Here is a 57,671-nt window from a genome sequence, read left to right as displayed (position 1 = left end):
TCTAAGGTCGCGCTAAAATCCTTTAAATTTTCGCCCATCACTTGCGTGTCAAAAAGATTCGTCCTGCACCCAAAAGTTTTAAAATAGACTTTTTTCATTTTTGTTCCCTTTTATTCCCAAAACCATCGCCTAGAGCATCAGCATCCACTTTAAGCAGCTTGCTGGTCGTATAAGCGATATGGATATTTTCTTCTTTCAAAAAAGCTTCAACAATTTCAGCCACAATCTTGCTCCTTAAAGACATGGTCGCATACGAATTGGTTTGATACCACACCGAGATTTTTATCCCGTTACTTTCAGGCATCAAAAAGCATCGAGGCTTCACACTCAAACTCCTTAAAGAATACCGGTCGCGCATTTTATTGAGCTGTTTATAGGTAATATCCGTGTATTCTTTAGACAATTCTGTAGCGATGTTGAGTGCAATTTTAGAAGCTTTTTTAAAATCAGAATCAAATGTAACGCAAAAATCCACGCCATCCCAAACCGTTTTCATCCCAAAATGGCTGTAATTAGCAAACATGGTGGTGAAAATATAATTATTAGGCACAAAAATAATCCGGCCCGCTCTCCTGTTGTTCGTATAAGTGGTAAAGGTTACGTCTTCTAAAATCGTAATGTGCAACATAGAAATATCCAACACATCGCCAATAAAAATATCCGTCCCCTTAGCGATACGCACCCTATCGCCCACATGCACGCTCCCCCCAATCAAAATAATAAACCACCCAAGCAAGCTCATGAACAAATCTTTCATCGCAATCGCTAGGCCCGCGCTCGCAAAGCCTAAAACCGTGACCAAGTAAGTAACGTTTTCTAAATAAGAAAAAAGAAAGATTAAAACGATCACGCTCACATTCACGAAGTTAATGGCTTTATTCACGGTATAGACGCGCTCATTATTTTCAATGTATTTACTGGAAATGATTTTTAAAATCCAAGCAAACACCACGCTCAAAAGGGCCGCTAAACACACATAAACCAATTTAAAAAGCTGGTTTTTAACTTGAGATTTAACGATGCTTATAGCCTCATCGCTGTCTTTTTGGAAAATCCCAATCGTGGTTTTTAAAATGTTTTGAGCCCCTTGCAATTCCAAGCGTTTGGCTTGAGTTTGATAAATTTCATCGCTTAATTTCGCGCTTTTATCCAAAGCGTGCCACTGATTTAAAAGCTGGTGTTTTTGATCTAAAAGCCTTAAAACTTCTTCTAAAGAAGTCTGGTTGTTTTTAAGACTTTCATGCTTTAAACGCATGCTTTTAATGAAAGAAATGCCATCAATGATCGCAATAGGGTTAGCGATATTAGGGATATTGGGGATATTAGGACGCTCTATCAAATCCTTAAAAGGATTGACCCCATAGCTTTCAAACATTTTTTGCTGGGATTCTAAAGCCTTTAAGGTGTGCTCTAAGGTGCTAATCTTTAATAAATCCTTACTTTTTTTATTTTTTAAACGCCTTAATTCCTGCCTCACGCTCTCTTTTTCGGTATAAATTTGATTGTAGATCTTATAGTTTTCAAATTTTTTCAACCACACATTATCGTCTTTGGCGAGTTTTTTATCCACTAAAGCCATTTGTTTTTGTATGGACAATAGATCTTGGCTTTTATCTTCTGCTTGTAAAAACAAAAAACAAAAGAATAATAATACCCTTAATGCCATTTTTCTAACACCTTTATGATCGTTTCTTTGGGGATATGAGAGGCAATTTCAAACGCTCCAACGCCTTTAGGCAGAATGAATTTGATTGCCTTATTCTCGCTTTTTTTGTCTAAAAACAAGCGTTCGTAAAATTTTTGAATATCTGTGATTTGGTAATTAAATATCAAATCAAATTTTTTCAATAAATCTTCTATGCGTTCGTATTCTTTTAGAGTGAGCATGCCTAAAGAAAGGGCTAAATCATTAGCCATGCGCATGCCAATAGCGATCGCTTCGCCATGCAAAAATCGCTCATAATCAGTCTCTTTTTCTATCGCATGCCCAAAGGTATGCCCGTAATTGAGCCCAGCCCTGATATTTTGCTCTTTTTCATCTTGCATAACGACTTGAGCTTTGATATAAACGCTTTGAAAGATTACTTCTTCTAAACAATCTTTTAAATCCTTTGTTTCCAATCTTTCTACCAAGTTTTTATCAAAACACACCGCCATTTTAATGATTTCAGCAACCCCTGCTTGAAATTCCCTTTTTTCAAGGGTTTTTAAAAAAGACAAATCAATATAAACCGCTTTAGGCTGGTGGAACGATCCGATTAAATTCTTGCCATAAGGCGTATTGATCCCTGTTTTCCCCCCCACGCTCGCATCCACTTGAGCGAGCAAAGTCGTAGGGATATTAATAAAATCAATCCCCCTAAAATAAATACTGCTAGCAAACCCCACCATATCGCTTATCACTCCCCCACCAAGGGCTATCATTAAAGAATGGCGGTTTAATTGCATTTCAAAGGCGTTGTTTAAAATGCGCTCTAGTGAATGAAAATTCTTGTATTTTTCTCCGGACTCTATCACGCACACTCTGACTTCTAAGGCTTTCAAGTGCTTTAATAAATACGATAAATGCAACCCGGCCACGATGCTATCGCTAATAATGAGGGCTTTTTGTTTCAATTTAATTTCAGGCAGTTCCCCCAAAAACACTTTATAGCTTTTTTCTCTTAAAGGGATTAAAATTTCTTGCATTCTTTCACTCCGCTACAGGGATAAAAATTTGAGGGTTATCATCGTTTAAAAACGCTAATTTTTCCACTTTAGTGGATAAAAACCACCAAAAGCGCGTGTGCGTGATGCACTCTTCAAAAGGCATGAAATGCAAAATGGGATTTCTTAAAGAATTGAGATACATGATAGGATTTCTAATATCGGTTTGGAAAATCTCAATCTTGCGGTTGAGCGTGTTGGCTAAATTTTCATAATGATTGACAATCTCGTTTTTATAGCGCTTGTTAGGGTCAAAATCATAGAGCAACAAGCCCAAATCCATTTGCATAGACACATCAAAAATCACTGAAGACATGTCCTCATTAATATCCAAGCTTTCATTCAAAACCACCACGCTTTGAGAGGTTTTAGACAAGCCGGAAGTGTTGGTTTTATAAACTGGGGTAGCTGTTTTATACAAGGCCTTTCGGTGTTTTTTAGATAAAAAAAGCTCTCTGCCTACCACGATTAGGCCCATTTTTTTCTGGTGGTCTTCATGGAGTTTTTGGATAAAACTTTTCCTGTAAAAATCAAAATTCACTTCAATGCTTTCGGTTTCTAGCGCTAAAAATTTATGGTAAAACTTAGGGCTAGTGGGGTGTAAAACCTGGATATAGAGCTTGTAGCTCTTTAAATGTTTGTGCAAAAACAAGGCTTGATACACATCGCGCATCATCGCTTTTCTGTTCTGCAAACGCATATCAATGTATAAATAAATGCTCTTACCAAAGGGGGCTGGGAACTGCCCCACATTGCTTTTGACTTGAAGATACACCGCGTTTAAAATTTCCGGATTACCCGCCACTAAGAGAATGTCTCGCGGCTGGATAACCAAAGATTTAGTGGAAAGCAACAAAACATCGTTGCGATAAAGCCCCACAATCCTGTATTCTTTTTGCCTGATAGAGCCAATGTGTCTGTAAGCAAAAACACTCCCAAAAGGCACATCAATCTCCATGATCTCGCCCTTGCCTAACCCAAACTCTCTAGGGGTGCTAGGGATATTGGGCAAACGAGAAATGAATTTATTGGCTAAAACTTCAAATTCATCAATCAAAATAAGCTTTTCATCTTTATTTTCTTCATTGTTTTCTAAAGTTTTTTCACCATCTCTTTTCACGCTCAAAACCACGCGCATGCGTTTGAAATGGGTTTGAATGATTTTATGAATGATGCGCTGTTCTTTAAAATCTTGTATGATTAAAAACGCATCGCTCACCTCATCGTTTAACACTTGCAAAAGCCTGAAACTAGAAGTCGCATCAAAACAATAAAAAGCGAAAGTGCTTGGGTAGTTTTTAGGGATAAGGCTCTCATTTTTGACAACCACTATATAAAAATTATGATTAGAATAATGCCTTAGCACCAAGTCTAAAAAATTTTTTGCTACAATGCCATCTAAGATAAGGGCGATTTTTTTCAATTCCAAGCTTCCTAAAAAATGATTACGCCATTATATCCAAGATTAAGGCTTAAACGATGGATTTTCAACTCCAAGCGACGGACAATAACGCGCGAGCTGGTCTTTTAAATTTAGCCCATTCTCAAGTAACAACGCCTGTTTTTATGCCAGTAGGCACGCAAGGCTGTATCAAATCTTTAGACGCTATGGATGCACAAGAAATTTTAGGCGCTAAACTCATTCTAGCCAACACCTATCACATGTATTTAAGGCCGGGCGAGAAAGTGGTTGAACAATTAGGGGGCTTGCATCGTTTCGCTCAATTTCATGGGAGTTTTTTAACCGATAGCGGAGGGTTTCAAGCCTTTAGCTTGAGCGATAATGTCAAATTGCAAGAAGATGGGATCGTTTTTAAATCCCATATTGATGGGAGCAAGCATCTATTCACGCCCGCTAAAGTTTTGGACATCCAATATTCTTTGAATAGCGATATTATGATGGTTTTAGACGATTTAGTGGGCTTGCCCGCTCCCTTAAAACGCCTTGAAGAATCCATTAAAAGAAGCGCTAAATGGGCGAATCTTAGCCTAGAATACCACAAACAAAAAAACCGCCCCAACAACAACCTTTTTGCCATTATCCAGGGTGGGACGCATTTGAAAATGCGCAGCCTTAGCGTGGGATTAACGCATGAGGGTTTTGATGGCTACGCTATAGGCGGGTTAGCGGTGGGGGAAAGCGCTGATGAAATGCTAGAAACCATCGCACACACCGCCCCCTTGCTCCCCAAAGACAAGCCTCGCTACTTAATGGGCGTAGGCACGCCTGAAAACATTTTAGACGCTATCAGTTTGGGGGTGGATATGTTTGATTGCGTGATGCCCACCAGAAACGCCAGAAACGCCACCCTTTTCACGCATTCTGGCAAAATTTCTATCAAAAACGCGCCCTATAAATGGGATAATACGCCTATTGAAGAAAATTGCACCTGTTATGCTTGCAAACGCTATTCTAAAGCCTATTTGCACCATTTGTTTAGGGCTAAAGAAATCACTTACGCTCGTTTGGCTAGCTTGCACAATTTGCATTTTTATTTAGAGCTAGTGAAGAACGCCAGAAACGCTATTTTAGAAAAGCGGTTTTTGAGTTTTAAAAAAGAATTTTTAGAAAAATACCACTCTTGTTCGCATTGAGTGGTAAAATGTAAAAAATACTAAAAAGCATTTTTTACAATCAATGACAAAGAGCTTGCGTGAGTAAGCGATAACTTTTTAAAAAAAGCGGTCTTCTTGAGTTAGGGGGTTATTTAAGGGGGGTTGTAGGGGGAATTATTTCAAAATACCCCCTATCCCCTTAAGGAAGTGAGTTTTTACTATAAAAATTAAATTTAAAAACCCTATTTTTTGAAAAAATGTAAGGTTTTGAGTATCCATTCAAGGATAACAAAACCCTATCTTTGATAGATCTCAGGGTGGGTGCTTTTAAAACGCCTGTGGAACCAAAAATAACTTTCTGGGTGGTTTCTGATCACTTCTTCGCACAAACTCGCTTGGGCTTGCGTGCATTCTAAAATATCATTTTCAGCGTTATCAGTGATTTTAGAGCGGATACTTTCATAATAGGTCGCTGTGTAATGCGAATAATCGTCATTAAAATCAATGAATACCGGCTGGATGTCTATATTGTAGCGGCGCGATAAAATAGAAGCGATCGTGGTGTGCGTAGCGTCTTTATTAAAGAATTTCACCACCACCCCATCTTTAGGCACGACATTTTGATCCACTAAGATCCCCACAAGGCCGTTGCCTTGATTATACATTTTAATGAGTTCTTTCATCGCTCCCACTTTATTGACAAAACGCACCCCAAACGCTTCTCGCCTGCTCATAATCATGTGATTGATGGGAGCGAATTTAGTCAAACGCCCCAAACACCCCCTACCATAATTTTCATAATATTGCGCTAAAGTCGTGCCTACCGCTTCCCAATAGCCAAAATGCATGCATAAAGTGATCGCTTGGCCTTCCTTATTTAAAGACTTCCACACATTTTCTTCATTGATGAGCGTGAAACGAGCGTCGTATTCAGCCTTAGGGATAAAGATCACTCTAATGGTTTCTAAAATGATGAAAGCAAAATTTTCATACCCCTTTTTAATGATCCTTTTTTTCTCTTCTTCGCTTTTAGAATCTCCAAACACAAAATCCAAATTGGCTTTAGCGTCAAAATAACGGCGCCTATCAAAGGTTCTCATCAGCCACGCTAAAGCTTTAATGCACCTTAAAAACCAAAAATGGGGCATTTTAGCCAAAATAAACCCCAAAATATTCACTAAAGATTCCACGATAAAAATACTCAAAATACGCAGTTCTGTTTTAAAACCCTTATCGTCTTGTTTTGATATTTTTTCGTGTATGAGTCGTTCTTTGTAAGTCATTCTTTTTCCTTTAAAATGCTTAAAACGCATTCTTTAATCTTTTTAGGCTCTATGTTTTGGATAGAAAAATCCTTTTTATGGTAGTTGGCGTTTGAATTGCTGGTGAGCGAAACATTGATCGGGCTTTCTAATTTAAAACGCTCCATGGGCGTGTTGCCATAAAGGGTGATGCTAGGTTTTTGCAACGCCCATGCTAAATGCGTAATGCCCGTATCGCCCCCAATAATCAAATCCATTTTAAAGAGCAACGCCTTAACCTCGTTTAAAGTGAGTTTAGGGAGCAATAACACATCGCGCTGGTCTTTTAAAGCACCATAAAGCGTGGCGGCTTTCTTTTCATCAGCATGCCATAACAAGCAAATTTGAAAATTTTCTAACGCTAACGCCAGCTCTTTAAAGCACTCTGTGGGGTAAGTTTTATTGATTTTAGAGGTTTCTAAAACAAAAAGGATTTTTGGCTTATTTTGATTCAAATTTAACGCACCAATTTTTGGAGAATCTTGATAAGAAAACACTTTAGCCCTAGAATTTAAGCCCTCTGAAATTTCTTTTTTAGGCAAGTTTAGGGCATGGAATAGGAGCGTGAAATTGCGCTTTAAAACAGGCTCACTATAAGCGATAGAAACTTTTTGCGAATAAAAAAACGCGCTCAAACCCTCTCTAGCCGAAGCGTAATCAAAGCCGACTTTTTTAGGGGCTTTTAACATTTGAGTGATGAGAGCGGATTTGACTAGGCCTTGCATGTCAATGACTATATCGTATTCATAAGCCCTTAAAGATTTAAAAAGCTTGAAAATCTTCAAAGGGTTAAAGGTTGTAAGCGCGCTTTTTAAAGCGATGGGGTGTAATTTATCAATATAAGGGGAATGCTCTAAAATCGCGCTGAATCTTTCATCCACGAACCATTCTATTTGAGCATTAGGCAGACACTCTTTGATCACCGCCAAAAACACCGCGCCAACGATAATATCCCCAAGCGCTGAAAGCCTGACAATCGCTATTTTCAAGCAAACTCTATCGTCAAAGGAATGGGCTTAACGAGTTTAGGGAGCATCTCTTTAGCCAAGTAAAGCGTATCGTTAGAATGGATCACAAGCTTGTTTTTTTCTAGCGTGTATTTTAGATGATGGCTGTCTGTCAGGCACAAATTTTCAGCTAAAGAAAGGATAAAACTCAGCCATTGTAAGGTTAAAAGGCTTGGCATCATCGTGCTCATGTGGGCGATAGCGTTGTCTTTAGGGATTTTTTTATGGCTGAATTGCGCCAATAAGCAAATGATCGCTCTATCCTGGTGGCTAAAGCCATAACTCAAAGCGTTCAAAATAAAATACGCGCTGTGCTTGTGGGCTAAATAGACGCTTAAAATCTTACCCATGCTCGCTAATTCCCCCGCAATCTTTAAGTGGAAAAGGTATTTTTCATCTATTTTATGCAAAGGCGATAGGGCTTCAAACAATTTTACGCATTCTTTTTTGACCTTTTGGCTGTGCTTTTCATGGGGCAAAAAGCGATCCTTTAAAGAGATGAGAGAGGGGTTGATATTGGGGGGGAATTTATGGTAATGGTGGCGCAACAAATCGCTTAAAAACACGCCTTCTCTCACCCCTACGCCACTGGTGATCATCAAAGAAGTTTTTAAATGCTCCAAAACGACTAACAAAATCAACGCCCCACCCCTGATGCTATCCAAACGCTCTTCATTCACCCCCAAAAGCCGTAATTGATCTTCTTTGAGCACAACAATCTTTTCAATGAACGCTAAATTTTTATGCGCATCTATTTCATAACCATGCAAAGAATCAATAGGGTAATCAAAGCGTTTCATCAATACCTTACTCAACGCCCTGATCGTCCCCCCCACCCCAAAGGCGTTTTTATGCTTAAAGGGCAGTTTGGAGATCTCTTTTTGGATAAAGGCTTTAGCCAATTTGACATCTAAGTCTTTGTCTAAAAACATTTCTTTAATGCGAATCGTCCCAACATCAAGCGAGATGAGATCCTTAATCTTGCCCTTTTCAATCAACGCGCACTCCGTGCTACCCCCTCCAATATCTATCGTGATCCCTGAATTTTTATGCAACAAATTCGCGCACGCAATCCCGCCATAGAGTGCTTCTTTTTGCCCATCAATGATTTTGATTTGCAAACCGCAAGCCTTTTTCACCCTCGCTACAAACTCCAACCGATTAGGGGCATCGCGCACCGCTGAAGTCGCTACGCACAGGATTTTTTTGCTTTTGTATTTAAGAGCGATTTCTTTAAATTCGCTCAAGGCTTTAATGGCTCTTTGCATGGGGATTTCTTGTAAAACCCCATTAAACGCATAACAACCCTCTGAAATCCTAACCCTAGATTTGGTTTCAAAAAGCAAGTAAAACCCAAACTGACTCGTCTTTTTAAAGATAGCCAAACGCACTGAATTAGAGCCTATATCAATCACGGTTGTGATTTTAGCCATTGCTAGCCTTTAATCTTGCTCTTTCAAGCTTTCGTATTTGTATTTCAATTCCTCTTTGCTCTCTGCATTGTTAGGATCCGGTAAAATCGCATCTACAGGGCATACACTCACGCAACGAGGCTCATCATCATCATACCCGTAACACTCTGTGCATCTGTCTGGATCAATATTATAAATGGGATCGCCCTCTTCAATCGCCTCACTAGGGCATTCTTCTCTGCAAGCATCGCACGCAATGCATTCATCATTCACCAATAATGACATGACTAACTCCTTTTAAAAAGTTTGAATACGATTTTTACTCTAAATTAGCTTAAAATTCAATCTAAAAAGACTATTTTTTTTTGATTTTGAGAATGGGGGACTTCTTCTAGCACGCCTAAAACCCCTAAATCTTTTAAATGGGTGTGGTCTGGCTTGCGGGTTTCTACAAACACGCTCAAGCCCAAACGCCAAGAAAATTCTACCATGCCCTTTAAATCTTCTTTCAAAAGCTCTTCATCTAAAATGACCCCATCAGAGCCTTGAACAAGCGATTCTAAAAGCTGGTAATGGCTGATGAAAAGATCCTGATGGACAATCAAAGAACTCGCATGGCGGCGCAATAACCCTAAAACTTCTAAATCAAACACGCTTGGCACGCCTATTTCGTATAATCCTTTGAAATTGACAATGACGCATTCTGTGCGGGTGTTTTCTTCCAAAAGCGTTTCTAAAACCTCATCAGGGGTTACAAAAACGCAATCTTTAGTTTGAGGAATGACTCTAGGCAAGTAAGGGTTATACGACAGGCTTTTACCTAACATTTCATAAGAAAGCATGCCCTCTTTTAAGGCTAAGCTTTTTTGTAAATTTTCTAAAATCCCTATTTCTTGCATTCTTGAATGATTTTATTGTGTTCTTTCAATTCGGGTTCGTTTTGGATAAGCTCTTTAGCGATGCTAGAAAAGATCTTTTTAGCTTCCAAGCAATTCCCCAATTTGTAATAACCCCATGCTAAAGAATCCAAATAAAGCACTGAGTTAGAATCTAACGCTAAGGCTTTCCTCACAAGATCCATGCCCCTTTTAACATCCATGTCATAATCTATTAAGGAATACCCTAAAAAATTATAAAAGAAAGCGTCTTGCGCGTCTTCTTTATCTTTGGTTTTAGCAAGCCAAGCTTGGCGCTCTTTGGTGGCTTGCTCTAATTTTTGAATGATGGGCAACATCTCTTCTTTGGTGAGCTTTTTCTTATTCGTGCTCAAGCTTTCATAATGATAAATCGCCTCTAATCCTAAGAATTTAGGGTCTTTTTTTTCTTGATAGATCAAAGAAGCCTGTTTGGAAGCTTGATCGAATTTTTTTTGTGCGGTGTATAAATCCAATAGCAAACGCCTGTCAAAGGGGAATAATTCTGCGATTTGCTGGGCCTTATCAAACTCTTTTAACAAGATTAATACCCCTATGTAAAATTGGGCGTTTTGAACAATAGGGTTTTTTTCATACAAACGAGCGAAAGTTGTTTTAGCCAAATCAAGCTCGTTAAATTGCGTGAAAGTGTTGAGCGCTTTTTGGCACAATTGCTCTGAGCAACCATACCTGTCTATATGAGATTGCAACAAATCCAAGCCCTCTTTTTTACGATTTTGCAAAAAATAGATCGTAATGAGTTTTTCTAGGCTGTCTTCATCATGCACTTGGTTATAAAACTTATTCAACAACGGGAAAGCCTTATCCAAACGCTTTTGAGTCAAATACAAAGTCCCTAACACATTGTCTGTGGCTATGGTCTTTTCTTCTTTACGGATTTTGTGCAGCAATTCAATCGCCTTATCAATCTGCCCCATTTGCGCATAGCCATCCACTAAAATCTTATTGATAGAAACATCGTTACGATTATTGGTGATTTTTTGATAGAGCATGGCTAAATGCATAGCGGTTTTAATATCCCCTAAGCTCGCCGCTGAAATGGCCGCTTCTTTAGCATACACCACCTTATTGGTTTGCTTGTAAAGATTCATATAGCCTTTTTGAGCGGCAGCAAAATCCCCTCTATGGAAAGCGTCTGAACTCAACAGGATTTGATGATCTTCTGAAAGGGTTTCAGCCTTAAGGCAAGAAAACAAGCTAAAAAGCAATATATTTGCTAAAAATCTTTTCTTTATTGGAATATCCATTATTTTATTTCCTTTTTGTGTCACTATAATGAATTTTAGCACACTTTAGTTTCTTTGGTTTTTTGTGTAATGCCCGGACAGCTTTGACAAAAAGCTTCCTTTTGCTCTTTAGAGAAAGTTTTCACGCTCTCCCAAAAAGGAAAAGTTTGGCATTGTTTAGGGCGCACGCTATAAATCTGGCATTTTTTCGTCTCCAAATCCAAAAACACGCACGCCAAACCCAACTCTTTAGCGTCTTTTTCTAATAAAGAAAACTTATACCCCACCTTTTTAACGTATTTTTGACTGAATTCTTCTAATTCTAATTTTAAAAAAGCACTAATTTGTTGCATTTCTTGGATATTCAAAAAAATATACCCGCTTTCCCCCACGCAACACTTTGCCCCACAACCCTCGCATGCCTTAGGATTAAAACTGAAATCAAAATCTTGCATCAAACTACCCCTATCCTATTGGAGATCAATACTCACGCTAAATTGCACCAACAGCCCTTCATCATCTTTAGAAATTTTTAAGGGCAATTGGCTTTGAGCGCTCGGTAAATATTTGTTGATTAGGGTGAAAAAAAGATAAGTTTTTTCCAATTCGCTCGCTCTGGCCATGATAAAAAATTGGGTTTTTTGAAGGGGGTTTTGAGAGAGCAAGGGTTTGATTTTATAAGCATCAAAACATTTTTTTAAGATCTTTTCTAAAATCCGCCTGGACTCTTCATCATTAAAAATCTTTAATAAGGATTCGCTAGTTTCTTTTTGATTGCGATAGTTCGCTAGGGCTGTTTCAAAATGCCTTTGCGCGTATTCTAAAACGCTTTTTTTACGATTTTCTTCTAAAAGGATTTTTTTTAATTCCAGCATGCTAGGCCATAGAAAATACTCGGTATTGAGCCAACCCAATAAGGAAAAAACCCCTAAAAAAATAAGGTTTTTGATGATAAACCCTACATCGCTTGATTGTTCTCTGTCCAGGTGTGAAAAATGCAATGGCTTCATTTAATAGACTCCGGGTTTTTTATCAGTAAGGAATTAGAAAAGTTGGTGGAGACAAAATTAAACCACCCGTCGCTTAAGGGGAAAAATTCCGCCCTAGAATAATCAAACATGGGGTTTAGTTTGTTTTGAAACAAAAAATAAAAGGCTTCTTTAGAGGGGGTTTTACCACTAACCACCACGCTTTGCTGGTCTATTTCAATGCTATTAATAGTAATGAGATCCGGCACAATATTTAAAAGCCCTTGCAAAACATCTCGTATATCATCATTGTAATTCAAACGCTTTTTGGCTTCTTTAATGAGTTTTAAGGTTTCATCAGTCTTAACTTGTAAGCGGCTGATTTCATGGCGGTAGAGCCTTTCTTGGATCGTCAAACTAGACGCATTATCTTGAGTGTTTTTAATAGCGTTATGCATAAACCACACTAACCCCCCTATTACCACAAAAGATAAAAAAATGTAAAAAACCCAAATTTTAGAAAGCTTGCTGATAAGGTATTTCGCTCTTGGCTCAATATAGCTAAAACGCATGCTTTTCATTCTCCATGCGCGCTAAAATGTTCAAGCGCTCCACTAAAGAAAAATCAAGCCTATCCACTTCTATCATCAAAGTTTCTTGCAAATGCATTAACGCTTTTTGGTGGATTTGGCAGCTGTCTAAAACAACCACTTTTTCTACAAAGTCTATCTCTCTAGAATGATAGACGCTACGCAACCCCTCCTGCAAAACATCTGCAATTAAGGGGATATTCGTCATGCCTTCAATCAAACTATAAGCGTCCTCTGTTATTTTTTCGCTATTATCCTTACTGCTGTCTAGGCCTATCGCTTTCTCAAGGCTGTCAATATCTTCTTGGATTTCACTCAAAAACAAATCCACAGCCTCATTATCCATTCCCATAGAATCTTCTTCTTTGCTCTCTATAAATTCTTCAGGTTGTTCTTCTAAAAACACGGATTTGGCTAAAAAAATCTCTTTTTTATCCGCAATCAAAAAATAAAATCTTGAACGCTCCAAAAGCAAATACAACAACGGCTTATTTTCTAAATGATCGCGCACAAAATCATAAATAAGGCTAAAAGGCGAAAACAAAAAATCCACATCCTGGATTTTAAAACGCTTGAAATCCTTTAAAAAATCCTTAGATTCCACATAAACGCAATACTTTTGATTGACTTCACAAGCATGATAATCTTGATTTTCTTGTTTGATTTGTTCAAACGCCTGCTTTTCGCATAAAACCTCTTTAGCTTTACTCATCGCGCTGAAATAAGTGTAGGGGTATTTTTGGCTATAAGTTCTGGCAATTTTTAAGGCTTGAATAGGGACTTCACCATTTTTAGTCTCCACTTTAGTCTCAAAAGTTTTAAAAAATTTCTCTTTAATGCGATCGTTTTTGATCCTTATGACTTGAGTGGATAAAAGATTGTGATCCACATTAAAAGAGATATACACTTGAGAGCAAAACCTCTCTTTGAACGCTTTTTTTAACCCTTTAAGCACCCAAACCCCTTTGAGATTCTTCAAACCCAACAGAATCCATGCGCGTCTTTAAATATTCTCTAGCCCTTGAAAGTTCCCATTCTTTAGGGATGATCACCGATTCTAGCATGTAATAATGCACTTCGCTAAAAGGCTTAGGGATTTCAAATTGATCCCAAGTGTTCAACCGCCATGCGTTTTTACAAACCACCCGACAAGCGCTAATCCCCACGCCTGATTTTTGAGCTAAAGCGATCACCCCATCCGCTATGCTGTGTCGTGGGCCTTTAGGGCCATCAGGAGTGATAGCGACATCGCAACCTTCTTTCAAGCGTTTAAGCCCCTCTATCAAAACCTTAACCCCCCCTTTTTTGCTAGAGCCTCTAATGTTTTTAAAACCAAAGCTTTCAAACAAACCCGCCGCAATAGAGCCGTCAAAATGCTGGCTTGCGATCACATAAACAGAAGGTTTTTGAAGCCTTAAATACGCAAACCCAATCATGCCAAGCTCCCCATGCCAACAGCTTACAATAAAGGGTTTTTCTTTTAAATTTTGAGCTAAAAAATAGCGGTTTTTACAAGTTTTATGCAACAACCAAAGGACTCCAAACGCCAAACGAGGGACAACCTTTAAAACGATATTTTTCCTGAAAAATTTTAAGCTCAATTCTCGCCTTTAAACCCGCTCTTCATTGGTTATTTTGATTAGTTGCCTTTAATGGCCGCCATCAAGCGCCCTTTGGAATGAGAAATAATCTCCACTTTTACAAGCTCGCCCGGATTTCTTTTTTCCTTACAAGTTACTTCAATGAATTTCCCCGTATCGCTGCGCCCTTCAAAACCCACGATTTGATCATCCATTTCACGCCTATTTTCCACCAACACCACATGCGTTTTACCCACTTCCAACTTGGCTTTTTCTTCTAAAATTTCTTTGTGCCTGTTTTGCAACCTCTCTAACCTTGAAGATGAAACCTCTAATGGCACTCTTTCTTTCCAAGCTCCCGCTTCAGTGAAAGGGCGTGGGGAATAAATGAAACTATAGAGCGTGTCAAAGCGCACTTTTTCTAGCACCTCCATCGTGTCTTCAAAATCCTTATCGCTCTCATTAGGAAAGCCCACGATAATATCCGTACTGATGCCCACTTCAGGCACTAAAGCTTTCAACCTCTCCACCCTATTTAAAAACCACTCTTTACTATAACCTCTTCGCATCATCTTTAACACCGCGCTAGATCCACTCTGTAAGGGCATGTGGATACTCTTGCACACTTTAGGGTTTTGGGCAAAGCGCTCTAAAAATGCATCATTCATGTGCAAGGGGTGAGGCGAAGTGAATCGTATCCTTTCAATGCCTGGGATTTCGCTCAATTTATCCAGTAAATCGCTAAAACCCACTTTCGCATGCTCACTGCTGAAACGAACGCCGTAATTATTCACATTCTGCCCTAAAAGCATGAGCTCTTTAGTGCCGTTATTCGCCAATTTCTCAGCTTCTTTCAAAATCAAATCCATAGGGATAGAAATTTCTTTCCCCCTAGTGTGCGGGACAATGCAATAAGCGCATTTCTTATCGCAACCTATAGAAATGTTTAGTAACGATCGGATTTGAGCCTTTTTTTCAAAAAATTCAAACGCATACGCGCTTTCATCGTAATCAATCGCCACTTCAACCGCTTTTTCTTTATGGATCACTTGAGAGATTTTAGACACATTCCTAGCCCCTAACACAAAGCTCACGCTTGGGGCTTTTTTCAAAATATCCGCTCCCATGTGACTTGCGGTGCACCCGCAAACCCCGATTTTGGCGTTGGGTTTTTTGATTTTAGCGAATTGACCGATTTCTGAAAACAATTTCCTTTCAGGCTTTTCGCGCACGCTGCAAGTGTTGATTAAAATCAAATCCGCCATTTTAGGGTCGTTAGTCTCTTTATAATCCAGTTTGGATAGTTCGCTTAGTAGATGCTCGCTATCCCTAGAATTCATGGCACAACCCATGGTTTCAATATAAACTTTCAACACAAGCCTTTAAATAATGTGCAATTCATAAAGAAAATCTTTTTCATCAGTGCTGACCCTCACCTCATCTAAATAAGCCGTATGGCCTTTTTCTTTGAAAAAATCCACCGCTTTGAGCATGTCTTTGTGGGCGTTTGTGGGGGCAAAATAGAAAATAGAACGCTTGTCTTCACTAAATTTGCGATACAAATCCTCTAATTCCACGCTCTTAGCGTCTGATTTTCTCGTATTCTTGGCTAAAACTAGTTTCATTGACTCTTTCCTTAATTGATTTAGATTTCTCATTTTAACGCATTCTGTCTTTAAAACAAATTAGATCACCCTTTTCCCCCCTAAAAACAAGCGCTCCACTTCTTTAGCATGCAATAAAAATTGCAAGATCGCTTGCTCTTTGGTGAATTTTTCATTAAAACCAAACACGCTCAAATCCGCCCTCTTATTGACTTCTATCTCGCCATTATTTAAAGCTAAAGCTTTAGCCCCATGCCTAGTCGCTCCTAAAAGGGCTATTTTAGCTAATTCTAATAACGGCATGTTATGGGTGAGCAAAAACGCCCTTAATTCATCTAAAAGACTCAAAGAAATGTTAGAACTCAAGCCATCAGTGGCCACGCTCACGCTCAAACCGGCTTCTTTAGCTCTCTCTAAATCCAACGCTTTCCCACTCAACAAGCGGTTGGAAAAGGGGCATGTGATTAAAAAAGCGTTTTTGACTTGAGATTTAATCCTTTTTAACGCTTCCAAAGAAGCGAACTGGTTATGCACGAATAAAGTGTGCGTGTCTTTAAACATGTCAATGTAATCGTTCGTGCCCTTATAGAGCGATTTGAAATGAGACTCTTTTAAAAAATGCTGGTAAAAATTTTCAAACCACCCTTTAGAATTTTCTACCCATTCTAATTCTTCAAGCGATTCTAAAAAATGCGTAGAAAGCAGGCTTTGTGAATCTTTAGCCAATTGGATGACGCTCAAAGCCATGTCTTTTTGGACCGAATAAGGGGCATGCATAGCGAGAGCCGCTTTAAGCTTTTTATCTTCTAAATCTTTTAACTCTTTAAATTTGGCCTCAAACGCCTTTAATTTTTCTAAAGAATAGCTGCTCCCTAAAAACTCTAAAAACACGACAGCATTCAAAGGGCTTTCTTTTAACAAATTAACTTCTATCAGGTGGTTAGAAATCGCTCCCACGCTCCCTACTCCGCTTTTTAATTGCGCAGTAATAGCGTTTTGAATAGCCCCTTGGCAATTTTCTAAAATCGCCCCCCCATTGTTTAACACGCTCCCTAACCAGCCAGAAAAACTCCCATAATCAAAACTCGCCTTATTGTTGGAAAATTCAAAATGGGTGTGCGCGTTGATAAAAGCGGGCAACAGAACGGAATTTTCAAAAAACTGCGCCTTTAAGTGGGGGTATTTAAGCGTTAAACTTTGATAATCGCCTATTTCAACAATCTTTTCATCAAAGACCACGCCATAATCTTCTAACACTTCGCATTTTTCATTACACAAAAAAACTAAAGACGCTCCTATGATTTCTTGCATGCACTCTCCTTAATAAATGTAGTTTGCCCTTTTAAGATCATTCTTTGCACTTCGCCATACAATTCCAAACCATAAAAGGGCGAATTTTGATTATTCACTCTTGTTTGAGCGTTTAAATCCACGATCATCAAATTGGCTAATTGATTTTCTTTAACCTCGCCTGCATTGAGTTTTAAAAACCTCGCTTGATTGATCGCCATGACTTTAATGAGCTGTTGGAAACTGATAACCTTTTTTTGAACTAAAAAAGTGTAAGCCACGCTAAAAGCGTCCTCTATGCTCTCACACCCAAAAGCGCTTTCTTCAAAAAGCTGTGCGTTAGAATTTTTAGAAGCATGAAGGCTTGTGAGCATGGCGATTTCGTTATTTTTTAGGGCTTCTTTTAGGGCGTTTTGACCTTCCTTATCCCTTAAAGGAGGGGCGATTTTAAATCGTGGCTCATAATCTTCATACACGCTCTCATCTAAGATCAAATGGCTTAAGGGCGTTTGGGCTTGCAAACGCGCTCCTAAATCATTAAAGGCTTTGATGAGTTTGAGCGTGGTGATGCTATTCACTTTATCTAAAAGCATGGGGATTTGTAACGCTCTAGAAACTTCCATGAAACGCACCAAGCGCGTGTTTTCAAACGCATTGTCTACAAAATTCTGCCCCAATTCATAGGCTAATTCCCCACTATTTAGGGCTTCAAAAGAATTTTCTAAAGAAATTAAAAGAGACAAGTTGTAGGATTTGGCGTAGTGGCTGATGAGTTCTAAAAAAGCATCAGATGGCGCGATTAAAATTTCCCCTCCTTTATTTTTAAGCGTAGCGATGTCGGCTAGTTGGTTGTTTTTAATTGCCATAATATTTTTAATGCCGCTTTGATCGCCATTGAAAACGTTGAGTAACCCCACCCCCCCTTTAAAAGCCTTTTGTTTTAAATTTTCATAACCCTCTAAACCAGTAACGCTCAAATCTATAAAGCTTGGCAGCACGAATAAATTGCCGCACTCAATCACTTCTTCATTATTAATAGGGCTTAAGTTTTCTTTAATCTCTATAATGAGGGAATCTTTTAAGCGGATATCCGCTCTTTTTAAAATTTCATCATCATAAAACGAAGCGTTTTTTAACAGCATCAAACCCTCCTATTTTTGCAAGAAATTCGTCAGGCTTTCTAAAGAATTTGTCATGATCAATATTCCCATTAAAATAAGCACCAACCCTGAAACAATTTCAATCGCGCGGTTGTATTTCTTTAAGGATTTTAAAAACAAAAGCGCTCTTTCTAGCATTAAAGCCACCAATAAAAAAGGGATCGCCAAGCCCACCACAAACACCACCATAAGCATTAAGCCATAAGCGTCCTTACTCGCGCTCATGATCACTATAGAAGTGAATATCGGCCCGATGCATGGCGTCCAGCCCAAAGCGAAACTCATGCCCAAAAGAAAGGGGTAAAAGCGCTGCATGCTATTAGATTTGCTCGCTAAACGAACGCTTTGGGTTTTATACAAAAATGCAAAACGAAACACGCCTAAAAAATGCAAACCAAAAAGGATCACAATCCCCCCGGCGATATAATTCACCCAAGAAAACGAAAAGCTATGGATAAGCTTGGCCATAGACATGCCCACGCCCAAAAACACGAGCGAAAACCCCACCACAAACATCAAAGATTTTAAAAAAACCGAAACCCTTTTAGCCTTACCATCTTTAATATCCTCTAAAGAAATTTGAGAAATATAAGACATATACGCCGGGATCAAAGGCAACACGCAAGGGCTTAAAAAAGTTAAAATCCCAGCTAGAAGCGAAGTTAAAAGAGGCGCTGTGTCAAAGAGATTAACAAGCGTGTTATCAAACATCATTCAATCCTTTTTTAAAAATAACCATTTCTTATTTTTTTAGGATAACAAAACCTCACTTAATCTTAGGCACAATCTCGTTATTTTCTACCACAAATGCCACGCTGTCATTCTCTTTAACTTTATCCTCTAAAATGAGTTCAGCGAGCTTGTCTTCTACCATTTCATAGAGTGCGTGCTTTAGGGGTCTAGCGCCATAAAATCTGTCAAATCCCGCTTCGGCGATCAATTCTTTTGCCTCTTCGTCTAGGGTTATATTAATGCCCCTTTCAAGCGCTTTTTTTTGAATGTTTTCAAAGAGAATCCCCACGATATTAATGACAGCATGACTATCTAGGGCGTTAAAGGAGATGATTTCATCTAAGCGGTTTAAAAATTCCGGCTTGAAAAATTGCCTCAAGCTTTCTTTAATCGCTTTTTGTTTATCAGCTTCACTCAAATCTTCTTCTAAAAGCACGCCGCTAGCCACATTGCTGGTTAAAATCAAAATCGTGTTTTTGAAATCCACCCTCACGCCCTTACTATCGGTTAAATGCCCCTCATCTAAAACCTGCAACAAGAGGTTAAACACATCCGGATGGGCTTTTTCCACTTCATCTAACAGCACCACGCTATAAGGCTTTCTGCGCACCGCTTCGGTCAATTGCCCGCCTTCTTCATAGCCCACATACCCAGGAGCGGCCCCAATAAGACGGCTTATGGCGTGCTTTTCCATATATTCGCTCATGTCAATTCTTATAAGATTTTTATCGCTATCAAACAAGAATTGCGCCAAGGCTTTAGCGCTCTCGGTTTTACCCACCCCTGTTGGCCCTAAAAAGAGGAAACTCCCTATGGGCTTGTTGCTATCGCTAAGCCCAGCCTTATTCCTTTTAATCGCTTTAGCGATCGCTTTGAGCGCTTTTTCTTGCCCCACCACCCTTTTTTGCAATTCGCTTTCAATGTTTAAAACCCTATTTTTTTCGCTTTGGAGCATTTTTTGGACCGGGATGTGCGTCCATTGGCTCACGATCTCAGCGATGTTGTTTTCGGTTAAAGCGTTTTGCAATAACGCCCCGTTTTGTTGCATCGTTTCCCATTTACGCTGCAATTCTTCTTCTTTCTTTTTGTTTTCAGGGATTTTAGAATATTCAATTTCACCCGCTTGCTGGTAATCCCCATTGCGCTTAAACCTCTCAGCCTCTTTTTTCAAGCTTTCCATTTCCATTTTCAAGCGTGAAATTTCTTTAAACACTTCTTTCTCGTTTTCAAATTGCGCTTCTAATTGGATTTTTTCTTCTTTCAAATCGCTCAATTCTTTAAGGATTTCTTGCATGCGTTTGGCATTGCTCTCTTTTTTTTCCATTTCAAGGGCTTGTTTTTCCATTTCTAGTCTTTGAATGGAGCGCTTCACGCTAGAGAGTTTTGCCGGCTCTGATTCCATTTGCATTTTTAATTGAGCCGCACCCTCATCAATCAAATCAATCGCTTTATCGGGTAAAAACCTATCGGTGATATAACGGCTAGAGAGTTTAGCGCTCGCTATGAGCGCGGAGTCATTGATGGTGATATTATGGTGCGTTTCTAAAGTTTCTTTTAACCCCCTTAAGATCTGTAAAGCTTCATTGATGCTAGGCTCATTGAGTAAAATGGGTTGGAAACGCCTTTGTAGCGCCATGTCTTTTTCAAAATACTTGCGGTATTCTTTTAGAGTGGTCGCTCCAATCGTGTGCAATTCCCCCCTAGCGAGCGCGGGTTTTAAAATATTAGCCGCATCCATGCCCCCCTCACTAGCCCCAGCCCCTACAATCGTGTGGATTTCATCAATGAATAAAATCACATTTGCGCTTTTTTTAACTTCTTCAATCACCTTTTTCAGGCGCTCTTCAAACTCGCCTCTGTATTTCGCCCCAGCCACCAATAAGCTCAAATCTAAAGCGATAACTCGTTTGTTTAAAAGCGTTTTAGGCACTTCCTTATTCACAATGCGTTGGGCTAACCCTTCCACAACCGCCGTTTTCCCCACTCCAGGCTCACCTAGTAAAATAGGGTTATTTTTTGTTTTTCTGATCAAAATTTGCATCATGCGAATGATTTCTTCATCTCTTCCGATCACGGGATCCAGCTTATTTTCTAAGGCTTTTTGCGTCAAATCAATGCCAAATTTTTCTAAACTCTCTAAATTAGAATCATCGTTTTTACCTTGAATAGTCGCACCTTTTCTCAAAGATTCTAAAGTTTTTTGCAATTCCTTAGTGTCTAAATAAGGCTTTAAAACGCTTTCAAAAAGGCTCATGTTCGCCAAAAGATACACATCGGTAGCGATGAAAGAATCGCCCCTTTTAGCCATCAAGCCTTGAGCGTTTTCTAAACTTTGGATTAAAGCTTGGTTTAATTGGATATTTTGCTTGCTGATTTGTGAAACTTTAGCGAACTTATTCAGCTCGCTTTGAACGCTAAGTTTTAAAGCTTCAATATTCACAGGCATTTTTTGTAAGGCTTGAATGAGAATGCCTTGGGAGTTATTAAGCATGGCAAAAAGCATGTGCAAGGGCGTTACTTCAGCATTTTTATGGTGCAAAGCTAAAGCGAGCGCGCTGTCTAAAGCCTCATGCAATTGGTCAGTCATTTTTTCAAATAAATTCATTATCAATCCTTTTTGAGTTTTAAAATCTTTACTATTTTACACTATTTTAACCCTCAAAGGTTTTTAAAACGCTCACACTAACGACAAACTCTCCAAAATACGCTTTTTAGACAACTCGCAATATTCTTTTTCAATCTCTAAACCCACGCTAAAACGCCCTAAAGCGTTGGCCTCTAAAAGAGTCGTGCCAGATCCGCTAAAAGGATCAAAAATCGTGTCTTCCAAGAAAGAAAACAATTTAATGCAACGCCTGGGTAATTCCCTTGGGAATGGGGCTGGGTGTTTTAAGTGCTTTTTGGATTCGCCGCTAAAATTCCAAAGCCCGTTCGTGTAGAGTAAAAATTCCTCTTTACTTATCGTAGAAGTTTGTTTTTGGCGTTTGTATTCGTTTTTATAAAAAACAACAATCAATTCCACAGGAGCGATCGCATAAGGCGCGCTAGCTTGCAGCCAACTCCCCCAAGCGGTGCGTCTTGAAATATTGCTTTCATTCCAAATAATCGTATTTTGGTATTTCCAACCGCATTCTTTAGCCACTATAATAATATCAGCCCCTAAACTTTGCTTGCCGTGTTTATTCGTATCTAAAGGGACATTCAAGCACAATCTCGCCTGTTCCTTACCCCAAAAATAACAATTTTTAAGCCAATTTTTACACCAATTCAAATAATCATCATAAGCCCTAAAATCATTACTCCCTTGGTATTCAATACTCAAATTATAGGGCGGTGAAGTAACGCACAAATCATAAAAACCTTTTTCAAAAGTCTCTAAAACGCTCGCATCGCCATGGTATAAATCCAATTTCTCCAAACTGAAATAAGGTTTCATCAAAGCCTTTTTAAATCTTCTAATAAATTCTCTATGCCCTTAATCTTAGAGCTTTGATCAAAATGGCTTTTGGCTAAATAAAGGCCATCTCATTCATGCTCCATGACGATGCTTTTTTAGGCTTGTCTTTAAAGCTGATTTCATCATCGTTATCCGGCGTTATCATGAAAACTTTAATATGAGAAGTTATGGGCGATTGCAGAAGCTTTAGTTTCCAATAAGGCGTTTCTGTGAAACGCTCTCTAAATGAATTTTTTACCGATAAAACTGCTAGAATTTTGATACTATCGGTTTGATAAAGAATAATATCTGGCAACACGCTATAGCCTCCAAAATGCACCAATAAAGCCCGTTTGACTTTATCTAATTCGCCATTAATGCGCTTAGCCCTTAAGATTTTATCGTTCGTCATTTTTACATTGTTTTTAATACAAAAATCTTTTAATAAAAGTTCTATGATTTTTTCTAACACCCTTCCTATGGTGCTGACAAAGCCTTGTCTGGCCAAAATACTAGCCTCTTCTTTGCTTTTATTTTGCTTGATATAATCGTTCATTTTATGATTTAAAAAGCGTTCTTTTTCTTGCACGTAAAAAACCTGCAAAAACTTGTAAGGCTCAGGTTGTCCTCTCATAAAATCTTTAAAACGCTCTAAAATAACATCGGCTAAACCCAATCCAAACACCTTAATCCATAGAAATCCATCAAATTATAATACAAAACTTTTTGATAATGGCTCGCATTTAAAACAAACTTATGATAAATAATGAAATGCAAATTTTAGATATTCTGCTTAAAAGTATTGCTAATGAATCATATATTTTCACTAAAATAATATTGACAGAGTTTAATCAAAGGGTTAGATATGCAATTTTTAAATCAATCTTTAGGACTTTTTAATAAGGGTTGCTTTGAACCTATTGATAGAAACTTCATTACAGAAAGCTATCAAGCACTAAAGCCAATTGAAGAAATTCAAAATAAATACAATAAACATGACAACGATTCATTTTTGAATGAATTGAGAGACAGCATGGTGGCTTTATATTTAGATTATGATCTCATCAATACCCAAAAGCATGGTCTTGATGCTAAAAGAAGTTCGAACGATGAATTTTTAGAAATCAAACAAGTATCTTTTCAAAGTAAAACTTGGAGCGCGACTTTTAATGACACCACTTTAGAAAAAGCCAAAGTTTTTTGCGATATTAAAACGACTTTAGCCGTGGGCGTGTGGAATAATATTTCTAATCTTTTATTTATTGTTTATGGGAAGCACCCTGAAATGGGATTGTATTTAGAACAAAAAGTGAAAGAGTGTCATAACGAAAGGAGGCGTTCAACTCAAACGATAGGAATTAGTAAATTAATCAAAGAATTTGAATTTAAAATAAAACCCATTGATTCAAAAGAACAAGAGCTTATCAATCTTTTTAATCTCAAGTTTGGTCGTTTTTCTTGGGAAAATTATCTTGCATAAAGTTTTTATCATGGAAGCTTTGGAGTGTTTGAAAAGGATAGAAAAAGAAAGCATCCAAACTATCTATATAGACCCCCCTTATAACACTAAGAATTCTAACTTTGAATATGAAGACGATCATGCTGACTATGAAAAATGGATCAAAGAACATTTGATTTTAGCGAAGGCTGTGTTAAAACAAAGCGGTTGTATTTTTATTTCTATAGATGATAATAAAATGGCTGAAGTTAAAATCATTGCCAATGAAATTTTTGGAACGCGCAATTTTTTAGGCACTTTTATCACTAAACAAGCCACAAGGTCTAACGCTAAACACATCAATATTACCCATGAATATGTTTTAAGCTACGCTAAAAATAAAGCGTTCGCTCCTGGTTTTAAAATCTTACGAACGCTTTTGCCCATTTATGCTAAACCATTGAAAGATTTAATGCGAACGATTAAGAATGTTTTTAAACAAAAAGGACAAGCTCAAGCCCAACTTGTCTTAAAAGAACAAATCAAAGAGTTATCCCAAAAAGAACATTTTAATTTTTTAAAAAATTATAATTTGGTGGATGAAAAAGGTGAGATTTATTTCGCTAAAGATCTATCCACGCCTTCACACCCACGCAGTGTAGCGATAGAAGAAATCAATCTTTTTTTAGAACCCTTAAAAAGCAGAGGGTGGAGCAGCGATGAAAAGCTTAAGGAGTTATATTATCAAAACAGACTTATTTTTAAGAACAATCGCCCTTATGAAAAATATTACCTAAAAGAATCGCAAGATAATTGTTTAAGCGTGCTAGATTTTTATAGCCGACAAGGCACGAAAGATTTAGAAAAATTAGGCTTAAAGGGGCTTTTTAAGACGCCAAAACCTGTAGCATTGATTAAATATTTATTATTATGCTCCACCCCTAAAGATTCTATTATTTTAGATTTTTTTGCAGGCAGTGGGACAACAGCGCAAGCGGTTATAGAAGTTAATAAGGATTATTATTTGAATTGGTCTTTTTATTTGTGTCAAAAAGAAGAAAAAATTAAAAATAACCCGCAAGCTGTTAGTATTTTAAAAAATAAGGGGTATCAAAACACGATTTCAAACATCATGCTATTGCGTTTAGAAAAAATCATCAAAAGAAGTGAATACGAAATTTTAAAAACAAAATCTATTTTATTTTAAATATTATTTTTCAAACCCCTACACCCTATCCACGCTTAAAATTTCAGCGCTCGCTCGGGCTTTTTCATCACTCAATTCAATTTTATCGCCCCTTTTTAATGCCTCTAATTCTATCGCTTGATGATTTTTGCTCACCAACGCCCCGAATTGGGGTAATTTCAAATGTGCATGAGCGAGTTTAAGGGCGTTTTCTAGCCTGTTTAAGCACTCTGTTTTAGTTTGTAAAAAAGGGCTTGTTAATGTTTGAGTAGAGATTTTTTCTAAAAGCGTTTTTTTAAAGCGTAAAAATTCTAAGGTTTTATTTTCTAAAGCGATTGTTAATTTCTCTAGTTTTAAGGTGTTTAAATGGTGCTTGTTTTCAAAACTCAATCGTTTTAAAGAGGCCGCTAAATGCTCTAAATGCGCCTTTTTTTGATGGAGCAAAGTTTTAAAAGAGCGGCACAATTTCACATTAAACCCATCAAGTCTTTGCAACCATTCATCGCTATTAGGGAGCAAAATCTCCATCGCATTTGAAGGCGTAGAAGCCCTTAAATCCGCCACTAAATCGCTCAATAAAAAATCGCTCTCATGCCCAATAGCTGACATGCTGAAAGTTTTAGCCAAATACAGAGCATCAGCGATTTTCTCATCATTGAAAGAATACAAATCCTCCATGCTCCCCCCACCCCTAGCCACTACAATCGCATCAAAAGCATTTTTTGTGTCATGAAAACTATCCGCATAAGCGATGCTCTCCACCACGCTTTGAACGCACCCCTCCCCTTGCATTAAGGTATTGATGCAGACTAATTCGCACATCGGCCATCGTTTGGAAGCGATCTTTTTCATGTCCGCCCAAGCGGCTGAATTTTGAGAAGTGATGACTGCCACTCGTTTAGGAAAATGCGGTTTGGGTAATTTATTTTCTTTATCAAAATAGCCTTTAAGGCGTAATTTTTCTTTCAACTGCTCTAAAGCTAAAGTTAATGAACCTATGTCTTTAGACTCTATTTCAAAGCAATTGATTTGATAATCCCCCCTTGGGACATACACGCTAATGCCCCCAAAAACAACCACTTCCTGCCCTTCTTTTAAAGCAAATTTGAGCCTGTTAGCGTTCCCTTTAAACAGCACGCATCTAATGACTGATTGGCTGTCTTTGAGCGAAAAATACGCATGGCCGCTCACCTTATGGATAGTCAAATTACTCACTTCCCCTTGAACCCTAACTTGCAAAAAAGTCGCTTCTAAAAGGGCTTTGATTTGCGCGTTGATTTCGCTCACGCTCAATACATGCATCAACTCCCCCTTTTATAGCAAACGAGTGATGTCATTGAAAAGCCCCAAAAACATGACAAAAACCAAAAACCCTACCCCCGCTAGCCACAACGCATTTTGTATGGGTGTTGGCAAAGCGATATGAAAAATATTTTTAAAAACAACCCCTAGCATTTGCGCCCCATCTAAGGCTGGAATGGGTAATAAATTTAAAATCCCTAAATTGATAGACAAAAACGCCCCAAACAACAAAAGCATGCTCACGCTATTGGCATGGCTTAACGCTCCCACAATGCCTATTACCCCACTCAATTCCTTAACTGAAGCGCTCCCCATAATCAAACGCCTTAAAGAATCCACAATCAAAACAACGCCCTCTTTAAACCGACTCAAAGCCTGCTTGAACGCCTGAATTAAGGAATAAGAGACAACGCCCATTTTTTGCATGTCCGGTTTAATGCCTATCACTTTGTATTGGATGATTTCATTAGGATCATTAGATTCGCTTATCACCGCCACGATTTTAGGGGTCAGTCGTTTTTCTAAAACCTGATGGTTTCGCTCTATTTCTAAAACCAACTCGCCTCTAGCACGCGCCACTATGCCTCTAATCTCTCCAAAACTCGCTATTTTTTCGTGGTTGATAGAAAGGATTTTATCCCCCTTTAACAGCCCAGCTTCTAGTGCGTTTTTTTCTAAATCGCCAATGATTGGCAGTAAGACTTTTTCCCCGCTCAATGCCAGAAAAAAATACACTAAAATCGCAAAAAGAAAATTGAAAAACGCCCCCCCAAATAGTATCCATAGCTTTTGAAAAGGGCTTTTTTGCGTGTAGCTGTCATTTGCTTGATGAGTTTCATTTTCTTCATTTTCTTCTTTATCCATGCCCTTTAATTTCACATAGCCCCCAAGCGGGATCAAGGACAAAGCGAATTGCGTGCCAAAAAGCTTAAAAAAACAGAGTTTTTTACCAAAACCAATGCTAAACACTTCCACTTTCACCCCACAAATCCTAGCGATAATGAAATGCCCTAATTCATGGACAAAGATTAAAAACGCCAGCATTAAAACCGCTATAATAAACATCATACCCCTGTTGGCTCTTTGGTATTAGGATCTTTTAGGGTTGGCTCTTTGGGAGGCGTGGGCGCTATAGGGGGCGTGGGATCTGTGGTTTTTTGGCTTTCTTTATTTTCTTTATTTTCTTTATTTTCTTTATTTTCTTTATTTTCTTTATTTTCTTTAGGGGGTTTTTGCCACAACTCTGTCAAAGCCGCCGCTTTTTTAGGATCCATTTTGGCTAGAATTTTGCCTAATTCTTGAGGTTTTAAAGCCATTAAAATTTCTAAGGCGTTTTGAGTGGGTAAATTTTCTAAAATCAGAGCCGATTTAGAATCTTTCATTTTAGAATAAGTCTCGCCAATCTTACTATCTTTAGCCTGCTTGATTTCTCTTAAAATGCCTTCGTTTTCTTCTATCAAATTCTTAAGGCGTTTTTTTTCTTCCGTTTGTAAGGTTTTAAAGGCTTCTTCTTTAGCCGCTAAATTTTTCAGTTTTTCTTCCACTTCTTTTTCTTTTTTGCTTAACAGATCGTTTTTTTCATCTAAAAGACGGGCGTTTTCGGTTTGCAAGATCCTTAAAGACTGCTCTTTTTCGCTCAATTGGCGCAAATCCTCTTTCAATTCGGCTTTTTTAGATTCAAAAATCGCAGAGCATTGCAACAATTCTTGCGCGGCTTCTTCGCCAAAGAGCACTTGTAAAATCAAGCCCATTAACAAGATTTTACGCATGCAATCCCCCTTTTTGCCAATGTAAAATCATGGTGTTTTCGTCCAAAAGAGCCTGCTCTTTTTTTTCCAAAATTTCCTTTTCTTTTTGCTTTTCATTTTCTAAAATGATTTTAGCCTTTTCCAATTCCTGGTTAGCCAAAAAATAATCTTTTTCTAAAATTTTTAAATCCTTGTTTAAATCCTCGCCCTCTTGTTGGTAATGTTCTATCTCCATTCTTAAAGCGCTTTTTAATTGCTGGGTTTGTAAAAAAAGGCTCATTCCCCCCAACTCAGGGTTTTTAAACGCGCTCAATTGGGCTTGTTTGTCCAAAACTTCTCGCTCGTTTTGCCGCAATTCTAAACGCTTGCTTTCAAGCTTTTGCTCTATTTTTTCTAACGCAAGGGTTTTTAATTGCACCAATACAGAAGCGAATTTTTTCATAGAAAAATCGTGTCTTCTCTTTCAGGGCTTGTAGAAATAAGGCCAATTTTCACCCCCACTTCTTTTTCAATGAAACGAACATACTCTCTAGCGTTTGGCTCTAAATCGTCTAATTTTCTCACGCCCACGCTTTTTTCCCAGCCTTTAAAAGTTTGATAAATCGGCACGCAATCTTTCAAATCGCTAGGGAAAGCCTCTAATCTTTCGCCCTTTCTTTCATAAGCCACGCACACCTTAATCGCATCAATCCCGTCCAAAACGTCTAATTTCATTAAAGCTAATTGCGTGCAACCATTCAAAGCGCAAGCGTATTTTAAAGCCACCAAATCCAGCCACCCGCAACGCCTTGGGCGCTTGGTTGTCGTGCCAAACTCCGCGCCCTTAGTCCTTAAATGATCGCCCATGGGTGTAGTGTCTTCGCTAGGGAAAGGCCCATTCCCCACACGAGTAGAATACGCTTTTGTGATGCCTATCACTTCATTGATCGCTTTAGGGTTTAAGCCGGTGCTCACGCATGCGCTAGCGCTCGTGGTGTTAGAGCTTGTTACAAAAGGGTAAGTCCCTAAATCAATGTCTAAAAGCGTGCCTTGCGCCCCTTCTAATAGGATTTTTGCACCCTTTTGGTTCGCTTCTATCAGCATGCTTGTGGTGTCTTTGATAAAGGGGCAAATTTTTGGAGCATAAGTTTTAAAATACTCCCTCAAATCCTTTTCGTAATCCTCGCCCAAATCATACGCTTCTTTAAAAGGCTCAATGGCTTTGAAATGCGCTTTTAGTTTCTCTTCTAATATGGTATCGTCTAATAAATCCCCCATTCTTATCCCGCTCCTCGCCATTTTATCCTCATAGCAAGGGCCTATGCCTTTTTTAGTCGTGCCAATATTTTGAGATTTTTCTTTAAAAGCGTCTTTTTTGGCATGATAAGGCAAGATCACATGGGCTCTGTCGCTGATAAACAAACGATTTTCTAAATCCTCAAACGCACTGATTTCTTCGCACAAATCCTTAATACTCACGACCACTGCGCTAGAAATGATATTCTTGCATTTGGGGTATAGCACTCCTGAGGGCATTAAATGCAAAGAATGCTTAACCCCCTTATGCACAATAGTATGCCCGGCATTATGCCCGCCTTGATAGCGCACCACAAAGTCATAATCTTTAGCGATCCTATCAACAATTTTTCCCTTCCCCTCATCTCCCCACTGGATCCCCACAACGACATCTGCCATAAAATATTATCCTTAAAACAAAGTAGATTGGATTGTTTAAAAGCTTGTTAGAATACCAAAAAAAAGTAAAAAGCCTCTTTATAAGCCCTAAAAAGAGCTTAAAAACCTATCGTGTAATTGATATAGAACGCATACAAACGCCTGTAATCCACATCAGCCCCATTCGCTTTCAAATACCTTTGATTGATGGCCGGGATTTTCACGCCAAATTCCATACCATGCTGAATGCTTTGAGACGCGCTCAAAAAACGGCGGTGCATGGTGCTGGCAAAATGAGCCCTTAAGCCCAAATTAAATAAAAATTGGAAATTCGTGGGAGTGGGGTATTCTTTAAACGAGTTTTCAATTTGACCTCTTAAAGAGCTATCCCAAGTGTTACCCGCTATTTGAATGCCCCCAAACACCCCCACATTCAAGGACTGATCGCTAAAAACCCTTCTAAAGATATTCCATAAAAAGTCCGTGCCAGCGCCATAAGTAAAGATGTTCGCTTTAACAGCACTATTAAGACTGCCCAATTGCGTAAAGCCATAATCAAAGAAAGCGTAATACCGTAAGCCTATATTCCTCTTGCTCCCAAAAAATTGCTTATAGCCCACTTGAATGCCAAAGCCATTAATAACCCCATGCTGAGAGCTTGTGCCTGGCCCAAATTGGGGTAGGTATGGCTCATCGTAATTCTTTAGCATTCCTCCTAGCTGTTTTAGATTCTCTTGGTAAGTAGCGATTCGATCCGAGATGGTTTTCACATCCTTTTGAAGCATTGATTGAAGCATCGATCCTGCACCACCGCTCTTACTCAAGCTTTCTGCGATCTGGTTTAGCTTTGCTGAAGAAGTGTCATTAAAAAGCTGCATTTGGGCTAATAGCCCTTTTAAAAACACCGAATTGCTATCCAAATTCACCCTTGTAAGCGCGTTTAAAAGCGCCACGCTTTCCGTGGCTAAGAGGCTGAATTCATTTTGAGAACCATAGAGAACTTTTATAATTCCTACATATTCAGGAACGACTCCATTATTGCTACCATTATTACTATTATTAACCAAGTTATAAAGCACATTACTCAAATACACTTGCAAGGCTTGAACGCTATAAGCGTTTTTATTCGCTTCAAAGCGTTGCTCAATTTGAGGGAGTATCTTTTTAAACTGGGTTAACTCTGCGTTGTTGTTGCCAACAGTTGTATTAGTATTGACAATTTGATTGCCTATCCCTAAAAGAGCGTCCATGGTCGTGTTTGTCGCTAAGGCTAAAAGCCCATTACCCCCTGCCATACCCACGCCCACTTGGCGGAAATCATCAATGACATTATTCCTTAAGGTGCTGCCTTTGTTATTGATATTTTGTTGCGCGCCGCCGATTTGATAGCCCACTCCCATATAAAAACCATCATCTTCAGCTAACGCCATGCTTAAAGGAAGGCTAAAAAGCAGAGCGGTTTTTAAAAGCCCCTTTTTGAGCGTGTGGTATTGACCTTTTTTCATTCTTGTATTCTTTATCTCTTTTGTATTGGTGTTTTTCATCAAGAGCCTTCCTTAAAAACCGACTGAATAGCCCACATAGAAGCTAAAATTCCTCATATAGCTCGCGCTTGAGCCTTGGGTTGCGAAATATTTATGAGCGATAACAGGGATTTTCACCCCAAATTCTATCCCTTGGTCTAGCCTGTGCTTATTGAAATGGGTTTTTGCAAAGTTGGTGCGCAAGCCCAAATCAAACAAGAATTGGAACGAACTGGACTTGACATCAGGCCTTTGCCCGCTCAATAAGTTCGTTACATTAGTGCTCCAAGTTTGCCCTGCAATTTGAGCGCCAAAGAAAAGACCAATCGCAGTTCTTTCCCTTCTTCTGGAACGTTCAAAGAAATTGTATAAAAAATCCGTTCCTACCCCATAAGTAACAAGATTCGCTCCCACTTTTAAATTCGTATCGCCAAAGTTCGCATAGCCATAATCCAAAAACCCGTAATACCTTAAGCCAATATTCTTCTTATGGGTGAAAAATTGTTTATAACCCATCTTAGCCCCAAAGCCGTTCATACTCGCTGACTGGTAATCTTTGAGCGAAAAGAGGTTGGGGATATAAGAAATCTTATAAAGAGAACTAGCCGAAGATTCAAACTGATTTAAGGTCGTATTGATGATGCCTATGACTCTGTCTAGCCCTTTTCTATAGATAAGCTGGTTCCCGCTAAAACAAGGCGATGCATTGCTGCAGATATTTTTTTCAATAAAACTCCCTAACTTCAAAGTCTCACGATCTAAAGAAATCCCACTCTTAATCAAAGCGTTAAGCTCGCCAACCGTAGAATTAGCCCCTATCAAGCCCGTTTGCGAAGAAAAATTTTGCATGCCTGTGGCAATATCGCCCACACTCACGCCATTATACGCTCCATTAGTCCCGCCCGCACCTAAAAGCATGACTTTCATGATGTTTTCGTATAGCTGTTCGTTATTAGTTTGGATTTTGCTCAAATCCACTTGCCCTAAAGCTAAAACGATGTTTTGAGCCACTAAGAGCATGCTATCAGTGATACCGATTTGTTCTTTCCCCACATCCACCACCAAAGGCTTAATGACACCCTGATTAGCGTATTGTTGGGACAGATCTAATAGTTTTCCTAAAATCCTCAAAGATTGCTCTAAATTGACTAAGGCTAGGTTTGGTGTGCTTTGTCCGTTTGGCTGTGATGGTTGTGCATTGTTTTTCAGGCTCTCACTCAAAAGAATTTTTGTTTTATTCCCCAAAATATCCAAGTAGTAGGATAAGGGAATGGCAGAAGTTTGCAACCTCACAGCCCCATCTCTAATCAACTGCTTTAATTCTTGCGCTTGGGTGAAGCCTGGATTTTTCAATTCCTGTCTGGCCAAACTCGTTTGATAATCTATGACAAAAAACGCCCCATCTTCTTCAGCGTTACACAAAGACATGCCCGCTAGTAAGGAAAGAGCGATCGTTTTTTTAAAGGAGTGGTTTTTCAAAAATATCCTTTTTGCTTTGATAAGTGATTTTACTTAATCCATAAAAGAAACTTTCTAATTTTAAGATAATCATTCTTAATTTGCTATTAAGTGTTTCAAAAAAGCATCAAATTGACATCTTTTAAGCAAAATGTTATAATGTTCGCTTAATTTTATATGGGGTGTTAGCTCAGTTGGGAGAGCGCAACGCTGGCAGCGTTGAGGTCAGGGGTTCGAACCCCCTACACTCCACCATCATTACGCTTATCCTTTTTCTTTATTGATCAAACCCGTTTTCTTGCTAGTATTACCCATAATTAATTATAATCTTAGGAATTGTTTTTCATCAAGGGAGTTTGAGCGTGAGCAGTTTGTTTAAAATGCGCATTCTGAGTTTCAAAAAGAATAAGCGGGCGGTGTTTTCACTCTATCTTTTTATCGCTTTATTAGCGCTTTCTCTTTTAGCCCCCTTGTGGGTGAATGATCGCCCTTTATTCATCTATAAAGACAATAAAGCGTATTTCCCCATGTTCAAAAATTATGCGGAAGTGGAGTTTGGAGGCGATTTTTTCACCCCCACAGATTATAACGATCCTTATGTGGAAGACACGCTTTTAAAAGACGCTTTCATCATCCATGCGCTCATCCCTTATAGCTACGATACGATCATTATGGATTTAGACTCGCCTGCCCCCACCCCCCCAAGCTTCAAACACCTTTTAGGCACAGATGATCAAGCCAGAGATGTGCTAGCCAGACTGGTTTATGGCTATCGTGTTTCGTTAGTGTTTGGGATTTTACTCACGCTTTTTAGCGTTCTTATTGGCGTGAGTTTGGGAGCGTTTCAGGGGTATTATGGAGGGTTAGTGGATTTAGTGGGGCAAAGGTTGAGCGAAATTTGGAGCACGATCCCCATGCTTTTTTTACTCATTGTGATTTCTAGCACGTTCAATTCTAATTTTTGGATCATTTTATTTTTAGTCTTGCTCTTTAGCTGGATGGGGCTTTCTCAAGTCGTGCGCACGGAGTTTTTAAAAGCAAGGAATATGGACTACACCAAAGCCGCTAGAGCACTTGGGGTGAATGATTTAAAAATCATTTTCTACCATGTTTTACCCAACGCTTTAGTAGCGACTATCACTTATGTGCCGTTTTTAATGGCGGCCAGTATTTCCACTTTAGTGTCTTTGGATTTCTTGGGTTTTGGCATGCCCATAGGGAGTGCGAGTTTGGGCGAATTGGTCAATCAAGGCAAGGATAATCTCACCACGCCCCATTTAGCCATCGTTGCGTTTGTAGCCATTAGCTTGTTGCTTTCTGTTTTGGTGTTCATTGGCGAAGGGGTGCGCGATGCTTTCAACGCTAACATGCTCAAATAAGGGGGTTACATGCTAGAAATCAAAAACTTGAACTGCGTTTTAAACGCACATTTTTCGCTCCAAAACATCAATATTTCGTTAAATCCTAGCGAAAGGGTGGCGATCGTGGGCGAGAGCGGGAGCGGGAAAAGCTCTATCGCTAATATCATCATGCGTTTAAACCCTAGATTCAAACCCCATAACGGCGAAGTGCTGTTTGAAACAACCAACCTTTTAAAAGAAAGCGAAGAATTTATGCAACATTTAAGGGGAAATATTATCGCTTACATCGCTCAAGACCCCCTATCCAGCCTAAACCCCTTGCATAAAATCGGCAAGCAAATGAGTGAAGCCTATTTTTTACACCATAAAAACGCTTCTCAAATGCTCCTTAAGGAACAAGTTTTAAACGCCATGAAACAAGTCCAATTAGATGAAAAATTTTTGGATCGTTACCCTTATGAGTTGAGCGGAGGGCAACGCCAAAGGGTGTGTATCGCTATGGGCATTATTAATGTGCCCAAACTGCTCATTTGCGATGAGCCTACCACCGCGCTAGATGCGCAAATCCAAAACCAGATTTTAGACTTGCTCAAGCAATTGAGCGTGGAAAAAAACATCGCCCTTTTATTCATTAGCCATGATTTGAAAGCAGTCAAACGCTTGGCTGATAGGGTTTATGTGCTAAAAAAAGGCGAGATCGTAGAAACCAATTTGACTAAAGATCTTTTTAATGACCCCAAGCACGAATATTCAAAACTCTTGATTCAAGCTTCAAACTTGCCCACTAAAAATTTAAAAGCGCTAGACGAGACGCTTTTAGAAGTAAAAGATTTTAGCGTTTATTACTTGCAAAAACGCTTTTTTAGGCCTTCTTTAAAAAAGCCCCTTATCGCATCAGTGAATTTTTCCCTCAAAGCTAAAGAAAACATCGGCATCATTGGTGAAAGCGGGAGCGGGAAAAGCTCTCTAGCGTTAGGGCTTTTAAAACTCGCTTTAAATAGTGGGGAAGAAAAGATTTTAGGCCAAAGCGTGGGGCTTTTAAATTCTAAGGCGTTCAAACCCTACCGCAAGATTTTGCAAATGGTGTTTCAAGACCCTTACGCCTCATTAAATCCTCGCTTAAGCATTCAAAGCATTTTAATAGAAGCTTTGCACTTTGCTTACCCTAAGGCTTCCAAAGAAGAATGGCACCATCTCGCAAAACTTTGTTTAGAAGAAGTGTGTTTAAACCCTGAATTGCTTAACTTTTACGCTTATGAACTCAGCGGTGGGGAGCGCCAAAGAGTGGCGATCGCTAGAGCGATTGCCTTAAAACCTAAAATCATTCTTTTAGATGAGCCCACTTCGGCTTTAGATAAAAGCATTCAAAAAAGCGTGTTGGAATTGTTATTGGATTTACAAGAAAAGCAGGATTTGAGCTATTTGTTTATCAGCCATGATTTAGATGTGATTAAAGCGTTTTGCGATAAGGTGTTAGTGGTAAGTGAGGGGAAAGTCGTAGAAATGGGTGCTATTAAAGAGGTGTTTGATAACCCCAAACACGCTTATACGAAGTGTTTGTTGGAGTCCAGGCTTTAAGCTTTATTTTAAAATTCATGCTTTTAAGCGTTTTTAATCGCTTTTTAATGAATGTTATCTTGGGCGTTATCTTTTAGTTTTTTATAAACAAAACAAAGAAACTTGATAAGGGGCCGTTTTTGAATAAGGGTAGTTGTCAATAAAGAATGAAAAGACCTTGGATTCTTTGGGCAAAATCTTTTCTTTAAAGGTTTTTTCATAGCTTTTTTTGACAAACCATTTAAACGCATGCTCTTCTACAAAATTGTGAGGGTTTTTAAGCACTTCTAGGCGTAAAACGCATTTGTTTAGACTGAATTTGGAATGGTTTTTGACTCCCACTTGCAAAGAAAAAGCGTTGCTATAGCTTAAAGGGTTAGCGTGTAAGATGCGTGTTTCTATGGGGTAAATCGCTTGAGTGAGTAAAACATTCAAAACAAAAGGCATGCTTAAAAACGCGCCCAAAAAAGTTGTTGCCGCTATATAGCCAGCCAAGCGGTTTCTTAAAAGCAGAGCCAAAAGGAGCAAAATCGCGCAAAAAAGGATTAAAACGCCCGCTATCAAAACGCTGATTAAAGTCGCTTGGCTTAAAAATCCCTTAAAAGACTCCAAAAAAGCTTGGATAAAGGCAAGAGATGCCATGCGTTTTTAAGGCTCTTTAGTCTCGGCAATACTAGATTTAACCTTGCTTTTAGTGTCAATCCAAATATTAGGCACAGCCCCACCTGGAGTGAGCATGATTTGAGCGTTATTATTCGTTTTTAACGCTTCATTAAACTGGCCTTGAACTTCAATTTGGCGCAGCCTTAAAAGCTTGTCGCTCAAGCTTTGTGAAATGCTTAAATTGGCTTGAGATTTCGCCTTAGCTTCAATCACGATCGCATCCGCCACGCCCTGAGCCTTAATCCTGTTAGCGTCCGCTTCCCCTTTAGCCAGAGCGGCTTGTTTTTGAGCTTCTTGCTTGGAGCGCTCCACCTCGTATTTCACCCTTTCTGATTCTTGGCGCGCGATTTGGACTTTTTCAATTTGCTCTTTAATCTTAGCGGGCAAGACGATTTCTCTCAATTGGATAGAGCTTAATTCCACAGGGGTGTTGGGGAGCTTAGAAACTTCTTTATTGATACCGCTATTAATAAGAGCGGCGATTTCATTGCGCTTAATGGGTAAATCTTCAGCCGGATAGCGCCCCACGACAGATCGCACCACATCGCGTACCACAGGGTTGATGATTTTTTGCTCCCAAGACAAGCCATAAGTAGCGATCGTTTGAGGGGTGGTTTGAGGGTTTAAGCGGTATTGCACGGTGAGTTCAATAGAAACGGTCAAACCCCTACTATCCATCACATTAATAGCGTCGTTTCTAAAAATTCCTTGGTTTTTACCCGCCACGCCCATGTCTTCGGTGCGTGAAAAATTGATATTCCTAATCCTTGTATCCACAATAAGAATGTCTTGAATGATAGGCACAAAAAAGTGGATTCCTGGCTGTAAGGGGGTGGGTTCGTATTTCCCGGCGGTGATTTTAATGCCAATTTCTCCTGAGCTGATCACTTCAAAAGGCTTGGCCAAAAAAGCGATAACGCCTAAAAGGACAATGACGATTAAAACCGATAGTTTTTTAGAATTAAAAGAGTTAGACGGCGGAATGAAACGCCCCCCATTATTAGGCGTATTGGGCGTGGGGGTTTCTCTTTGAGGATTTTTCTTTTTTAAATGTTCGTTCAAATCAATGGGCATGGATTTCCTTTTTAAATATTTTAACGGCGTTTGGGTTTTTTAGAATGGTGGTTCGTTTTAGAGCCTTTTTCTCTGTAATGACCCTTTTTGAAAGAACGCACTTGATCATGCTGGTGCGTTTTTTTGTTAGAGAGTTTTGGCGTTTTTTCTTTAGGGTTTTGAATCGCATCAATTTCTTGCTGGTTTAAGCCAATTTTAGTGGTTTCAAACTGCAAACTCAAAAGTTTTAAAACCAATTGAGACGGCTCAAAAATTTCGGTAAGCTGTTCATAAAGGCTGATGATTCCTTCAGACACTTTAGCGTCATGTAAGGTTTTGATGATCTGATTTTCGTTAATGGTGGGGATTTCAAAAAGTTCAATCTCTGAATCAATTTCTTTTTGCATGCGTAAAAGCTCTTTGTATTCTAAAGGGGTTACTAAAGTGATCGCCATGCCTTTTTTGCCCGCTCTCCCGGTTCTCCCGATGCGATGGATATAGCTCTCGGTATTTAGGGGCAAGTGGTAATTAAACACATGGCTTACACCGCTAATATCTAGCCCTCGGCTCGCCACATCCGTAGCCACCAACACATCAGCGTCATTTTTTTTAAACGCCATGATAGAAGTGCGGCGATCCCTTTGATCCATATCCCCATGCAAGGCGGTGCTTTTGTAATTTTTAGAAGCAAGGAATTGGTGCAATTCATCGGCTTCTTTTTTGGTGCGCGTGAAAACAATGCTCTTTTTGGGCGCTTGGGTGTCTAAAAGGCGCATGATCGCTTCAGCCCTCTCATGCTCATTGATCACATAAAAGCGTTGGGTGATGTCGGTGTTAGTGATATTAGAAGGAGCGATATGGATTTTAATAGGGTTTTCTAAAATCTTATCCGCTAGCCTTTTGATCGGCTCTGGCATCGTGGCTGAAAAAAGCAAAATCTGTGCTTCGCTAGGGAGGTAGTCAAAAATCTCTTCAATATCGTCTAAAAACCCCATATCCAGCATTTCATCGCTTTCATCTAAAACGACCACTTTAGGCACAAATTTATGGATGCGCTCGTTTTTTAAATGATCCAACAGCCTTCCTGGCGTGGCGATCATCACTTGGGGGTTTTTCTTAATAAATTCGCATTGTTTTTTAACGCTCTGGCCTCCATACACGCACACGGTTTTAGTCCTAGTGTGTTTGCCCAATTTAAAAATCTCATCGCTAATTTGCATGGCTAATTCTCTGGTGGGCGTGATCACTAAGGCCTCTATGGTGTGGTTGTTTTTAAGGTTGTTGATAATGGGCAGAGCGAAAGCGGCGGTTTTTCCTGTGCCTGTTTGGGCTTGCGCGATGACATCTCGGCCTTGCAAAACAGCCGGAATGGCCTTTTCTTGAATGGGGCTTGGGGAAGTGAAACCGGCTTCATAAACGGATTTTAAAACCGATTCTTTTAAGCCCAAATCATTAAAACTAGGCTTATGATAAGCGTCATCATCAATTTCTGTAGGGAGTGGTGGTTGATTCAATTCCATGGGAGATTCATACCTCAATTTAATTTGAAACTTTATAAAAAGCTAATAAAAGGCTAAAATTAAAATCTTTGATTTAAAGTTTATAAGATTTTTGAGTATAGCATAAAAATGCGCTCAATTAAGTTTAAAGTTTTTATAAAAGGCTTATGCTAAAATAATTAGAATTTAAGGAATAAAGAAAGGGTTTGATTGAAACGGGTGTTTTTGTGGCTTATTTTTGTATTAGCTTTCCACAAGCTTTTGGCCGAAAAAATAGGCGATATAGCGAGCGTGGTGGGCGTAAGAGATAACCAGCTGATTGGCTATGGGCTTGTGATTGGCCTAAATGGCACAGGGGATAAATCCGGCTCAAAATTCACCATGCAATCCATTTCTAACATGCTAGAGAGCGTGAATGTCAAGATCTCTGCAGATGATATTAAATCTAAAAATGTCGCTGCCGTGATGATTACAGCCTCCTTGCCCCCCTTTGCAAGACAGGGCGATAAAATTGATATTCACATTTCTTCTATTGGGGATGCAAAATCCATTCAAGGAGGGACTTTGGTGATGACCCCTTTAAATGCGGTAGATGGGAATATTTACGCCCTCGCTCAAGGGGCTATCGTTTCGGGCAATTCTAGTAACTTGCTCTCAGCCAATATCATCAACGGAGCGACTATTGAAAGGGAAGTTTCGTATGATTTGTTCCATAAAAACGCCATGACTTTAAGCCTGAAAAACCCCAATTTTAAAAACGCTATCCAAGTGCAAAACACTTTAAATAAGGTGTTTGGCAATAAAGTAGCCATAGCACTAGATCCCAAAACCATTCAAATCACTCGCCCAGAGCGTCTTTCTATGGTGGAGTTTTTAGCCTTAGTGCAAGAAATCCCCATTAATTACAGCGCGAAAAATAAGATCATTGTAGATGAAAAATCAGGCACGATCGTTTCAGGAGTGGATATAATAGTGCATCCTATAGTGGTTACAAGCCAAGACATCACGCTTAAAATCACTAAAGAGCCTTTAAATGACTCTAAAAACACGCAAGATTTAGACAACAACATGTCCTTAGACACCGCTCATAACACGCTGAGTTCTAACGGGAAAAACATCACCATTGCCGGGGTGGTAAAAGCCTTACAAAAAATCGGCGTGAGCACTAAGGGGATGGTTTCAATCTTGCAAGCCCTAAAAAAAAGCGGTGCGATTAGCGCTGAAATGGAGATACTATGATAAACAACAATAAAGCCATGTTAGAGCAATACAACGTTTCTAAATTAGCGAGCGAAGAGAAATTAAAAGCGTTGGCTCAAACTAAAAACGACAAGCTCCTCAAAGAACAAACCGATTCTTTTGAAGCGCTGCTTTTAAAATTCATGCTAGATACTGCTATGAAAATGGATAACCCCTTGTATCCTAAAGCCCCGGGCGATGAGATTTACACATCCATGTATAAGGACACGCTTTCTAAAGAATTGAGCGGGAATTTTGGTTATAGCGAAATGCTGTTTAATTTCTTAAAAGAGCAAGAAAAACAAAAACCATGAAAAAATCCAAGCACTTAAAACGCCCTTATTTAAAGCGTTCCCATTTGAAACACTCTTATAAGGCTTCTTCTTTCAAAGGGTTGTTAAAAAAAGAGGATAATGTGATTTCATTAGAAAATTTTAAACCCAAAGAGAGCGAAGATTTATTAGAAAATTTTTCCAACAAAAAAGACATGCAAGAATTGCTAGGGCTTTTAAACCAATTTATTTTACAAAGCTACAAGGTAGAAAAGGAATTTAAGGATTATAAAGCCCTTTATGAATGGGTCATAGAGATTTTACCGCAAGCCATTTGGGTGGTGAATGAAAACGGGAGCTTTTTTTATAAAAATTCTTTAGCCAATCAAAGCCATGAGGTGTTCAATAAGGCTAAATTAGAAAATTTTAACACTGAAATTGAACATGAAAATAAAAGCTATTTAGTCCAGCAAAACAGCATTCAAGGCAAGCAAATCATCACCGCAACCGATATTAGCGCTCAAAAACGCCAAGAGCGGCTCGCTTCTATGGGGAAAATCTCAGCGCATTTAGCCCATGAGATCAGAAACCCTGTAGGCTCTATCTCCCTTTTAGCTTCGGTGTTATTAAAGCATGCGAACGAAAAGACTAAGCCCATTGTTGTAGAATTGCAAAAAGCTTTATGGCGTGTGGAAAGAATCATTAAAGCCACCTTGCTTTTTTCTAAAGGCATTCAAGCCAACCGCACCAAGCAAAGTTTAAAAACGCTAGAGAGCGATCTCAAAGAAGCCCTAAATTGCTACACTTACTCTAAAGACATTGATTTTCTTTTTAATTTTAGCGACGAAGAAGGGTTTTTTGACTTTGATTTGATGGGGATTGTGTTGCAAAATTTCTTGTATAACGCTATTGATGCGATTGAAGCCTTAGAAGAGAGCGAACAGGGTCAAGTGAAGATTGAAGCGTTCATTCAAAATGAATTTATCGTCTTCACCATTATTGATAATGGCAAGGAAGTGGAAAACAAAAGCGCTTTATTTGAGCCTTTTGAAACCACCAAATTAAAGGGTAACGGCCTAGGGTTAGCTCTGTCTTTACAAGTCGTTAAAGCCCATGAAGGGAGCATTGCGCTGTTAGAAAATCAAGAAAAAACCTTTGAAATTAAGATTCTTAACGCTTCTTGAGTGATAATATCCCCCTTAAAAAATGAGTTTTACGATAAAACAAAATTTTAAAAAGATTAAAGAATATTAAATTGAATAGAGTTTATCAATATTTGACAAAAATAAGATCAAAACAATTTTTCATTAACTCTTTTGGTGTAGGATAGCGATCAGGGTTTTTATGAAAGTAAAAGCCTAAAACAATTTTAAAAAAAGGACTTTTGATGAAAACATTTGAAATTTTAAAACATTTGCAAGCGGATGCGATCGTGTTATTTATGAAAGTGCATAACTTCCATTGGAATGTGAAAGGCACCGATTTTTTCAATGTGCATAAAGCCACTGAAGAAATTTATGAAGAGTTTGCGGACATGTTTGATGATCTGGCTGAAAGGATCGTTCAATTAGGACACCACCCCTTAGTCACTTTATCCGAAGCGATCAAACTCACTCGTGTTAAAGAAGAAACTAAAACAAGCTTCCACTCTAAAGACATCTTTAAAGAAATTCTAGGCGATTACAAACACCTAGAAAAAGAATTTAAAGAGCTTTCTAACACCGCTGAAAAAGAAGGCGATAAAGTCACCGTAACTTATGCAGACGATCAATTAGCCAAGTTGCAAAAATCCATTTGGATGCTAGAAGCCCATTTGGCTTAAGCTACCAAAAAGAAGCTAGCATGAGAGATTACAGCGAGCTTGAAATTTTTGAGGGAAACCCCTTAGACAAGTGGAATGACATTATTTTTCATGCGAGTAAAAAGCTTTCTAAAAAAGAGCTAGAAAGGCTTTTAGAGCTTCTGGCTCTTTTGGAAACTTTTATAGAAAAAGAAGACTTGGAAGAAAAGTTTGAATCTTTCGCTAAAGCTTTAAGAATGGATGAAGAGTTGCAACAAAAAATAGAGAGCAGAAAAACAGACATTGTGATCCAATCCATGGCGAATATTCTCAGTGGGAATGAATGAGCTTATCCGCTATGGCTTGATATTTCTCTTTTTTTTAAAGGCGTTTGGGCTTGATTATGGGATAGATAAAACGCTAGAATTAAAAAAAGATGAAGTCTTTAAAGCGATCATCAAAGACACTTCAAATGAGCAAACCAAAGAAATTACGCTCTATTGGACGCTATATGCAAATAAAGGTTTAGTCATCAACATGCGTTTTAACCATTTCCCTTACCAGTTTATTTTATACACCGATCATGCGAGAAACACCTATAACCTTAAAGTTTTTGAAGAAAAATTTTCTTCTAACAGCACTCTGTCGCTTGTGTTTAAAGGTTTTAAAGAAGATAAAGCCACTTTAAGGCTTTTAGCCCTTATGCCCCTTGCTTTTTCTCCTAAAGAACCTTAAGGAATTTGCATGCAAGAAAAACAACTCAAAGCCATTCAAAATAAGATCGCTTCTTGGATCAAGGAAATAGAAAGCGGCTTTATAGATGAATTGTTTTCCAAGATTGGCCCTTCAAAAATGCTGCGCTCCAAACTCATGCTCGCTTTATTAAACGAAAAAACAGACGCTATTTTATTGGATAAAGCATTCAATTTGTGCACGATTGTAGAAATGATACAGACCGCTTCCTTATTGCATGATGATGTGATTGACAAGGCGACCATGCGCCGAAAACTCCCTAGCATTAACGCTCTTTTTGGGAATTTTAACGCCGTGATGCTTGGGGATGTGTTTTATTCCAAAGCCTTTTTTGAATTGTCTAAAATGGGCGAAGCAATCGCTCAAATCCTCTCTAATGCGGTTTTAAGGCTCTCTAGAGGCGAGATTGAAGATGTGTTTGTGGGGGAATGTTTTAATAACGACAAACAAAAATACTGGCGTATTTTAGAAGACAAGACCGCTCATTTCATAGAAGCGAGCCTAAAGAGCATGGCGATTCTTTTGGATAAAAACGCCAAAATGTATGCGGATTTTGGGTTGCATTTTGGCATGGCGTTTCAAATCATTGATGATTTATTAGACATCACTCAAGACGCCAAAACTCTAGGTAAGCCCAATTTTAGCGATTTTAAAGAGGGCAAGACCACTTTACCCTACTTGCTTTTATATGAAAAATTAAATCCGCATGATCAAGGGCTTTTAATTTCTTATTTCAAACAAGACAGCCATGAAATCATAGAATGGACTAAGGAAAAATTCAAGCAATATGGTATCATAGAAGAAACCCTTAAAATCGCTCAAGTTTATTCTAAAAAGGCTCTTGAAGCCATTAAGGGGGAGAACAATTTGGTTTTAGAAAAACTAGCGCAAGATGTCATTTATAGGACTTTTTAATGGAGTTAGAAACTCATTTATCAAAATATTTCACCCTAGCCTTTACGCATAAAAGCATGAGCTTAGAAATGCGAGAAAAACTCGCTATCAATTCGAGCGCAACGCTTAAGGAATTTTTACAAACCATTAAAAACCATTGCCCCAACATCAAAGAGTGCATGGTGTTATCCACATGCAATCGCTTTGAAATCTATGCGAGCCTAAAGCACGGCGCTAATACTAATGAACAAAAAAGCGCACTATTAAAGATTTTGGCTCAAAATAAAAAAATGAGCGTGTCTGATTTGGAAAAATGCGTTTTAATGAACACTGATGAAAGCGCAGTCCATCATGTCTTTAGCGTGTGCAGCAGTTTGGATAGCTTGGTGGTTGGGGAAACTCAAATCACAGGGCAGATGAAAAACGCCTATAAATTCGCTTTTGAAGAGAAATTCTGCTCCAAAGATTTAACCCGATTGCTCCATTTTGCTTTCAAATGCGCCGCTAAAGTGCGCAATCTAACCGGCATTTCCAAACAAGGGGTCTCCATCTCTTCAGTGGCGGTCAAAGAAGCGCTTAATATTTTTGAAAAAGAAAGGATTAAGGATAAAAAAGCCCTCGTGATAGGGCTTGGCGAAATCGCTCAATTAGTCATCAAGCACCTTTTAAACAAGCAATTTAAAGTGCTTATTTTAGGGCGTAATGCGGCTAAATTTGAAGATTTCATCAAAGAATTAAAAGAATTAGAAGAGCCTAAAAAAGTGGGCTTTCAAAATATAGAAAATTTAAACGCTTATATCAATGAATACGAACTGCTTTTTTGCGCCACTTCTTCGCCGCATTTTATCGTGCAAAATCGCATGTTAAAAGAAACGATTTTCAGGCGTTTTTGGTTTGATTTAGCCGTGCCACGAAATATTGAAAAACCGGTATTAGATAATATTTTCTTATACAGCGTGGATGATTTAGAGCCTATGGTGAGTGAAAATGTGGAAAACAGACAAGAAAGCAGAACGAAAGCTTATGAGATTGTAGGGCTTGCCACAATAGAATTTTACCAATGGATCCAAAGTTTAGAAGTAGAGCCTTTGATTAAGGATTTAAGGGAATTGGCTAGGATTTCAGCCCAAAAGGAATTGCAAAAAGCGCTCAAAAAACGCCATGTGCCTAAAGAATACGAAGGCAATATTGAAAAGATCTTGCACAACGCTTTCAACACTTTTTTACACCACCCTACCATCGCCTTAAAAAAGAACGCTCAAAAAGAAGAATCCGATGTGCTTGTGGGTGCGATTAAAAACTTGTTTAATTTAGACAAATCTAACGCTAATCATGCCCAGAATTTGAATCTCTATAAATGCGAATATTACGAGGAATAATGCATGCTATTTTCAAAACTCTTTGCCCCCACTCTCAAAGAACCCCCTAAAGATGCCGTGTTAAAAAGCCATAAACACTTAGCCCAAGCAGGATACATTTATCAAGTAGGCAGCGGGATTTATAATTTCTTACCCTTAGCTAAAAAAGTGCTAGACAAGATAGAAAACATCACGCACAAACGCATGCAAGAGCATGGGGCGCAAAATATTTTAATGAGTTTTGTGGTTTTGGCGAGTTTGTGGGAAAAATCAGGCCGTTTGGATAAATACGGCAAGGAATTACTGGTTTTTAAAGACCGAAAAGACAATGATTTTGTTTTAAGCCCCACTTTAGAAGAAAATATCACCGAAATTGCCGCTAATTTCATTAAAAGCTACAAGCAATTACCCGTCCATCTCTATCAAGTCCACACGAAATTCCGTGATGAGATCCGCCCGCGATTCGGGTTAGTGAGAGCGAGGGAATTTATCATGAAAGATGGTTATAGCTTTCATGAAGACGCTGAGAGCTTGGATAAGGAATTTTTAAACACGCAAAGCGCTTATAAAGAGATTTTAAGCGATTTGGGTTTGGATTTTCGCATTGTGGAAGCGGATAGCGGAGCGATTGGAGGGAGTAAAAGCAGGGAATTTGTCGTTTTAACAGAATGCGGGGAAGACACGATCGTGGTGTGTAAAAATTGCGATTATGCCGCCAACATTGAAATCGCTAAACGCTCTAAAAGGCCTGAGCCTTTAAATGTCCCAAAAGCGCAATTAGCGAAATTCCCTACCCCTAATACCACCAGCGCGCAAAGCGTGGCGGAGTTTTTTAAAACAGAGCCTTATTTTGTCTTAAAAGCGCTTGTGAGAAAAGTGATCCATAAAGATAAAGAAACCCTAGCGTGCTTTTTTGTTAGGGGCGATGACAATTTAGAAGAAGTTAAAGCCCTAAACGCCTTGAACATTATAGGAGCGAACGCTTTAGAATTGAGAGAGGCGAGTCAAAAAGATTTGGATAATGCGGGGTTAATAGCGGGTTTTATAGGGCCTTATGGCTTGAAAAAGCATGTTTCTTACATTGTTTTTGATGAAGATTTAAAAGAGGGCGATTGCTTGATCGCTGGGGCTAATGAAAAGGATTTTCATGCGGTGGGCGTGGATTTAAAAGGGTTTGAAAATCTTGTTTATGCGGATATTGTCCAGGTTAAAGAGAGCGATCGTTGCCCTAATTGTCAGGGATCGTTGAAATACCATAAGAGTTTGGAAGTGGGGCATATTTTCAAACTCGGGCAAGGCTATGCTAAAAGCTTGAAGGCGAGTTTCTTGGATAAGAATGGTAAGGAGCGGTTTTTTGAAATGGGGTGCTATGGGATAGGCATTAGCCGATTGCTCAGCGCGATTTTAGAGCAAAAAAGCGATGATTTAGGCTGTGTGTGGACGAAAAATACCGCTCCTTTTGATGTGGTGATCGTGGTTTCTAATTGGAAAGATGAAGCGCAAAAAAAACTCGCTTTTGAAGTGTATGAAAGGCTGCTTCAAAAGGGCGTTGATGTATTGTTAGATGACAGAGACGCGCGTTTTGGGGCGAAGATGAGGGATTTTGAATTGATTGGGGAAAAATTGGCGCTCATTGTTGGGAAGCAAACTTTAGAGAGCAAAGAATTTGAATGCATCAAACGCGCTAATTTAGAAAAACAAACGCTTAAAGACACCGAATTAGAAGAAAAAATTTTAGAACTATTAGCGAGCGAATAAAAAGGGAGTGAGTGGGAAATTTAGTGATTGGCTCTAGGGGGAGCGAATTAGCTTTATGGCAAGCGAATTATATTAAAGAACGCCTGAAAAAAGAATGCTCTATGGAAAGCGAGATTCAAATCGTTAAGACTAAGGGCGATAAAATCTTAGACACCCCTTTAAATAAGATTGGCGGTAAGGGGCTATTCACTAAGGAATTAGAAGAATTGCTTTTAAAAGGCGCAATTGATTTGGCGGTGCATTCTTTAAAAGATGTGCCGGTCGTGTTTGAAAAGGGGTTAGACTTGGCATGCATCACTAAAAGGGCTGATGTGAGGGACACTTTTTTGAGCGTGAAATTCCCTGATTTGATGAGCTTGCCTAAAGGAGCCAAGGTTGGCACGACTTCTTTAAGACGCTCCATGCAACTCAAACTAAAACGCCAGGATCTAGACACAGAAAGCTTAAGGGGGAATGTCCAAACCCGTTTGAAAAAGCTTGAATGCGGTGAATTTGACGCTATCATTTTGGCTGAAGCCGGACTGCAGCGTTTAGAAATTCAAGGAGCGAAATACCGCAAGGCTTTTAGCGTAAAAGAAATGATTCCTAGCATGGGTCAGGGGGCTTTAGGGGTAGAAATGCTCAAAAACCACAAGCATTTTGCCACGCTTCAAAAACTCAACGATGAAGAAAGCGCGTTTTGCTGCCATTTAGAAAGGGAATTTATCAAAGGGCTTAATGGGGGGTGTCAGATCCCTATTGGCGTGCATGCGAGTTTAATGGGCGATAGGGTTAAAATCCAGGCGGTTTTAGGCTTGCCTAACGGGAAAGAAGTCATCACTAAAGAAAAACAAGGGGATAAAACTAAAGCGTTTGATTTAGTTCAAGAGCTTTTAGAAGAATTTTTGCAAAGCGGGGCGAAAGAGATTTTAGAAAAGGCGCAGTTGTTTTAATGCGTTTGTTTATCGCGCTAGTTTTGTTTTGGTGGTGGTTAATTTTGAGCGCTAAAGAAGCGGATTTCATCTCTGATTTAGAATACGGGATGGCTCTTTATAAAAACCCTAGGGGTGTTGCGTGCGCGAAATGCCATGGCATTAAAGGCGAACAACAAGAAATCACCTTTTATTATGAAAAAGGCGAAAAAAAAATCCTCTACGCCCCTAAAATCAACCATTTAGATTTTAAAACCTTTAAAGACGCCCTGAGTTTGGGCAAAGACATGATGCCTAAATACAACTTGAATTTAGAAGAAATCCAAGCGATTTATCTTTATATCACCTCTTTAGAGCATAAAGAAGAGCATAAGGATTCTCCTAAGCCTTAAGCAAAGCGCTTGATTTATGTTAAAATGGTGCGTTGCATTTTTTGTTTTGATTAAAGAAGGGTTCTAAAAATCAGGATTTAAGAGAAGGTAAAAATGAATGTCAAAATTTTAAAAATATTAGTTTATGGGTTATTTTTTTGGAGCTTGAACGCCCATTTATGGGGGAAACAAGACAATAGTTTTTTGGGGGTTGCTGAAAGAGCCTATAAAAGCGGGAATTATTCTAAAGCAGCGTCTTATCTTAAAAAAGCATGCAACGATGGGGTGAGTGAAGGTTGCACGCAATTAGGGATCATTTATGAAAATGGGCAAGGCACTAGAATAGATTATAAAAAAGCCCTAGAATATTATAAAACCGCATGCCAGGCTGATGATAGGGAAGGGTGTTTTGGTTTAGGGGGGCTTTATGATGAGGGGTTAGGCACGGCTCAAAATTATCAAGAAGCCATTGACGCTTACGCTAAGGCGTGCGTTTTAAAACACCCTGAGAGTTGCTACAATTTAGGCATTATTTATGACCGAAAAATCAAAGGCAATGCCGATCAAGCGGTTACCTACTATCAAAAAAGCTGTAATTTTGATATGGCTAAGGGGTGTTATGTTTTGGGCGTGGCCTATGAAAAAGGCTTTTTAGAAGTCAAACAAAGCAACCATAAAGCCGTCATCTATTATTTGAAAGCGTGCCGATTGGATGATGGGCAGGCTTGCCGCGCGTTAGGGAGTTTGTTTGAAAATGGCGATGCAGGGCTTGATGAAGATTTTGAAGTGGCGTTTGATTATTTGCAAAAAGCCTGCGGGTTAAACAATTCTAGTGGTTGCACGAGTTTGGGCTCTATGTATATGTTAGGCAGGTATGTCAAAAAAGATCCCCAAAAGGCTTTTAATTTTTTCAAACAAGCATGCGATATGGGGAGTGCGGTGAGTTGCTCCAGGATGGGCTTTATGTATTCCCAAGGGGACGCTGTTCCAAAAGACTTGAGGAAAGCCCTTGATAATTATGAAAGGGGTTGCGATATGGGCGATGAAGTGGGTTGCTTCGCTCTAGCGGGCATGTATTACAACATGAAAGATAAAGAAAACGCCATAATGATTTATGACAAAGGCTGTAAGCTAGGCATGAAACAAGCATGCGAAAACCTCACTAAACTCAGGGGGTATTGAAAAATTTTAATCAACCCCCTAAATCATTGTTTGACTCAAAACTTTTCAAAGATTTGGCTCTGTTTTAAGAGCTAAAGCAGAAACCCACCCTATTAATTTTTAATCTTTAGTGTTTTTAGGGTTTTGTCTATTTTCAAAAAGAAAACTTTTTGAATATTTTTTGCGGTTGTTTGGTTGTGTTTGTTAGCGTGTTTTTATGGTGTAAATTTTTGTTAGGTTAGCTTGAAGTGGGTTTTAGGTTTAAAAAGTCCTATAAAAATGTTTTAGCGTGTTTTTGCGCTATGGATAGATATACGTTTGGTTGTGTTTTTCAATAGCTTTAATTTATGGCTTTGCGTGTTGCTATTATAAGCACGCTACAAACACGAATCACACGATAACAGAGCGGTATGCGCACGCTATAAAAAGACTTGATAAAAATAACGAAAAATAATTAAATTTCAAGCGTTCTTTTAAAAATTGTTGTCAGATGAGACAGATAAAAACGCTTTTAGTTTAAAGATAGAGTTTTAGGGGTTTGTTGGTTTAGTTATTCTTTAATTTTTTAAAAAATAGGGTTTTTAAAACTCATAAAAGGATAAGGGGTATTTTGAAATCATTCCCCTACAACCCCCTTTTTTAAAATCCCCCTAACCCCCTAAGAGCGCGTTATGAGAAATTATCGCTCGCTTTTCGCAAACTTTTTTATTTTGGTTGTCAAAACACCCAAAAGGTATTTTTTAGATTTCATAACCAATATCCAAAACAGAGCTAATATTTTAAACCCTACAAAGACCAATAGATCGCTCCAAAGAAAACGATACTCCCTATCAAAACGCTTATAAACATGCGTTTAGTGTCCTTAAAAGCCACCATTAAAAACGCGCTCACATAAAACAACAATAAAAACACGCAAAAAATCCCCGAAAGCACCTTAAACACAACGCCCGCCTTAGCCTTATGCAGCATGATGAGCACACCTAAAAAGCCCCTTTCAATGGTTTTGATTTTTGTTTGAGCGCCTTTAGTTTCAAGGTTGATTTCATACAAAGGCGTGCCAATAACCAACGTTCCCCTATACTCTCTAGGCTCTATCTTTTTAGGCATAGCGATATGGTTTTCTTTTATAAAGTCTTTTAAAAAATCCAATCGTTCTTCTTTTTTTAAGGATTTTTCTAAAACCCACTCTTTGATAGTAGCGCCAGTGTCTTGGCGCACCCCAAAGAGCAATGAAAACCCGCTGACCGCAAAAAGAAGCGCCAAAGGGAAGAAAAAAGTGGTCGCATAGATGTGGAAATAACGCATCATTGCCGTCATTATTGCAACCTGTGGCTCACGAATTTAGAAAAATTATCCAAGACTAGCCCCCCTTTTCTAAACCCTAGCGCGCAAGATTCATAAGCAAAAAACACATTAGGCTGATAATACAACCCGTTATGCGAGTTGAGCTCGTAAAATTCCTGATAAATGGGTTTGTGGTTAGAATAAACGCCGTCCGTCTTTAAAAGCGATTGCATGGAAGCTTCAAAGATTTCACTATTCGCCCCTTCCCTACCAAAAGCCACTTTTTTGATTTGCTTTTTATTAGCTAAAGGTTCATAGCTCGTTTCTAACAATAAGGGGTGGTTGGGGTATCTGTCCCATAAAAGTTTTAAAAAACGCTTGGATTGGAAAAGGATCGTGTAAGCGGGGTTTAAAAAAATCGTGTTTTTATTTTCCATCATGCCTTGCATCAAAAGGGCTAATTCTGGCTCATCAATGGCGATATTTTCCCATGGGATTAACTTGAATAAAAACTCATAATTCAAGCCGTTTTTAAACACGCCCTCTTCTGCATTAAACTCTACTTCATCAATGTAAGAAAAATCCGTTTCAAACCCCACGCTCTGAGCAGCGTCTTGCAAAAAACGCATAGTGCGCTCTTCTTCAATATTCCCCCTAACGCTTGAAAAAAGGATTTTCCACCCCTCATACATTTCCTCAAAACGACTCGTGTCTTCGCCTAAAGTTACCATGCGTTTAAAATTCTCGCCAAGCGCTTCATAAAGGTTGTTGAATTGCTTGTTTTCATCATAGCCATTCGCTTTGAGTAACGCCCATTGAATTACCGCCGTTTCATAGAGCATGGTGGGGGTATCAGCGTTAAATTCTAATAATTTAATAGGCTTGCCATCAAGCCCCCCGGCTAAATCAAAACGCCCGTAAATATGCCAATGCACTTCCTCTTCAAAACTCTGTTTGATCATAGGGATGAGCGCGTTAGGAATATCCAATTCAAAAAAGCGATCGTTTTGAATGGCCTCTTCAGCCGTTTCTACAAACATGTCATAAAGCTCATTACAAGCGTCATAATAAGCGTCCGCTTCTTTTTGAGAAACAACCACCATTTCATCAGCGATATAAGATGACATGTCGTCATTAGTGTGCCAATCTAGGCCGATTTCTTCTAAGGTCTTATTGTCTAAAGGTTTTAAAGGAATCACTTGCATTTTTTAGCCTTAAATAGATTAAATTATGAGTTAAAGCCCCTTGTCCCAGAGCTTACCGCAGGCGAACTAGTAGGCCTACTAGAGCCAAAAAACCCGCTCTGTCCCTTACTCGCTGTGCCCATGCTTGAAGCGCTAGGCGTGCTTTTAGAAAAGGAATTTTGAGAGCGTTGGTAAGCTTGTGGGGATTTGTAGGTCCGTTGGGCGTTTTGCTGGTAATTAGGGTTATTGAAAAGCTTATTGCCAATATAACTCCCTAAAATCGCCCCCGCCGCGCTCCCTAAAATCGCGCTCCCCAAGCCAAAGCCTGAGCCTTCATTACTCCCTCCACTCCCTCCATTATTAGGCTGGATAAGCTTGCTCGTGCCGTTATCAATTTTGGCTTCTTCTTCTTTGATGAGCTTTTGGATCTCTTCATTGCTCAACACGCGTTCATTGCCTTGCAAATCGCGCACTATAATGTGGGTTCTTGAACTGGGGTATTCTTCAACAACCTTGTAAGATTTATCCTTTTGCTCTTCTAAAATCACAAACGCGCCTTTTTGAACGCTTTGACTTAGAGAGCTTTGCTCTTTTGGTTTGTCATCGGCATTGCTCTTACACCCCACAATGCTCACCATCACTAACGCACTCAAACCACCCACGATCGCATAATCAGAAATTTTTCTGTAGGGTTTTTTCATGAGAGTAACCTTATATCATGCCTTATAATGGTATAAGAAAGGCACACCCTTAATCACGCCAGATTCAAAAATCTTTTTAGTGGTATTTTCCACTTTAGTGCGTAAATCTTCAGGCTCTTTTTGAGCGTTAATATCGTATTGGGTGGAGTAAATCTTTTCAAGAATAGAGATTTTATCTTCCACGCTCGCTCCCCTAGCCCTAGCTTTCGCCATTTCTTCTTGGATTAAAGCCGCTTTTTTAGCTGAATTGACTCCAAGCCACCCCACTACAACCATTCTCACGGTGTTTTCTTTTAAATGATCCCTGAGTTTAGTGAGCTCTTTTTGGCAATGCGGGCACATGGGATCAGAGACAATATAAAGGATTTTATCCTTATTTTCAGCGTTAGTAGAGGGCAACTCTATCACATAATCAGCCGGTATTTCATTAAAAATAGCGTTCAATTTCGCACTATTTTGTTGGGTGGCGTTAAGGGCTTGGATTTTTTGATTGGTTTCTGCAACTAATTTCACATCTTCGCTTTTATTGCTAAAAAAGATATTGCTAAGCCCTATGACTAAATTACCATCCTTACTCACTACAAGCGGAATATTGTATTTAGTGTCCGGATCTTCAATAACGACCATTTTTAAATCCTGGCTGGATTTTAAAGGTTTGACTTCTAAAATACGCACCTTTTTATTGGTTTGTTTTTCAATCACGCTCACTAAATTATCCTGCATCCGTTTGTCATTAGCTGAAACTGAATGTTTAGGGGCTGCCCCTAAACCTACAAGAAGTAACGCGCTCAACACACTCGCTCTTAATATCATTAAAACTCCTAAAGTTCAATAGCCTAAATCCTTACAATAATAAGGAATAAGCTTTTAATGGGTATAATACCATAAAATCCCCTATTTTCATAAGGCTTAAAAGGTTTAAAGATGATTATCATTCCTGCTAGATTAAAATCCAGTCGTTTTGAAAATAAAGTGCTAGAAGATATTTTTGGCTTGCCTATGGTAGTGCGTTGCGCTAAAAATGCGAATCTAGTAGATGAATGCGTAGTCGCTTGCGATGATGAAAGCGTCATGCAAACATGCCAAAAATTCCGCATTAAAGCGGTGCTAACCTCCAAACACCATAATAGCGGCACAGAACGCTGTTTGGAAGCGGCGCAAATTTTAGGGTTAAAAAACGATGAAAGGGTTTTAAACCTGCAAGGCGATGAGCCTTTTTTAGAAAAAGAAGTCATTTTAGCCTTATTAGAAGCCACCAAAAACGCCCCTTTCATGGCGACTTGCGCTAAAGTCATTGATGAAGAGCGAGCCAAAAGCCCCAATTTAGTCAAAGTGGTTTTAGATCATCAAAATAACGCCTTGTATTTTTCGCGCTCCCTTATCCCCTTTTTACGAGATTTTGATGCGAAACGCCAAACCCCCCTTTTAGGGCATATCGGTATTTATGGCTTCCACAATAAAGAAATCTTAGAAAAATTATGCGCTTTAAAACCTTGCGTTTTAGAGGAAATAGAAAAATTAGAGCAATTAAGGGCTTTGTATTACCAAAAAAAGATTGCAGTGAAAATCGTTCAAAGCCAAAGCGTGGGTATTGACACCAAAGAGGATTTGCAAAACGCTTTGAAAATTTTTAACCCCAATCTCCTTGAGCGCTAAAATCTAAAAAGCACTCAACACATTTTCCACCATCAAAAACCTCTTTTTAAATCCAAAAAAAAGCAAAATTTCTTAATTTTTGCTCAATTTTATTAAAAATTCAATAAATTTATGGCACAATTTAAACGCATTGTAAATAAAGTTTCAATTTGATACGATTTTACAAATAAAACATTACTTTAAGGAACATTTTATGAAAAAAACGATTTTACTTTCTCTTATGGTTTCATCGCTCCTTGCTGAAAATGACGGCGTTTTTATGAGCGTGGGCTATCAAATCGGCGAAGCCGCTCAAATGGTGAAAAACACCGGCGAAATCCAAAAAGTCTCCAACGCTTACGAAAATTTAAACAATCTTTTAACCCGCTATAACGAACTCAAACAAACGGCCTCTAACACTGATTCAAGCACCGCTCAAGCGATTGACAATCTAAAAGAGAGCGCTAGCAGATTGAAAACGACCCCCAATAGCGCTAATCAAGCCGTATCCTCAGCGCTCAGCTCTGCGGTGGGCATGTGGCAAGTGGTAGCCTCTAATTTAGCCAGTGGCACGCTACCCACTAGCGAATACAACCAAATCAATGCGATTTCTCAATTGCTCCAAAATACCCTAGAAAATAAAAACAATAATCTCACGATTGCAAATGACTACGATCAGCTTTTAGGACAAGCTAGCACCATTATTAACACCCTTCAAAGCCAATGCCCAGGGATAGACGGAGGCAATGGCAAACCATGGGGCATTAATGCGAGCGGGAACGCATGCAATATTTTTGGCAACACCTTTAACGCCATAAACAGCATGATTGACAGCGCTAAAAAAGCCGCCGCAGAATCCCGAAGAACCAACGACCCAAGTCAAGGTGCAAACCAACAAAACGCATTCAACAACGCTGATTTCACTAAAAACCTTAATCAAGTATCAAGCGTTATTAATGATACTATCTCTTATCTCAAAGGGGACAATTTAGAAACCATCTATAACACCATTCAAAAAATGCCCGATTCTAAAGGGTTTCAAGGTTTGGTGAGTCGATCTAGCTATAGTTATTCCCTCAACGAAACGAAATATTCCCAATTCCAAACCACCACCAAAGAGTTTGGTAATAACCCTTTTAGAAGCGTGGGATTGATTAATTCTCAAAGCAATAACGGGGCGATGAATGGCGTGGGCGTGCAATTAGGCTATAAACAATTCTTTGGGAAAAATAAATTTTTTGGGATCCGGTATTATGCCTTTTTTGATTACAACCATGCCTATATCAAATCCAACTTTTTCAACTCCGCTTCCAATGTTTTCACCTATGGCGCTGGCAGCGATCTTTTATTGAATTTCATCAATGGCGGATCCGATAAAAACCGCAAAGTCTCTTTTGGTATTTTTGGGGGCATCGCATTAGCCGGCACGACATGGCTTAATTCCCAATTGGTGAATTTAAAAACCACCACTAGCACCTACAACGCTAAAATCAACAACACCAATTTCCAATTCTTATTCAATACCGGTTTAAGGCTTCAAGGGATTCACCATGGCGTTGAATTAGGCGTGAAAATCCCCACCATCAACACGAATTACTATTCTTTCATGGGCGCTAAATTAGCATACCGAAGACTTTATAGCGTATATTTCAATTATGTTTTGGCTTATTGATATTGAATCGGTTCTCATTACTAATGAGAACAAAGCCAATTTTTTGGCTCTCAATGAATAACGGCATCATTTTACTTGACTTTTTACAAAAAACACACTAGAATTTCTTTTTATTTTTTGAGCGAAATTCCAGATTAGCTCAGCGGTAGAGTAGGCGGCTGTTAACCGCTTGGTCGTAGGTTCGAATCCTACATCTGGAGCCATACTTTTAACTCATCTTTTTTTTATGGCAAAAATTCACGCAATCCCTTCAGATTTGATCCATAACGCATTGACTAAAACCCCCACCACAACCCCTATCGCTAAATTATGCGTGTATAAAACCACCGCCACGACTAAGAGCATGTTGAGCGTGTCATAGAGCTTGATTGTTTTAATGTTAATAATGGATTGGAAATTAAAAGTGGTGAAAGAAATCATCACCATCACCGCCACAACCGCTACAATGGGGATCTTAACCACGTATTCATTAAACACTAATATTAGCACCATTAAAGAAAAGCCGGCAAAAAAAGTAGAAAGCCTTGTTTTGGCCCCGGATTTTGCGTTAATGATAGACTGCCCCACTAAAGCGCACCCTGTCATTCCCCCCAAAAGCCCTGAGATGATATTCCCCAAGCCTTGCGCTTTAGTTTCTTTGTTTTTATCGCTCACGCCGTCTTTTAAAATGACGTCTAAAGTTTTAGCGGTCAATAAGCTTTCTATCGTGCCTACTAGCGCTAAAGAAAGAGCGTAAGGCAACAATCCTACCACCATTTTAAAATCCAAATTTTTGGGGATAATGATGAAATGAAAGCCTGAAACCCCTTGCTCAATGCTCCCCAAATTCGGTGCATGCATATCAAAAATTAAAGCGATCGCGCTCACTGCAAGGATACAAATCAGATTAGAGGGAATTTTTTTAGTGATTAAGGGGAAGAGATAAATGATCAATATTCCGGTAGCGAGCAAGATAAACACCCCCAAATTTTGGTTTTGAAGGAATTTGAATTGCTCTGTTAAAAGCAAAATGCCTAGTGCGTTCACAAAACCATACATCACTGATTGAGGGATAAATCTTAAAAGATTCCCTATTTTCAAATAGCCTAAAAGAATTTGCAATATTCCTGCCATAAGAGTCGCCACGCCCGCGTATTCAAGCCCATAATTTTTAACCACGCCCACTAAAATGAGCGCCACTGAGCCGGCTGCTGCGCTAATCATCGCCTTTCTAGCCCCAAAAAGAGACAACACAAAAGCCATATAAAAGGTCGTATAAAACGCTACGCCCACATCTAAACCCACCATGATCGCAAAACCGGCCGTCTCTGGGATCACAGAAAGCCCCACCACAAAACCAGACAACAAATCTTTTTGAATGTTGCTCAACCATTCTTTTTGTATCTTTTCCAACATGCCTTTCTTTCCCATTAAAATGGCTTGATTGTAACCAAAGATTTAAAAACCAATTTCAAACCAAATAAAATCCCTTTTCTTAGCGTTAAGCTTTCTTAAATATTTTATTGTAAAAAATACTTAAAATCGTTTTTTTTTTTTTCAAAATATAAATTTTAAGCTAAGAATAAGCATTTTATGGTAAAATGGCGAACTTTCATAAACATGACTATCATGGGAATGTGAAACCAAGAAAATCAATTAAAAGGAGAAAACATGAAAAAATCCCTCTTGCTCTCTCTTTCTCTCATAGCTTCATTATCAAGGGCTGAAGATGACGGATTTTATATGAGTGTGGGCTATCAAATCGGTGAAGCGGT

At 38.9% G+C, this 57,671-nt stretch carries 56 protein-coding genes, 2 tRNA genes and 1 pseudogene (1 of these 59 running past the window's edge); 21 read left to right on the top strand and 38 right to left on the bottom strand.

Annotated elements, in window-relative coordinates; translation table 11 throughout:
• The 4 genes in view from mtaB to FIM66_RS03395 are tightly spaced (at most 4 nt apart) and all read right to left on the bottom strand, a layout consistent with a single transcriptional unit that may run on beyond the window.
• Nucleotides 1-98, bottom strand: the beginning of a protein-coding gene (mtaB, locus tag FIM66_RS03410; protein WP_140600004.1) for a tRNA (N(6)-L-threonylcarbamoyladenosine(37)-C(2))-methylthiotransferase MtaB. It extends 1,159 nt beyond the left edge of the window; 98 of the gene's 1,257 nt are visible here — the first part of the coding sequence; its start codon is at nt 96-98; the stop codon falls past the left edge of the window.
• Entirely contained in the window at nt 95-1,666 is a 1,572-nt protein-coding gene (locus tag FIM66_RS03405) for a mechanosensitive ion channel family protein (protein ID WP_140540034.1), read from the bottom strand. The genes mtaB and FIM66_RS03405 overlap by 4 nt, the downstream gene beginning before the upstream one ends.
• Entirely contained in the window at nt 1,657-2,688 is a 1,032-nt protein-coding gene (aroB, locus tag FIM66_RS03400; protein ID WP_140600003.1) for a 3-dehydroquinate synthase, read from the bottom strand. Before aroB ends, FIM66_RS03405 begins: the two co-directional genes overlap by 10 nt.
• A 4-nt stretch (nt 2,689-2,692) precedes the next feature.
• Nucleotides 2,693-4,129 (bottom strand): COG3400 family protein, encoded by a 1,437-nt coding sequence (locus FIM66_RS03395; RefSeq protein ID WP_164865802.1) that lies wholly within the window; start codon nt 4,127-4,129, stop codon nt 2,693-2,695.
• A gap of 56 nt (nt 4,130-4,185) precedes the next feature.
• Between FIM66_RS03395 and tgt the strand changes: the two genes are divergently transcribed.
• Nucleotides 4,186-5,301, top strand: a complete 1,116-nt coding sequence (gene tgt, locus FIM66_RS03390; protein ID WP_140548041.1) for a tRNA guanosine(34) transglycosylase Tgt — start codon at nt 4,186-4,188, stop codon at nt 5,299-5,301.
• Nucleotides 5,302-5,558: 257 nt separating this feature from the next.
• Here tgt and FIM66_RS03385 read toward each other — a convergent pair whose 3' ends face one another.
• From FIM66_RS03385 to FIM66_RS03295, 19 genes and pseudogenes are all read right to left on the bottom strand, one after another.
• Nucleotides 5,559-6,545 (bottom strand): lipid A biosynthesis lauroyl acyltransferase, encoded by a 987-nt coding sequence (locus tag FIM66_RS03385; protein ID WP_140600002.1) that lies wholly within the window; start codon nt 6,543-6,545, stop codon nt 5,559-5,561.
• A complete protein-coding gene (gene waaC / locus FIM66_RS03380; protein ID WP_140600001.1) occupies nt 6,542-7,552 on the bottom strand; it encodes a lipopolysaccharide heptosyltransferase I in 1,011 nt (336 codons plus the stop codon). Before waaC ends, FIM66_RS03385 begins: the two co-directional genes overlap by 4 nt.
• Nucleotides 7,549-9,003 (bottom strand): Ppx/GppA family phosphatase, encoded by a 1,455-nt coding sequence (locus tag FIM66_RS03375; RefSeq protein WP_140600000.1) that lies wholly within the window; start codon nt 9,001-9,003, stop codon nt 7,549-7,551. The genes waaC and FIM66_RS03375 overlap by 4 nt, the downstream gene beginning before the upstream one ends.
• Before the next feature lie 9 nt (nt 9,004-9,012).
• On the bottom strand, nt 9,013-9,267 hold the full coding sequence (locus FIM66_RS03370; protein ID WP_000055463.1) for a YfhL family 4Fe-4S dicluster ferredoxin: 255 nt from the start codon (nt 9,265-9,267) through the stop codon (nt 9,013-9,015).
• A gap of 56 nt (nt 9,268-9,323) precedes the next feature.
• Nucleotides 9,324-9,881 carry a beta/alpha barrel domain-containing protein gene (locus FIM66_RS03365; RefSeq protein WP_140548045.1) on the bottom strand — a complete coding sequence of 186 codons (558 nt, stop codon included), beginning with the start codon at nt 9,879-9,881 and terminating at the stop codon, nt 9,324-9,326.
• Entirely contained in the window at nt 9,869-11,164 is a 1,296-nt protein-coding gene (locus FIM66_RS03360) for a tetratricopeptide repeat protein (protein ID WP_140599999.1), read from the bottom strand. Before FIM66_RS03360 ends, FIM66_RS03365 begins: the two co-directional genes overlap by 13 nt.
• Before the next feature lie 35 nt (nt 11,165-11,199).
• Nucleotides 11,200-11,598 carry a YkgJ family cysteine cluster protein gene (locus FIM66_RS03355; protein WP_001150532.1) on the bottom strand — a complete coding sequence of 133 codons (399 nt, stop codon included), beginning with the start codon at nt 11,596-11,598 and terminating at the stop codon, nt 11,200-11,202.
• Nucleotides 11,599-11,613: 15 nt separating this feature from the next.
• Nucleotides 11,614-12,153, bottom strand: a complete 540-nt coding sequence (locus FIM66_RS03350; RefSeq protein WP_140599997.1) for a hypothetical protein — start codon at nt 12,151-12,153, stop codon at nt 11,614-11,616.
• Nucleotides 12,150-12,683 (bottom strand): hypothetical protein, encoded by a 534-nt coding sequence (locus tag FIM66_RS03345; RefSeq protein WP_139521005.1) that lies wholly within the window; start codon nt 12,681-12,683, stop codon nt 12,150-12,152. The genes FIM66_RS03350 and FIM66_RS03345 overlap by 4 nt, the downstream gene beginning before the upstream one ends.
• The gene (locus tag FIM66_RS03340; RefSeq protein ID WP_140599995.1) at nt 12,673-13,656 is read right to left on the bottom strand and encodes a DUF8569 domain-containing protein; all 984 of its coding nucleotides are present in this window, start codon (nt 13,654-13,656) and stop codon (nt 12,673-12,675) included. The genes FIM66_RS03345 and FIM66_RS03340 overlap by 11 nt, the downstream gene beginning before the upstream one ends.
• Nucleotides 13,649-14,302 carry a lysophospholipid acyltransferase family protein gene (locus tag FIM66_RS03335; RefSeq protein ID WP_140599993.1) on the bottom strand — a complete coding sequence of 218 codons (654 nt, stop codon included), beginning with the start codon at nt 14,300-14,302 and terminating at the stop codon, nt 13,649-13,651. The genes FIM66_RS03340 and FIM66_RS03335 overlap by 8 nt, the downstream gene beginning before the upstream one ends.
• Nucleotides 14,303-14,340: 38 nt before the next feature.
• A complete protein-coding gene (gene miaB, locus FIM66_RS03330) occupies nt 14,341-15,654 on the bottom strand; it encodes a tRNA (N6-isopentenyl adenosine(37)-C2)-methylthiotransferase MiaB (protein WP_140599991.1) in 1,314 nt (437 codons plus the stop codon).
• 9 nt (nt 15,655-15,663) lie between these two features.
• Nucleotides 15,664-15,906, bottom strand: a complete 243-nt coding sequence (locus FIM66_RS03325) for a nuclease (RefSeq protein ID WP_000780061.1) — start codon at nt 15,904-15,906, stop codon at nt 15,664-15,666.
• 60 nt (nt 15,907-15,966) lie between these two features.
• Nucleotides 15,967-17,196: an adenosine deaminase gene (locus tag FIM66_RS03320; RefSeq protein ID WP_140599990.1), complete on the bottom strand. Its 1,230-nt coding sequence runs from the start codon at nt 17,194-17,196 to the stop codon at nt 15,967-15,969.
• A complete protein-coding gene (locus FIM66_RS03315; RefSeq protein WP_140599988.1) occupies nt 17,181-18,317 on the bottom strand; it encodes an amidohydrolase family protein in 1,137 nt (378 codons plus the stop codon). Before FIM66_RS03315 ends, FIM66_RS03320 begins: the two co-directional genes overlap by 16 nt.
• A 9-nt stretch (nt 18,318-18,326) precedes the next feature.
• The gene (locus FIM66_RS03310; protein WP_017179856.1) at nt 18,327-19,046 is read right to left on the bottom strand and encodes a cytochrome c biogenesis protein CcdA; all 720 of its coding nucleotides are present in this window, start codon (nt 19,044-19,046) and stop codon (nt 18,327-18,329) included.
• Between the two features lie 55 nt (nt 19,047-19,101).
• Complete coding sequence (locus FIM66_RS03305) at nt 19,102-21,672, bottom strand: ATP-dependent Clp protease ATP-binding subunit (RefSeq protein WP_140599987.1); 2,571 nt, start codon at nt 21,670-21,672, stop codon at nt 19,102-19,104.
• Nucleotides 21,673-21,744: 72 nt separating this feature from the next.
• Nucleotides 21,745-22,503: a DNA-methyltransferase gene (locus FIM66_RS03300; protein ID WP_140490078.1), complete on the bottom strand. Its 759-nt coding sequence runs from the start codon at nt 22,501-22,503 to the stop codon at nt 21,745-21,747.
• A pseudogene (locus FIM66_RS03295) lies at nt 22,503-23,179 on the bottom strand (BsaWI family type II restriction enzyme). The gene FIM66_RS03300 and the pseudogene FIM66_RS03295 overlap by 1 nt, the downstream one beginning before the upstream one ends.
• A 189-nt stretch (nt 23,180-23,368) precedes the next feature.
• Between FIM66_RS03295 and FIM66_RS03290 the strand changes: the two are divergent.
• A complete protein-coding gene (locus FIM66_RS03290) occupies nt 23,369-23,983 on the top strand; it encodes a hypothetical protein (RefSeq protein ID WP_140490074.1) in 615 nt (204 codons plus the stop codon).
• A 10-nt stretch (nt 23,984-23,993) separates the two neighbouring features.
• Complete coding sequence (locus tag FIM66_RS03285) at nt 23,994-25,148, top strand: DNA methyltransferase (protein WP_194149247.1); 1,155 nt, start codon at nt 23,994-23,996, stop codon at nt 25,146-25,148.
• 18 nt (nt 25,149-25,166) lie between these two features.
• Here the strand turns inward: FIM66_RS03285 and xseA are convergent, their stop codons facing one another.
• The 7 genes from xseA to hopF all read right to left on the bottom strand — a co-directional run bounded on the left by xseA (nt 25,167) and on the right by hopF (nt 32,832).
• On the bottom strand, nt 25,167-26,429 hold the full coding sequence (gene xseA / locus FIM66_RS03280) for an exodeoxyribonuclease VII large subunit (RefSeq protein ID WP_140599982.1): 1,263 nt from the start codon (nt 26,427-26,429) through the stop codon (nt 25,167-25,169).
• A gap of 12 nt (nt 26,430-26,441) precedes the next feature.
• Nucleotides 26,442-27,497 (bottom strand): RIP metalloprotease RseP, encoded by a 1,056-nt coding sequence (gene rseP / locus FIM66_RS03275; protein WP_194149246.1) that lies wholly within the window; start codon nt 27,495-27,497, stop codon nt 26,442-26,444.
• Nucleotides 27,494-28,198, bottom strand: a complete 705-nt coding sequence (locus tag FIM66_RS03270) for a MotE family protein (RefSeq protein WP_140599981.1) — start codon at nt 28,196-28,198, stop codon at nt 27,494-27,496. Before FIM66_RS03270 ends, rseP begins: the two co-directional genes overlap by 4 nt.
• Entirely contained in the window at nt 28,191-28,619 is a 429-nt protein-coding gene (locus FIM66_RS03265; RefSeq protein ID WP_140490066.1) for a flagellar export protein FliJ, read from the bottom strand. The genes FIM66_RS03270 and FIM66_RS03265 overlap by 8 nt, the downstream gene beginning before the upstream one ends.
• Nucleotides 28,616-29,851: an adenylosuccinate synthase gene (purA, locus tag FIM66_RS03260; protein ID WP_140490064.1), complete on the bottom strand. Its 1,236-nt coding sequence runs from the start codon at nt 29,849-29,851 to the stop codon at nt 28,616-28,618. Before purA ends, FIM66_RS03265 begins: the two co-directional genes overlap by 4 nt.
• 98 nt (nt 29,852-29,949) lie before the next feature.
• Nucleotides 29,950-31,374: a Hop family outer membrane protein HopG gene (gene hopG / locus FIM66_RS03255; protein ID WP_140599979.1), complete on the bottom strand. Its 1,425-nt coding sequence runs from the start codon at nt 31,372-31,374 to the stop codon at nt 29,950-29,952.
• A 12-nt stretch (nt 31,375-31,386) separates the two neighbouring features.
• Nucleotides 31,387-32,832 (bottom strand): Hop family outer membrane protein HopF, encoded by a 1,446-nt coding sequence (gene hopF / locus FIM66_RS03250; protein WP_140599978.1) that lies wholly within the window; start codon nt 32,830-32,832, stop codon nt 31,387-31,389.
• A 158-nt stretch (nt 32,833-32,990) separates the two neighbouring features.
• On the opposite strand from hopF, the gene FIM66_RS03245 reads away from it, so the two are divergent.
• The 3 genes from FIM66_RS03245 to nikE all read left to right on the top strand — a co-directional run bounded on the left by FIM66_RS03245 (nt 32,991) and on the right by nikE (nt 35,750).
• Nucleotides 32,991-33,066: transfer RNA gene (locus FIM66_RS03245), tRNA-Ala, on the top strand.
• Nucleotides 33,067-33,167: 101 nt separating this feature from the next.
• Nucleotides 33,168-34,190 carry an ABC transporter permease gene (locus tag FIM66_RS03240; RefSeq protein ID WP_194149245.1) on the top strand — a complete coding sequence of 341 codons (1,023 nt, stop codon included), beginning with the start codon at nt 33,168-33,170 and terminating at the stop codon, nt 34,188-34,190.
• A gap of 9 nt (nt 34,191-34,199) precedes the next feature.
• Nucleotides 34,200-35,750, top strand: coding sequence for a nickel ABC transporter ATP-binding protein NikE (nikE, locus tag FIM66_RS03235; RefSeq protein ID WP_140599976.1), 1,551 nt, complete (start codon nt 34,200-34,202; stop codon nt 35,748-35,750).
• An 81-nt stretch (nt 35,751-35,831) separates the two neighbouring features.
• Here the strand turns inward: nikE and FIM66_RS03230 are convergent, their stop codons facing one another.
• The 3 genes from FIM66_RS03230 to FIM66_RS03220 are packed head-to-tail and all read right to left on the bottom strand — an operon-like array spanning nt 35,832 to nt 38,965.
• Nucleotides 35,832-36,371, bottom strand: coding sequence for a DUF2393 domain-containing protein (locus tag FIM66_RS03230; protein ID WP_140599975.1), 540 nt, complete (start codon nt 36,369-36,371; stop codon nt 35,832-35,834).
• Between the two features lie 6 nt (nt 36,372-36,377).
• A complete protein-coding gene (locus tag FIM66_RS03225; protein WP_001121052.1) occupies nt 36,378-37,466 on the bottom strand; it encodes a prohibitin family protein in 1,089 nt (362 codons plus the stop codon).
• A gap of 20 nt (nt 37,467-37,486) precedes the next feature.
• Nucleotides 37,487-38,965 carry a DEAD/DEAH box helicase gene (locus tag FIM66_RS03220; protein WP_140600021.1) on the bottom strand — a complete coding sequence of 493 codons (1,479 nt, stop codon included), beginning with the start codon at nt 38,963-38,965 and terminating at the stop codon, nt 37,487-37,489.
• Nucleotides 38,966-39,154: 189 nt separating this feature from the next.
• Here FIM66_RS03220 and FIM66_RS03215 point away from each other — a divergent pair, with 189 nt between their 5' ends.
• The 12 genes from FIM66_RS03215 (at nt 39,155) to hcpE (ending at nt 49,462) form a co-directional block, all read left to right on the top strand.
• Complete coding sequence (locus tag FIM66_RS03215; protein ID WP_140490052.1) at nt 39,155-40,183, top strand: flagellar basal body P-ring protein FlgI; 1,029 nt, start codon at nt 39,155-39,157, stop codon at nt 40,181-40,183.
• Nucleotides 40,180-40,497, top strand: a complete 318-nt coding sequence (locus tag FIM66_RS03210; RefSeq protein WP_000609419.1) for a hypothetical protein — start codon at nt 40,180-40,182, stop codon at nt 40,495-40,497. The genes FIM66_RS03215 and FIM66_RS03210 overlap by 4 nt, the downstream gene beginning before the upstream one ends.
• Nucleotides 40,494-41,639, top strand: a complete 1,146-nt coding sequence (gene flgS / locus FIM66_RS03205) for an acid survival sensor histidine kinase (protein WP_120880915.1) — start codon at nt 40,494-40,496, stop codon at nt 41,637-41,639. The genes FIM66_RS03210 and flgS overlap by 4 nt, the downstream gene beginning before the upstream one ends.
• A 203-nt stretch (nt 41,640-41,842) precedes the next feature.
• The gene (dps, locus tag FIM66_RS03200) at nt 41,843-42,277 is read left to right on the top strand and encodes a DNA starvation/stationary phase protection protein (RefSeq protein WP_000846462.1); all 435 of its coding nucleotides are present in this window, start codon (nt 41,843-41,845) and stop codon (nt 42,275-42,277) included.
• Between the two features lie 20 nt (nt 42,278-42,297).
• On the top strand, nt 42,298-42,582 hold the full coding sequence (locus tag FIM66_RS03195) for a DUF2018 family protein (RefSeq protein WP_001206051.1): 285 nt from the start codon (nt 42,298-42,300) through the stop codon (nt 42,580-42,582).
• A complete protein-coding gene (locus FIM66_RS03190; RefSeq protein ID WP_140548064.1) occupies nt 42,575-42,970 on the top strand; it encodes a hypothetical protein in 396 nt (131 codons plus the stop codon). Before FIM66_RS03195 ends, FIM66_RS03190 begins: the two co-directional genes overlap by 8 nt.
• A 9-nt stretch (nt 42,971-42,979) precedes the next feature.
• The gene (locus tag FIM66_RS03185) at nt 42,980-43,903 is read left to right on the top strand and encodes a polyprenyl synthetase family protein (RefSeq protein ID WP_140548065.1); all 924 of its coding nucleotides are present in this window, start codon (nt 42,980-42,982) and stop codon (nt 43,901-43,903) included.
• A complete protein-coding gene (hemA, locus tag FIM66_RS03180) occupies nt 43,903-45,261 on the top strand; it encodes a glutamyl-tRNA reductase (protein ID WP_140599973.1) in 1,359 nt (452 codons plus the stop codon). Before FIM66_RS03185 ends, hemA begins: the two co-directional genes overlap by 1 nt.
• Before the next feature lie 3 nt (nt 45,262-45,264).
• On the top strand, nt 45,265-46,998 hold the full coding sequence (gene proS, locus FIM66_RS03175) for a proline--tRNA ligase (RefSeq protein WP_140599972.1): 1,734 nt from the start codon (nt 45,265-45,267) through the stop codon (nt 46,996-46,998).
• A gap of 11 nt (nt 46,999-47,009) precedes the next feature.
• Nucleotides 47,010-47,930, top strand: coding sequence for a hydroxymethylbilane synthase (hemC, locus tag FIM66_RS03170; RefSeq protein ID WP_140599970.1), 921 nt, complete (start codon nt 47,010-47,012; stop codon nt 47,928-47,930).
• Complete coding sequence (locus FIM66_RS03165; protein ID WP_140599969.1) at nt 47,930-48,301, top strand: c-type cytochrome; 372 nt, start codon at nt 47,930-47,932, stop codon at nt 48,299-48,301. Before hemC ends, FIM66_RS03165 begins: the two co-directional genes overlap by 1 nt.
• Before the next feature lie 93 nt (nt 48,302-48,394).
• Nucleotides 48,395-49,462: a Sel1-like repeat protein HcpE gene (gene hcpE, locus FIM66_RS03160; protein ID WP_140599967.1), complete on the top strand. Its 1,068-nt coding sequence runs from the start codon at nt 48,395-48,397 to the stop codon at nt 49,460-49,462.
• A gap of 765 nt (nt 49,463-50,227) precedes the next feature.
• Here the strand turns inward: hcpE and FIM66_RS03155 are convergent.
• From FIM66_RS03155 to dsbK, 4 genes are read right to left on the bottom strand one after another with little or no spacing between them, the layout of a single operon-like run.
• A complete protein-coding gene (locus FIM66_RS03155) occupies nt 50,228-50,758 on the bottom strand; it encodes a hypothetical protein (protein ID WP_140599965.1) in 531 nt (176 codons plus the stop codon).
• Entirely contained in the window at nt 50,758-51,930 is a 1,173-nt protein-coding gene (locus tag FIM66_RS03150) for a glutathionylspermidine synthase family protein (protein WP_140599963.1), read from the bottom strand. The genes FIM66_RS03155 and FIM66_RS03150 overlap by 1 nt, the downstream gene beginning before the upstream one ends.
• A 23-nt stretch (nt 51,931-51,953) precedes the next feature.
• Nucleotides 51,954-52,610 (bottom strand): UPF0323 family lipoprotein, encoded by a 657-nt coding sequence (locus tag FIM66_RS03145; RefSeq protein WP_140599962.1) that lies wholly within the window; start codon nt 52,608-52,610, stop codon nt 51,954-51,956.
• A gap of 15 nt (nt 52,611-52,625) precedes the next feature.
• Nucleotides 52,626-53,423 carry a protein disulfide-isomerase DsbK gene (dsbK, locus tag FIM66_RS03140; protein ID WP_140599960.1) on the bottom strand — a complete coding sequence of 266 codons (798 nt, stop codon included), beginning with the start codon at nt 53,421-53,423 and terminating at the stop codon, nt 52,626-52,628.
• Between the two features lie 111 nt (nt 53,424-53,534).
• Between dsbK and kdsB the strand changes: the two genes are divergently transcribed.
• The 3 genes from kdsB to FIM66_RS03125 all read left to right on the top strand — a co-directional run bounded on the left by kdsB (nt 53,535) and on the right by FIM66_RS03125 (nt 56,120).
• Complete coding sequence (kdsB, locus tag FIM66_RS03135) at nt 53,535-54,266, top strand: 3-deoxy-manno-octulosonate cytidylyltransferase (protein ID WP_140599959.1); 732 nt, start codon at nt 53,535-53,537, stop codon at nt 54,264-54,266.
• Between the two features lie 193 nt (nt 54,267-54,459).
• Nucleotides 54,460-55,917: a porin HopA gene (gene hopA, locus FIM66_RS03130; RefSeq protein WP_140548074.1), complete on the top strand. Its 1,458-nt coding sequence runs from the start codon at nt 54,460-54,462 to the stop codon at nt 55,915-55,917.
• Between the two features lie 128 nt (nt 55,918-56,045).
• Nucleotides 56,046-56,120, top strand: a tRNA-Asn gene (locus FIM66_RS03125).
• Between the two features lie 34 nt (nt 56,121-56,154).
• On the opposite strand, the gene FIM66_RS03120 is transcribed toward FIM66_RS03125, so the two are convergent.
• The gene (locus FIM66_RS03120; RefSeq protein ID WP_194149244.1) at nt 56,155-57,312 is read right to left on the bottom strand and encodes a SulP family inorganic anion transporter; all 1,158 of its coding nucleotides are present in this window, start codon (nt 57,310-57,312) and stop codon (nt 56,155-56,157) included.
• Nucleotides 57,313-57,671 lie beyond the last annotated feature (359 nt).

It is taken from the genome of Helicobacter pylori, assembly GCF_006439795.1.
GTDB lineage: Bacteria > Campylobacterota > Campylobacteria > Campylobacterales > Helicobacteraceae > Helicobacter > Helicobacter pylori_CR.
The sequence above is the reverse complement of the archived record's forward strand: the minus strand, read 5'-3'. Positions and strand labels throughout refer to the sequence as shown.

Excerpts from the sequence above, each read along its gene's own strand:
- FIM66_RS03405 (WP_140540034.1), bottom strand. The coding sequence starts at position 1,666 with ATGGCATTAAGGGTATTATTATTCTTTTGTTTTTTGTTTTTACAAGCA.
- aroB (WP_140600003.1), bottom strand. The coding sequence starts at position 2,688 with ATGCAAGAAATTTTAATCCCTTTAAGAGAAAAAAGCTATAAAGTGTTT.
- tgt (WP_140548041.1), top strand. The coding sequence starts at position 4,186 with ATGGATTTTCAACTCCAAGCGACGGACAATAACGCGCGAGCTGGTCTT.
- FIM66_RS03385 (WP_140600002.1), bottom strand. The coding sequence starts at position 6,545 with ATGACTTACAAAGAACGACTCATACACGAAAAAATATCAAAACAAGAC.
- FIM66_RS03375 (WP_140600000.1), bottom strand. The coding sequence starts at position 9,003 with ATGGCTAAAATCACAACCGTGATTGATATAGGCTCTAATTCAGTGCGT.
- FIM66_RS03370 (WP_000055463.1), bottom strand. The coding sequence starts at position 9,267 with ATGTCATTATTGGTGAATGATGAATGCATTGCGTGCGATGCTTGCAGA.
- FIM66_RS03365 (WP_140548045.1), bottom strand. The coding sequence starts at position 9,881 with ATGCAAGAAATAGGGATTTTAGAAAATTTACAAAAAAGCTTAGCCTTA.
- FIM66_RS03360 (WP_140599999.1), bottom strand. The coding sequence starts at position 11,164 with ATGGATATTCCAATAAAGAAAAGATTTTTAGCAAATATATTGCTTTTT.
- FIM66_RS03355 (WP_001150532.1), bottom strand. The coding sequence starts at position 11,598 with ATGCAAGATTTTGATTTCAGTTTTAATCCTAAGGCATGCGAGGGTTGT.
- FIM66_RS03350 (WP_140599997.1), bottom strand. The coding sequence starts at position 12,153 with ATGAAGCCATTGCATTTTTCACACCTGGACAGAGAACAATCAAGCGAT.
- FIM66_RS03345 (WP_139521005.1), bottom strand. The coding sequence starts at position 12,683 with ATGCGTTTTAGCTATATTGAGCCAAGAGCGAAATACCTTATCAGCAAG.
- FIM66_RS03325 (WP_000780061.1), bottom strand. The coding sequence starts at position 15,906 with ATGAAACTAGTTTTAGCCAAGAATACGAGAAAATCAGACGCTAAGAGC.
- FIM66_RS03320 (WP_140599990.1), bottom strand. The coding sequence starts at position 17,196 with ATGCAAGAAATCATAGGAGCGTCTTTAGTTTTTTTGTGTAATGAAAAA.
- FIM66_RS03315 (WP_140599988.1), bottom strand. The coding sequence starts at position 18,317 with ATGCTGTTAAAAAACGCTTCGTTTTATGATGATGAAATTTTAAAAAGA.
- FIM66_RS03310 (WP_017179856.1), bottom strand. The coding sequence starts at position 19,046 with ATGTTTGATAACACGCTTGTTAATCTCTTTGACACAGCGCCTCTTTTA.
- FIM66_RS03305 (WP_140599987.1), bottom strand. The coding sequence starts at position 21,672 with ATGAATTTATTTGAAAAAATGACTGACCAATTGCATGAGGCTTTAGAC.
- FIM66_RS03300 (WP_140490078.1), bottom strand. The coding sequence starts at position 22,503 with ATGAAACCTTATTTCAGTTTGGAGAAATTGGATTTATACCATGGCGAT.
- FIM66_RS03290 (WP_140490074.1), top strand. The coding sequence starts at position 23,369 with ATGCAATTTTTAAATCAATCTTTAGGACTTTTTAATAAGGGTTGCTTT.
- FIM66_RS03285 (WP_194149247.1), top strand. The coding sequence starts at position 23,994 with ATGGAAGCTTTGGAGTGTTTGAAAAGGATAGAAAAAGAAAGCATCCAA.
- xseA (WP_140599982.1), bottom strand. The coding sequence starts at position 26,429 with ATGCATGTATTGAGCGTGAGCGAAATCAACGCGCAAATCAAAGCCCTT.
- rseP (WP_194149246.1), bottom strand. The coding sequence starts at position 27,497 with ATGATGTTTATTATAGCGGTTTTAATGCTGGCGTTTTTAATCTTTGTC.
- FIM66_RS03270 (WP_140599981.1), bottom strand. The coding sequence starts at position 28,198 with ATGCGTAAAATCTTGTTAATGGGCTTGATTTTACAAGTGCTCTTTGGC.
- FIM66_RS03265 (WP_140490066.1), bottom strand. The coding sequence starts at position 28,619 with ATGAAAAAATTCGCTTCTGTATTGGTGCAATTAAAAACCCTTGCGTTA.
- purA (WP_140490064.1), bottom strand. The coding sequence starts at position 29,851 with ATGGCAGATGTCGTTGTGGGGATCCAGTGGGGAGATGAGGGGAAGGGA.
- hopG (WP_140599979.1), bottom strand. The coding sequence starts at position 31,374 with ATGAAAAACACCAATACAAAAGAGATAAAGAATACAAGAATGAAAAAA.
- nikE (WP_140599976.1), top strand. The coding sequence starts at position 34,200 with ATGCTAGAAATCAAAAACTTGAACTGCGTTTTAAACGCACATTTTTCG.
- FIM66_RS03230 (WP_140599975.1), bottom strand. The coding sequence starts at position 36,371 with ATGGCATCTCTTGCCTTTATCCAAGCTTTTTTGGAGTCTTTTAAGGGA.
- FIM66_RS03225 (WP_001121052.1), bottom strand. The coding sequence starts at position 37,466 with ATGCCCATTGATTTGAACGAACATTTAAAAAAGAAAAATCCTCAAAGA.
- FIM66_RS03220 (WP_140600021.1), bottom strand. The coding sequence starts at position 38,965 with ATGGAATTGAATCAACCACCACTCCCTACAGAAATTGATGATGACGCT.
- FIM66_RS03210 (WP_000609419.1), top strand. The coding sequence starts at position 40,180 with ATGATAAACAACAATAAAGCCATGTTAGAGCAATACAACGTTTCTAAA.
- flgS (WP_120880915.1), top strand. The coding sequence starts at position 40,494 with ATGAAAAAATCCAAGCACTTAAAACGCCCTTATTTAAAGCGTTCCCAT.
- dps (WP_000846462.1), top strand. The coding sequence starts at position 41,843 with ATGAAAACATTTGAAATTTTAAAACATTTGCAAGCGGATGCGATCGTG.
- FIM66_RS03195 (WP_001206051.1), top strand. The coding sequence starts at position 42,298 with ATGAGAGATTACAGCGAGCTTGAAATTTTTGAGGGAAACCCCTTAGAC.
- FIM66_RS03190 (WP_140548064.1), top strand. The coding sequence starts at position 42,575 with ATGAATGAGCTTATCCGCTATGGCTTGATATTTCTCTTTTTTTTAAAG.
- FIM66_RS03185 (WP_140548065.1), top strand. The coding sequence starts at position 42,980 with ATGCAAGAAAAACAACTCAAAGCCATTCAAAATAAGATCGCTTCTTGG.
- hemA (WP_140599973.1), top strand. The coding sequence starts at position 43,903 with ATGGAGTTAGAAACTCATTTATCAAAATATTTCACCCTAGCCTTTACG.
- proS (WP_140599972.1), top strand. The coding sequence starts at position 45,265 with ATGCTATTTTCAAAACTCTTTGCCCCCACTCTCAAAGAACCCCCTAAA.
- FIM66_RS03165 (WP_140599969.1), top strand. The coding sequence starts at position 47,930 with ATGCGTTTGTTTATCGCGCTAGTTTTGTTTTGGTGGTGGTTAATTTTG.
- hcpE (WP_140599967.1), top strand. The coding sequence starts at position 48,395 with ATGAATGTCAAAATTTTAAAAATATTAGTTTATGGGTTATTTTTTTGG.
- FIM66_RS03155 (WP_140599965.1), bottom strand. The coding sequence starts at position 50,758 with ATGACGGCAATGATGCGTTATTTCCACATCTATGCGACCACTTTTTTC.
- FIM66_RS03150 (WP_140599963.1), bottom strand. The coding sequence starts at position 51,930 with ATGCAAGTGATTCCTTTAAAACCTTTAGACAATAAGACCTTAGAAGAA.
- FIM66_RS03145 (WP_140599962.1), bottom strand. The coding sequence starts at position 52,610 with ATGAAAAAACCCTACAGAAAAATTTCTGATTATGCGATCGTGGGTGGT.
- dsbK (WP_140599960.1), bottom strand. The coding sequence starts at position 53,423 with ATGATATTAAGAGCGAGTGTGTTGAGCGCGTTACTTCTTGTAGGTTTA.
- kdsB (WP_140599959.1), top strand. The coding sequence starts at position 53,535 with ATGATTATCATTCCTGCTAGATTAAAATCCAGTCGTTTTGAAAATAAA.
- hopA (WP_140548074.1), top strand. The coding sequence starts at position 54,460 with ATGAAAAAAACGATTTTACTTTCTCTTATGGTTTCATCGCTCCTTGCT.
- FIM66_RS03120 (WP_194149244.1), bottom strand. The coding sequence starts at position 57,312 with ATGTTGGAAAAGATACAAAAAGAATGGTTGAGCAACATTCAAAAAGAT.